Raw genomic sequence first — 57671 nt, 5'->3', positions numbered from 1 at the left:
CGCCGCATGGGAAGTGACTTGGCGAATCTGCTTCATGAGTCGATTCATCGCCCTGACACCATCTTGCAGCAACGTCGCGTCCGTCGGATGATGAATGTCGGATTCGGTCACCGTCGTGTCCATACGCAGTTTTCGTGTACGCAGCACTTGTTTTTCGCGGAGCGTCTGCAGAAGGGACTCGTTGAGCGCTTCGGTCATGGCTTCGCCGTAACGCTTGCGTGCCTTGACGAGTGTGGTGGAATCCGGTACTTTCGCATCCAGATCGATATGGCAAAAACGCCGCCAAGTGAACGAGTCGCTGACTTCCTGAACGAGCGTTTCGTAGCCGAGATTGTATCGGTGCTTGAGGTACATCAGACGCAAATAGGTCGCCGCCGGGACCGTCGGTCTACCGCGGCCCGAAGGATGGGCTTTAAGGAAGGGGGTAAGAAAAGCCGGGGCATCCAGTAACTCGTCGATGGCAGCTAGTTCGTCTGGCAGCTTACGCAGCGGCTCGGGCAGAAGCGCGTCCCAGAGTGTCAGTTGATTGTTTTCGATTTTTAACAAGGAAACCACCTCAAAAGAAGGATTTTGAGGGGCGATGCCGAATTCGTTAGATACGGAATTCGCCCTCATATGGATTGTTATCTCGACAATAACAATTTCCATTTGAGACGCTGAATCCCTTTTCCTTTTGCCCATTTATCCCGATTTTTTCAGGGGGAACTAACTAATTAGCTTAGTAATACGATAGGGACCTCATAAGTTACATGCCCCAATTACAATTTCAATTTTTCGCCGTCACTTATGTCACTTTTCCCCAATAAATCTTGAACGCCCAGTACACCTGCTCCAGCAGGAGCACATGCATTGGTTGGTGCAGGAAGGTCAGGCTCGCTTTCAACGAGTAGGCTGAGCAGCTTTTCTAAATGGAGCCGCTTCCATTACTAAATATGGAGAAAGGGCTTTTCCTTTGTCCGGAAGAGCCCACGACTTGTTTTGAAAAGGAAGTTACTCTTTTATAATATCCTCACGTTGGGAAATATCATCATGATTTAATTTCGCAGAAACTTTCATATTGCTTTCCTGCTTAGCCCTGTTCATAAAATAAAACCAATCCCAAATCAGAAAAGCGCTGCTTCGGTGTTTGAAAAGGTCATTTTGAAGTTTCCTTGAACCTGCTTCAAGAATTGTTGCAGGTGTACTTGCCGATTTTGATTCTTCGACCAGGGCATCCGCTTGATTTAAAATATTTTCCAATCGTATCATGGATTCGAGGTTTTCAGATAACCGTTTATGAAGGTAAATTGTTACTGGAACAAGCGGCGCGAAAAATAGTACTAATGATTCAACAAACGATTTGTTGAAAATAATCGATATCACAAAAAATAGCATCACCGACAACCAGAAGAGCAAGATCAAGAAATATTTAAATTTAATTCTGATTTGTTCATCATAGCTTGCATTTACTTTTTGACAGAGTACTCTCCCAACAGCAATGTTTAGGTCTGCATATTCCGTAGGGTACCAATCCTTTAAGTTTTCAAGTGATATATTATTCTGTTTATATTTTTGTGAAAAATATGAATAATCCCTGATCGCGTGTTCCCTTGCCCCACTTATCTCTTTATTCCATGGGATTTGAAGTACGTAGGTATCGAAGAACTCTTGAATTTTCGCTGCGCACTCACGTTTATGTTTGATGATCTTCTCAAAAAAAAGCGTATTAACTAATGTGATAACAACAGCGACCAATATAATCAAACCGAGGAATGGATCGCTTAAATTTGCCATTTTCAAAAAAGGCAGTAGTGCAGGGATCAGGATGCAACAAAAAAATTGATAATGAGAAATATTTTTCGCTTCTGAATATAACTGCCGTTGCGCGGCAAGCAGATCAATACTTCGTGCTTCATTTTGCCGTGTGGCTATCCCATTATCATTCATATTATTGTACGGTGTATTCGGGGAAGTTACTTCCGAATATCTCCCTCCATTTATTGATTGCTGATTTATGATCGCCATCCGTTTCAAATTGCGAAGCATCGACAGTTTTGTAGTAGTCAGTGAGTGCCTTTGATGAAATTTTTTGTTTATCCTCATAAGTAAGGTTATTGAGATTACCCTGAATTCTTTTGGGATCTTGCACATCGCTGTAGACCGCAGAGGAGAGATGCAATAAGACATCTCTCACTTGCCAATCAATGTAGTTTGGTGTTTCTTGTTGGGAATCAAAAAAAGAAAGTAAGATGCATTCAAGTAAATAGGACGGCATTGTAGGCATTGTTGCACGCCTGTTCCAGTACTTAATGATCCGAATTGCGTCCAAAACTTTACCGTTGTGTTTTGTATTTATCCGTTTTGCATTGTCTCTATCTAATCGGGGGTCGGTTTTTTTCCAATTGCCATTACCGTCGGGTATAAGGTAATAGGTTCTACCATCATACTCGGGCTTTGTCATAAAACATGGGGCGATATCAAAATTCCAAGTGTATGTATTGAGTTCCAAAGTAGCGGCCTCTTGGTTTCTTTTGATTTCTGCTTTTTTATATTGTGATATGGTGGACAACTCGGAAATAAACTTATTAATCACTTTCCGAGAATTGATTTTTTTTGTGTAATCGTGGCAAAGCGGCAACAGGGTAGTGGCCGAGTCAGGAACAGTTAATTCAATTGCGCCGTTAGAATTTGTTTCATAGGAACCACCTTGAGCACTTAAACCGATCATAATGTCAATATCATCAAGCTCACGGATTTTTGTTCTCCTTGCGAATGACCCGAAATGGATATCAATTTCAGAATACATTTTTGGTAATCCAGCTTTAGATTCAAAGGTGTCGATTTGTTGAATTAACCAATCTCGACTCCTTCTTGCTTTAGAAGTTTCATCGGGGTCTAAGTTAACAATATTTTTCATGAATTCTTTAAACGCAGTATTCACAGTAGTAGCCATTAAGACCCTCCTTTATAGAGCTTTAGACTCACCTCCCTCTCAATTATATGATAGTATAGGAGTTCTTTCCACATAAACTGTACGACGAGTTATAACCTTAACTTTCGCAGCTTTAATTTGGTAATGAAAAACTTGATATAGTCGGATAGACCAGCACTCAATGCTGCAGCGTACGTTGAACAAGCATCGTAACACCTCCCGATAGTGACGCGATCTTCCTCTAAAGCCGTTCTTCCTCATCTGGCTCTTGGATAAACTTTTCACGTCCAACAAGCGGGTAATGCGTAAAAATTCGCCGTCACTTATGGTAGGGTTCACCTCGTTTGGAACTTCGGCAACGATTTCCCCACATTCAATAAAAAGAGCCCACTCACCTATCACGAGAGTGGGCTCCTGCCGAATGGCGTTCAGTTCTTGCAACCGTTTTTGTCACATGTGATCTTGGAGTGACAGTCAACCCAATGAGTAGGATTCTCCCTGGTATCAAATCCACAGCCAGTTCTACCACCTTTGACCCCACTGTGCACGATGTCCGTCGGAGTATGCTTTACTGCCATTCCCTCACCTCCCAAAAATCCAATATTGGATAAGTAATACAATTATAATAACAGACAACCAAAACAAGAACAAGAGTTCCTGTGTTTGGATTTATAGCACTTCATTGTAGATGTCATTTCTTCAACAGACTCACACTAATTCCGAAAACCTAGCTTTCAAGAGCTTTTCCTAAGAACCGTATAGGAAAGATAGCAGATCGTCCTACTGCGTTCTCAGTAGGATCGCCGTAAATCGCCTAATATGGCTGATCACGGACTTTGGCGAGACGCCTTCCGTTTTCCATACGTGCTACACTTAAATTGTCTCCGCGGACGACTTAACCAGCTACGAAAGGTGTTGAGTCCATGTCTTACCCGCTCGATCCCCTTGAACAATTCGTAGTCAAGGAGGATCAAATCGTACAGCGTATCCATACCTGCGAGGAAATCATAGCTATTGTACTGGACATGGTCTATAGACAAGGGCAACCTGCCCTACATATCGAAACCGTCAAAGAAGCACTTCTGTCCATATTGAGGCTCCAACAGGATATGCAAACTGAACTATTGTCTCTGCGGCTGGAAAAGCGAATCTTGGCTCATACAAGCGCATCAGCTTAGATTGTTTATCCAAGCAGTTGAAATCTGTCCCGAACCCGAAAAAAATGAACCCGAGAGACAAGAAAGCTGGTTTATCCTCGGGAGGTGACAGAGATGAGCGAAGTATTGAAAGTGTATGAACAATTCGTGACAGAAGAAAATCAGCTATGCAGACGTATCGAGACGCTCGACATTATACAATCCTACATCCTGCATACTGTGCACAAGCATGGCCCTGATCTGGACACGTTAACTGTTGAAGATGTGTTGATGTCGATTCATCGCATTCAACAAGACCTGCAAACGGAGCTTATTCATGTTCGGTTGGAGAAAAGCGTCCTTTCCCACAAGCACAACAGCCCTAAAGATCCCGACACAGAAAGTGGCGAAGCAGTCAACCGCCGAATAGAAGCTGCTATTTGTACTTGGATGCCTCCCAGTCAAAAACGCTTCGAATCATTTTCAATACCATAGCCTTGTCCTGGTTGGAGCGGGAAGACAGCAGTGCATGAATCTTCGCTAGATCATCCTCCCGCTTCATTGGGTCGATGTAACGGAATAGTTCCTCCATGGACACACGGAGTCCAGCGGCGATCTTCTCTAAGCTCTCAACCGTCACATTCTTTTCGCCGCGCTCCACTTGTCCGATATAATTCGTATGTAATCCAGCTAACTCACCTAGCTGTTCTTGGCTTAGATTACTTTCTCGTCTAAGCAGGCGTATTCGTTCGCCCAAACGATGTACAAGGTTTGTCACTTTACCACCTCAACACAAGCTTAAATGAGGCTCTAATGACAATTAACAAACTATAGATGTTACTTGACCGAAATGCAAATCAATAGTTATGATATCGGTAAGAAGTCATATCTATAGTGGGTAGGGAGGGCTAATATATGCACGATCAGACTACCAATGAGAAGAAATACATCATGGTTAACAAAGCGAATGGAGCCAGAATCGAGTGTACCGAAAAATACTTGGCGAGCTGGCTGGCACGAGGCTTTGAGGTGGAGGAAATCCGTCATGACGGAGCAATCAAATAAGCAGAATAACCGCTTTTGTACAAGCTGTGGTGTTCAATTGCAAGCTGGCATGTATTTCCATGCTTGCGGAACTCGCATTGTCGCCATCGACAACCCGACCATAAGAGGCTCAGCCTTGATTCAAAAACAAGGCATTCTAAAAAGAGTGGGCGGGATAAAGTGGCTGGCCGTCCCACTTTTGCTGGCCATCGTCTTCGCAGTAATTATTTTCAACCAGTCCACGGATAACATACCGTCATCTGCAGAGCCTGTCCATACCCAGTCTAGCTCACCGGTTACGATAGCAGATACTGCCGAAGATCAACGAAATGTCACGGATGACAAATATTTGAATTTAGACAAAATCAAGCTAAAATCCTTGCTCCAAACCTACACGGAGCAAAATTTGACCTATGGAGAAGTAACAGATGGTTACATATTGTTGCTTAGCAACCCATCAGAAACCTTTTCATTCACACTAACTGGTGAAAATCTAGACCATGTAGAGAGTGTAATAATCTCACTGAATCCCTCAATAGAAAGCAATGTCGAACTGCTCTCAGCTGCTTTCTACTATTTGCTCAGAGACGAATCTGAGTTCAATGACGTTGCAAGATGGCTTGATAATCAAATTAGGTCTGCTCTAGCCAGTGGTAAGGACATGCTGAACAGCGATGATCCTCCAAAAAGTAATCTTGTGTTAGAAGACCAAGCTATCGGGTTCACTGCTTTATTTTATAACCAGTTCATGATTTCGATATCCCGAGAGAAGATAGTGCTTGACTCTCCTGACGTTACTACCAAAGAAAAGTCTAGTCAAACACCTCTAGCCACTGAGGCAGAACCAGAATCTGGCCCCTACTTCAACACTACGGATGCGGACTTATTAAAGGCTGTACGAAACGGCGATACACAGGCCGTCAGCACTTTGCTTAAACAGGGGGCAAGACCAGATGTTGTAGATGAAATGTTCATAACCCCGCTTATGGAGGCAGCAAGGGAAGGGCATATGGAAATGGTAAAGGCGTTGTTGGAGTATGGGGCCAGTCCTAATTTACATGCATCCAATAACGAAACCGCCCTTATGTGGGCTGTAGACGGCGGGTATCTGGAGATCGTCAAGCTATTGTTGGAGGTCGGAGCTGATCCAAATGTAACTGGAGATTGGTATCGCACCTCACTAATGTCCGCCGCTAAGAACGGGTACACAGATATTGCGAAAGCTTTATTGCAGGCAGGCGCCGATACCAGCCCAAAAATTGACTCCGACATCGACAATCGAACTGCTTTACAAATGGCGACAGACGCAGGACATACCGAAATAGCTGAACTCATCCGAAAAGCAGAGCAGACACACTAAGGGGTGACAAAATGCCGAAACATTACATTTTAAAAGAAGCCATACCCGAAATTATAAAAATTCTTACTGCAAAAGGACTGGATGCCGTCAGTTGCACCGAATTGGATTCCGGATACCATATAACGGCGGATAATGGGCATAAAAAGGCTCGAATCAGGGTCAGACATCTGCAATACGATGAAAATTACAAAGATTCGCCGCTACCGTACTCCGTATATAAAATCAAAGCTTTTCCTAACGGTAAACACGATAACCACACCCTGCGCAATGTTGATTTTGTTGTCGGCTATAATCCTTCTGAGGGCTCTTTCGCCTGCTTACCCGTTCACATCTTTCGTAGCCAAGGATTGGCCTGTATTCATCAAAAAGAAGGGCTGCGGCATGAACACTACAATTCATGGACGGAACTCGATAGCTTTATGACTGCTAAGACCAATAGTGTGCTCGAACACAAACTGACAAGCCGCGAAGGATATGATCCTTCAACGGGCTCGGATTACGACTTTCATCGGGATGTCATGGAAGAAGACGATTCCGTAGAGAGACTGACCATCATGCTGGAGCATGGCACCGTCTCGGACGAAGACAAGAATAAGCTGATAGAACGATTTAGAGCAAGCTATCCACAGGTAGCCGAATGGCTAAACCAAAGAGCAATAGACAAACCTAATGAGGAATGGAGCAGGCGCTTCGATATTTAGCAATACGAGTGGGGAACCTGAACATGAGGTTCCCTGCTCTTTTTCCAATGGAGACTTTCTAGGCAAATCCCGCTCCAATGTTCGAGATAGGTTTTGCCCTTTCCCATCCGGTTCAAGCCGTTTTCACCCTAAATGATGCTCGGCCCCGGATTCGTTTCGATCGCCGTCTTCCTGTTCTTGCCGCTCCGTCATTGCCGCTGGCAGTTGCTCCAGCAGGATGTCCGCCAACACTTCAACAAAGGCTTCATACACAGTATGTAGAGCCAACAGTGTGAGAGCCGATTATGCAGAGCAGGAGATTATGAGCCGTGTACAGCGATTGCTGGATAATCCACAGCTCATTGATGATTTGACAACTTCCATGAACGGCAAGCGTACAGTGGATAAAAAGCCACTGGAACAGGAACTACAAAGACTTGAAAAAGAGCTGGCCGACATTGATCGTAAGAAAGGAAAATATTACAGACTCTACGAAGAAGATATACTGGAACCGAAGGAACTGAAAGCTAAGATCAATGAACTATCAGAGATTGGGCAGCGATTGGAGCAACAACAAGTTGTCTTGCGTAAAAAAACAAGTATGAACAATTCTGTCCCTATATCGCCCGAGACAGTTAAAGAGCTGTTAACGTCCTTTAGCGCTGTCTTTAGGAACATCAGCCACGAGAAGCGTAAGCAACTTGTGCATGCGCTGATTCAGGAAATAGCGGTGACTGCGGATAGAGAAATTGGTCGTATTGCGCTACGATTCAACAGTCAGCAACTGCTTACGAATGAAGAACACAACACATGTGAGCAAAGTCTAGCTCTGTGACGCTAAAGGACATACCTTGGCCTAGCACGGGTGAGGTATGCCCTTTTTAATCCTCTTTACCTGTAGCCACTTCTAACTGCCACCGGATCAATTCTTTTGTTCCTCCGTCATCAGGCTCGCTCTTGTCCCACTCGCTCCCATAAAACTTCTGGGATTCTACCACAAGTGCAAATTCTGCCCACCTCTCCTGAATAATCAGTTCAAAGACGTAGGCCAACCGATTATGAACGAATTTGTTCAACACCTTCATGTCTTGATCGGTTACATTCTTATCTCGGTCAGCATGAATGTCTTCGATTGGCCCGTTCCTAAACGCAAAATGCGCAATAGCCTTAGCGATTGTGTCCGTATCTAAAGTGGATATCAGCATCTTCCTCATATGTGTGTTGAGCCTTTTGTTGCCAAGTCCTTTTTCAATATCACTCATAAGTGCATTCTCCTTTCTCAAAAAACGTTGCCGTCACTTATGATACGGTTCACCGTATCATCTATAGAGCGAAATGAAGGACGCCCTGATTTGGCGTCCTTGGCAGATGATAAAGCTACATCTCTAGTGAGCAAGGCCCACTAAGCTGGCCCTATTAGGATCATAAACCACATCGGTAATTGAACCATCTCGTATACGACTAACCGCTTCGTCAATCACATGCAGTGGCACGAGGAACCACTCCTGCGGCCGTACTGGGTGGCCAAAGCGATCATAAATGGTTAGGTCAAGCTGAGCCGGTGCAAATATGCGATGAAATATCCCTTCCAGCTTCGAGCGGTTGATTCCGACCAATTTATAGCTGGCTACAACTTCAACGTCCGCCAACAAGTAGGTGGCATCATGTGCTGCATTGGCTATACGAGTTTCGATTTTACCACCCGTAACACCAATCTTGTGAATCAGATTGCGGTGCTCCACAACGAAGGGGTGACTGGACATGCTGCGCAGTACGTAGATAGTACCGCTCTCTATATCACCTTCGTCCCAGGTTTCTCTAAATAGTGGCCCCAGATCAGGATCAGTCAAGCGGCGTCCAGCCTCGTCTTTGTATAAGGCGCGCTGCAAAGACCTGAGCAAGAGATTACTTTCCGTACCATTGGAGTAGATGACTCTAAGTCGAGCATCAGGATGACCATTGGGCGCTCTAAATTCTTCACCCTTCTCGGCCACATAGACAAGTTGGCCACCTAAAACAAAGAAGTCACCTGTGTTGACACTTGCATCCTTACCAAATGGCCGCGTTTGTCGAGCGCCAGATTTTAGCTCACCCTCTGTCTGCTCAAACAAAGGCCTAAAGCGATCAAAGTCATTACACTTGTCACGATTGGCAATCTCTTCTGCAGCCCTTATTTCAACTTGGGAGCGAACATTGCGTAGTTCTGTAATGTCGGACGAACCAAACGCACCTTCAAGTTCAGCGAGCAATTCATCATCATCCATCGATTCCACAGGATCGACCGGCGCAATATTCACCGCACTAAGTAGACCTTGGTTGTCTAGTGAAGCGAGAAGAACCCGACACTCCTCCTGCTCACGCAGCCGATCGAGTCGCACGGCGTATAGCCTCTCAAAGATATCATTATCTTCACCATGCCGAGGAGCGCGGCCATACCGTATGACAAACTGCTGGATTTCCTCAAATCCCGCGATGATGCGTTCCTCGCGTGGTGTGTGAGAGCTTGTTTTCGCTAATTTCTGATCCAGACCAAGCGCTTCAAGTAGTTCATCATCAGAAAGCTTAGACACTTATCTCCCCTCCGCTGCCTTCTTTTGTGCATGATGGCGCTGGAAGGCTACGACACCCTCAGCCATGCGCTTCTCCCATGGATCATGTGCATTTATGTCCGGCAGTCGTCCGCGATCCTTTTTAAATTTCAGAGCCCGTTCAGCCAGCTCTTTGGCATCCTCGTAGGAAATGCTTACACGCTTAGCCGCAATAACGGCCGCAACCTGTTTCAGACTGTCCTCGCTCAATGACTTGGCGAGAATCGCGTAAGCCTCGCTAAAAGGATTGATGTGGTCGATAAGATCAATATCCAGTTCACGTACGTCCATTACGAACTTGCGCACCCCGTCGATGAGGGCAGTGTTAGCGCCAGGTTCGCTGCTCCCCCCTGTCCCGCCAAGCACAGTTTGATTGGCCTGTTGTGTAAAGTTGAGGGCAGCGATAGCATACTGACGTACCGCTTCTTGATCCTCCATAACGAGTTCAGGGTACTTTTCCTTAATAATTTTGCCCATCCGAACCTGAGTCAGTTCCTCCGGCACCATTTCACTGTCAAATAGACCGCGCTCTATGGTGGTCTTGTCCTGAACGAACGCCGCGATCACTTCGTTCAGATCCTCACGACATATTCGCGCAGCCTCCTCGCTTTTAGGTTCGGACAGGCCCTTGATCTCGATCTGCAACTGTCCTGTTTCATGATTAAAGCCCACGTTACACTTTCCTGGGTTATAACCGCCGTCTCCATAATCAAACCCTTGCACCGGGCCGTCTGCTGAATTCTTCGACTTGAACTCAAAACGAGGCGCAAGGACCTGTTCCATTAGCAAGCTGGCAGCAATGGCCTTCAGGGTATCGTTCACAGCCTCGGTAACAATCTGCTCGGAAGCATCAGGTTCGGCAATCAGATTGGTAAACCGAGCGCGAGTTTTGCCCGGCGCATCCCTGGTTGCACGACCGATGATTTGAACAATCTCAGTGAGACTCGCCCGATAGCCTACAGTAAGTGCGTGCTCACACCATATCCAGTCAAAGCCTTCTTTAGCCATACCAAGCGCGATGATGATGTCTACATGGTCGCGGTTGTTCTTATGGGAGGAATCCTTCAAAGCGGTAGAGACCCGGTCGCGCTTTATAGGGTCGTCATCGACCAGATCAGCGACCCGGAGGATTCGGCCACTTGTCGTCTCGACCAGTTGAAAGCCGGTCACGGCGTCAGTCCCTTGCCACTCCCCCAGCTCTTCAATGATGTGTTCAACCTCCCTGATCTTGTCCTTCGTGCTCTCACGTGAATTGACATTCGGGATGTGAATGATAGTTTTCTCAGCCAGGTCGAGCACTTTAAGGATGTCTTCGGTATATGAGCCCGAGTAAAAGAAATAGCCTATGTCTAGTTGCTTCAGATATTCGTAGCCATTAAGTTGTTCGTAATAAGTATATGTGACGGTATCAAACTTAGACTCATCCTGCGGAGCCAGTACCGCCTCGGCGTCGCCCCTAAAGTAGGAACCGGTCATTGCTACGACATGCACACGATCACGGGCGATGAATTGACCGAGATGGAGGCCGAGTTTGTTATCAGGGTTTGCCGAAACGTGGTGAAACTCGTCCACGGCGATCAGCCTGTTATCAAAGGCCTCTATCCCATACTCATCGACAGCGAACCGGAAGGTAGCGTGGGTACACACCAATATCTTGTCGTTGCTTTCGAGGAATGCACCTACCGATTTAACCTTGCCGCCATTATCCGAGCCAGGAGCGTTACATAAGTTCCATTTAGGCTCCACACTCCAGTCAGCCCAAAAGCCGAACTTACTCAGTGGCTCGTCATTGAAACTCGAACCGATTGATTTTTCTGGAACCACAATTATCGCTTGCTTGAGCCCTTGATTATGAAGCTTGTCAAGGGCAATGAACATCAATGCCCGACTCTTCCCAGATGCCGGCGGAGACTTGATAAGCAGATACTGCTCACCGCGCCGCTCATAGGCACGTTCCTGCATAGGTCGCATTCCCAGTGCATTTGCTTTGGTTGAACTTCCGTTACGGGCGTAAGACACCGAAACGGAGGGGATTGATTTATTTCCGCTGGTCATGCGTCTTCCCCCTTCCTACCCTTTTTAGTCTGTTTCGATGACTTCGTCACCTTGGTATAAAGCTCGAACAACTTTTCCAACCGCTCGGTGTCGTTTCGAAAACGACGACCAATATAAATGCGCTCCAGTACTTCGTCATTATGCTCATGGGCCTCACGAAGATCAGAAGGCATGCTTTCAGGATTATAGAGATCAGCAATTGTCGATGGGAAATATGCCTCGCGGACCAACAGGATGTTTTCGGCGCGGCGGGTCAGGTCGGCCTTGTTTTTCTCGGTCAGTGTAGGAACCGGAAAAGTATTCCACCCGATTGTGTTCGAATAGCGAAAATCGGTTTTCAGCTTTCCACAAACAGTTGCAATCCACACCAAGTGAAGACGCGACGCTATTAAGGCCATATTCCATAAAGGGGCGTCCAAAAGTGCAAAGGCAGCGTTGCTTACTATCGCCCCCTCTGGCGCAAGTCCCACCGGAAGATACTCACGGTTTTCCGAAGAAACACTTGGAACTATCGTTACCGTTTCATTGCCAATCTGCCTAACCTCACCAAATCGGTGGGATTGGCTAGCGATCGAGCGGGTTGCCGACTTTTTACTATCCGATCGCATGGCTCGAACATCCTCGATACGTTTTCGAATACTAGGAATTTGAATGGCCTCATCAAGCTGATCGTCCTTGATCCATAAACAGTACCTTTCCTCGCCACGAATAAACTCAGCGGACCCATAGATACGCCGGATGAATCGTGCACGCTGATCCGGTGTAATATCGAGATCCAAAATCTCTTCGCGTGTCAGTAAGAGATCCCCCCCTACCGGCTTGTTGCCAAAATCCATTCGCGCCAAACCTGCGGTTGAGCTAGTTGCTTTTTCGACGATTACTTCCGGGCCTGACACCAAATAGGCATTGATGTGTTCGGTCTCCTTAATAACCATACTTCCGTTGTCGCCAACTGAAAACAACCGTCTGACCTTCCCCAGATGACGGGAAATCCCGACGATCACCACGCTTACACCTGCGTTATGACTTGCAAGATTTGACCATTTGAATGATGTGTGAGCGAAGGCAATCTCATGCCCCGTCTCAAAAATCAGCGGCCATAGGATGGGGACCTGCTGACCCTGGCAAATCGAATTTGTCGTCACGAAAGCCGCCTTGGCATTGGTGTGTTTCCCGTATTCAGCTGCTTTCATGAACCAAGCTGCAACATAATCGAGAGACTTCCAGTTACTGGTTCTTTGATCAAAAATCAATTGCAGATCTGACTTTTGTTCTGCAGATTGGTAAGTCGAACCTAGGTATGGTGGGTTACCGCAGATGTACGTCTCGCCACCTTCATTATCGAAATCAATCTCCGCTTGATCCAATGGTGTATTAAAAAGATCATTGGCTTGAGACTTCACACAAGCCCCAGTTGGCGGATAAACGCTCAGCCAGTCCAGTCGCAAAGCATTGTCACATGTGATCCAATTATCCGATGAGAGCGGTAAAAAGTCGGCGAGGGCGAGTGTTGGCCCACGATAAAGTACATTGCATTGGTATTCGGCGATGATAAGGGCAAGACGGGCAATCTCAGCCGAAAAGTGACGTAGCTCGATACCGCTGAAATTTGTTAAAGGAATATCACTTTCACGCCCGGATTCGCCACGCCGCTCGTTGATGGTGTTTTCAATCTCCCGCAGCTGCTTATAGGCAATAACCAGGAAGTTGCCTGAGCCACAAGCCGGATCAAATACTCGAATTTTGGATAGACGCTTGCGAAGGTTGAGCAACATGCGAGAATTGTCCCCAGCCGCATCAAGTTGCGCTCGTAATTCATCCAGGAAGAGTGGGTTGAGCACCTTCAGAATGTTCGGGACACTCGTGTAGTGCATGCCGAGCGCACCGCGCTCCTCATCGTCCGCAACCGCCTGGATCATGGAGCCAAATATGTCCGGGTTGATCTTCGTCCAGTCTAGATTACCGATGTGCAGAAGGTACGAGCGTGCAATTTTACTAAACCTTGGAACTTCGACGCTGCCTGAGAAGAGACCACCGTTCACGTAAGGGAACTTATCCGCCCAACGAGGTGTATGGGTCTCCGCTCGGTCTCTATCCTTCGTGTTCATGGCGCGGAAGATTTCGCTAATCACTTCATGCGTAATCGAGGCATCTTGTACGCTCATTTGCTCGATACTATCGGTGAAAAGACGCATCTCTCTAAAAATTCCCGTGTCTTCAGCAAAAAAACAGAAGATGAGTCTCGCCATGAAGTGGTTCATCTCGTGACGCCGTTCGGTCCCCCCCCACTCCGGGTTATCTTTCAATAGTTCTACGTAGAGCCGGTTTAACCGACCGGTTGCCCGGATATCGAAAGAACTGTCACGTACCTGCTTGATGGTCGTGATCCCGGCAAGTGGCAAAAAGTAGCCAAAGTGATCTGGGAAATTCATATACTCGCAAACGATTGGCGGATCGTCGGATTCCAGATCCTCTGCTTCAAAGTGCACTCCGTCAGTGGCGAGGATAAATCGTGCTTTGGCCCTGGCCGTTGCCTGGCTTTCTCTTAGAGCAACGAGAGTCTTGGTAACTTCACCAGGTTGAGCGACCGAAATATGAATGTTGTTGGTCTGCAAGACGCCGCCTAGGTCCGATTTATTCGATTCACCCGAGCGTAGGCGCTTTATTGTCGTTTCTTTATTCCCAAACGCACGAAGGAATGCAAACGGGAATTCCCCCTTGTCAAAAGGCCGAATCGCCAGTTCTGAAACGGCTGCTTCGATTTCTATCGGGTTCATGGCATTTTTCCTCCAGATTAGTTCTATAGCCGACTTGAAGCCGTAGTGCACTCACTACGGCGATAGAAAGCTATTTGACAAGACAGAGCACATCGTCATCGATTTCAACATTGTTAAAGTTCACGCGATAACTGCAAATTTTCTTCTAATTATACCACATCAAACAAGAGGGACGAAAATTATATGGACCAGCAAGAGCAGCAAATTCTTACTTGCCTCAAGCTAAAATTTGAACACCAAGACCTTTGCCAGACAAATCAACAGAACGTATGGATCATGGTTGCTACCGTTGTTCCGTTTACAACGAAACAAATCGAAATTGCTTTAACAGTTGAAGAAGTACCTACCCATACCGTTCGTCTTGTGCTTAGAACCACGGACGAGGTAGGAACCAATGATTACGTAGATGGAACTGACGTGTTCATTCGAGTGGACAATCAAAACAAGATTGCGGAACTTGTGTGGGAGGACCTCTGGGCTGAGGGGCCTCCTATTTTTCATGGCGGTACCATTCCCGACGCTCTCCGCTGGGTTCGCGAGCTTGCCGAGCCGTTCTATGTGGAGCTCAAAGACCCGTTTCTGACAACAGAGCAGCGGAGCGCGCTGAATGTCCACAATGAGGACTACATTATCGAACCGGCACACGAGCCACGGAAAGAAAAGCGTGAAACAAGGCTCCTGACCGACGAAGACTTCGACGGTCTCTTCTGACCGTTCAAAATTGCGCCGACCCCGTCGTTTCCATCACCCAACCCCAAACAAGGAGGATACACCTAAATGACCTTCACCATCAGCGAGAACAAGAAGAAAGCAATCATCGCATTCATCAACGATCACTTCAACAAACGCATGTCACATTTCCCCTTCGCCAAGTATCCGACCGAGTCACTTGACCGGTGGCGCGAGCATTTCGCCGAGCCGAAAGCGATTGGTCCGGAGACACTTCGCGCCGCGCTGTCCTGGCGCGGCGGTTTCTGGCAACGAAAAGACGCCCCCTACGCCCAGCGACAGAATGCCCTGTCAATCATTAAGCTGTGGCCGGAGTTCGCGCGGGAAGATGCTACCGAACCCGCACGGGCGTTCGGATTCTGGACCGAGAGACTCCCGAACTGCCCCCTTGCCTTCGACACTGCGGCCTTTCTTGCCCACTTGATCCGCCCCGACGCACTGGAGCTTGGCGGACACGCACAGGCTGGAGGCGATGCGGGACCTGCTCAAGGAAGTGGAGCACCAGGAAGGAGAGTTCGACGCCGACTCCTACCTGGACGGGCTGCAGCGGTACACCGACTTCTACCGGCCAAGATGCAATCCAAACACGGAGACCGGGCGCGAGTGCAGCTCGACCGCTTCCAGAAGGCATACGGTAACCGGCACGCTTTGGTCAAGCTGGCGGGCAAAGTCCCACCCACGGTGGAGCCGACGGTTCGCACGCTGGACTGGGAGGCTCTCGCCTGCAAGCACTTCGCCCCCCAGCAGATCGCGGGCAGGGCGAACGCCGACGTGCTGTTCGCCTGTTTGCTCCTGGCACTGGACGGGCAGCAGGAACGGGACGTTCTCTGTTCAGATGATGGCCGTCATGGCTGACTGTTTTCCGAGTATGACTCGCCAAAGCACTACGGCGAAGACCGCCTCTCAGATTCTATCTGTTCCGCAAGAGTATATCAATGATCGGATTGTGACGGTGATTCGAAAGTCCGATTCGGGAGATGTACGAGATGGCGGGCATTCCTGACCAGCAAGCGGTGCGGATTGTATCGGGAATATACGTTCGAGTGAGCTCAGAAGAACAGGCCCTCTACGGCTATTCGATAGCGGCCCAGCAAGAAATGCTGGAACAATTTTGCACAGCTACGGGCCGCACCGTCTTCAAGGTCTATTGCGATGCCGGGGTAAGCGGGAAAAGCATGGCGGGGCGCTTAGGCTTGCAACAAATGCTGCGAGACATCGAAAAAAAGGCGGGATGACCGAAGTGCTCGTGTGGAAAATCTCCCGCCTTGCACGACGCAATCTTGACTTGCTTCATATCGTCGATCACCTGAGCAAGCATAACGTTACATTTCGTTCCTACTCCGAAAACTTCGAGACGGAAACCTCGATGGGCCGCTTCGGACTGCAAATGATGGGAGCGGTCGCGGAGCTGGAACGGAATACAATCTTGGAAAATATCCGGCTCGGCCAGGCTCAGCGAGCCCGTACCGGCAAACACATCACCAAACCGCCGCTTGGCGACCGGCTTGTCGACGTACCGAACAGCGGGGCCAGAAGGCGGGAACGGAGGCTTGAAGTTGTACCCGAAGAGGCAGCCGTCGTAAAGCTGATCTTCGAGCAGTTCGCCTCTGGACGTGGTTTGAAGGCTATTGCCAATGAGCTTAACCATCGTGCAATTGTGACGCGAGACGGTAACCCATTCTCTATCTGCGCCATACGAGACCTTTTGGAGAATCCTTTCTTTATCGGCCAGGTGCGCTTTAATCGCTTTACCAATTGGGCCGAACGCAGACGCAAAGGCAAAAATCCGAATCCGATTATCGCTGAAGGCCAGCATCCGGCCATCATCGAAAAGGAATTGTGGGACAAGGTGCAATTCCTCCGGCAGCGGAAGTCGCACACCTCGACCAAACGATTTCACGGCGAATATTTGCTGACCGGACTACTCCGCTGTCCGCAATGCGGCGCGGCGATGACCGCCAGCCGGACGAACAACAAAGCCAAGGACGGCAGCACCGTTGTACGCATGTATTATTCTTGCGGAGCCTCTCGCTCCAAGGGCAGCGCAATCTGCAGCGCAAACAGCGTCCGCAAGCAAGACGCCGAACACTATGTCATGAACCGGATTAAAGAGGTTCTGGACAGGCCCCACATCCTGCGAGCGATCGTCAAGGGCATCAATGATCGCAAGACAATCCGGATTGGGCCGATGAAAGATGAGTTGGCTGCCATTCAATCGAGAATGGCTGCGATTCACGCCAAGAAGCTGAGGTACGCGGAGTTGTACGAGGATGACATGTTCGAGCAATCCTTGTTTGCCGGTCGGCTCTCCGAATTGGATGCGGATCTGGAGCGGCTGCTTGCCCGTAAAGCGGAACTGGAGTCCGAACTGGACGGCCATCGGGCCGAGCCGGTTCCTTACGAAACGGTGCGATCGCTGATTGCCCGGTTTGAGCGCCTGCTTCGCTCGTCTTCCACTGATCAGCGCAAGACGCTCCTTCATCTCATCATCGGCAAGATCACAGTCACGCCGGACAAGAAGATCGACAAAATCGAAATGATTTTCGATGAAATGACGGAACAACATTTTTTAGGTGCAGCCCCTTCTGCCGCGCAAACGGTGGAAGGGGCTTTCTCAACAATTGAGAAGGCCCTTTCCTTAACCCAAAAACTACATGTGGTTATTTAGTCGTTACAAAGGACACTCGGAAAGACTTAGCAAATTGTCTGGTTGGTCTCCGTCTGCTTCCGTCTTTAAGTACTTATTTCCATAACGACTTACTGCGACGATAACGTTGACCGTATGGCCATTTCTGCTAACGTAAAATGACCACTTACCACCCTCAAGACCTGCGATAGCTTCTTGCTGAGTTAGCTTCCACCTTGACCCGTTAGTGTTTTTTCCCCCAATATGTGTGATCCGTTCATGCGGGTTGTAGCGATCACTTTTGTTAACGCATAAAACCTGATGTCTATCTGCCATTTTTATCATTCTCCTTCTGTTTGGTAGGATTACCCTTCTTTACGAACTCCTTTGAAAGGAGTCTTGCTGCTAGTTTTTTGATCCATAAACCTTCCAGTATCTGCATTTCTTTTAACCCAATTACCACTCGGCGTTTGTACCTGACTTCTCCCTTTAACGGCACCGATACGGCCATTCCCCTTTGCACCATTTTTAGCCATGTTCTTTATCCTCGCTCTCAAGAGATTATCTATAATGATCATGCCGATAAGCATGGAATTTTATTGTGTTGACTATCAACTCAACATTATAATTAAAAAGAATGGCAGACTATATATCTAAAATAATCTGCCCCTGACTTTCGCTTCTGGAATCAAAGATATTTCCATCTGCATCTATGTACAATAAATCCAATTGTTTAAGCCGTACAGTTAAGGCGCTAATCGATACTTTAAATAGAGGCGCTAACCAATATAACTGCTTCATTTGTATTTTTCCTTGAGCTTTCAAGTTACTGATTACTTTTTGCATCAAGGGTTTAGGCATTAATAGCGCACCTGCAAACATATCTGCTTGATATTCTTCACGAGGCTTCTTGGACCAACTTCGGCAAAAAAACGTTTCTGAATCATTGAAGTCCATCTGGGTTTGCAAATTTTCCTTATCATTCACATGCAACACCCAATGGCCAAGTTCATGTGCCATAGTAAAATTCATGGTCCCAATCTTCTCTTCAAAAAGCTCCTTGCATGATTCGTTCATAATAATTTTCTTGTCTCTGGGGATAATTGCAGCCATAACCAAACCAGACGTATCAAAATGATCTATACGATCCCACTGTATATCCAGTCCAAAATGAAATTCAATGATTTCATCTATTGGGATTGCTTCGGGGTAGTTCTTCTTGGCAAAATCAAAACCATAGTCATGCAAAATATTTTGAGTTATCTGCTCCATCTCGTCCGGTGTAATAAACGGAAATTTACCCACTTCATTTCTCACCATCTTCTGGAGTCTCATTCATTATTCCCCGGATACGTTCCCACTGATTGGAGGAAAAGCTTGATGCTTTTCTAAGGAAGACCGGTACGTCTTGATGCTCGGTAATAATTTTCTGTAGTTCACTTGGTACCTTCTTAGCAGATATCAATAGTTGGTCCGGATTCACTTGAAACACTTCAGCCATTTTAATAATCTTGTCTTCGGCCGGGGGATCCATTGCTCCACTTTCGATTTTACTTATATAGGTAAAATCAATTCCCACCAGTTCAGCAAGCTTTCGCTGGCTAATTTTATAATCCTTGCGTAGCGATTTGAGCAAATCCCCAAATTCACTCATATGATCACTACCTTTCTATTCATTACTATATCTTGTGTTGATATAATTGTCAACATACCATATGCAAAAGAACTGTTTAATTTCCACTGTCCGGTTCCATCTCACACCCAAGTCAATTGTCGCGCAGCAGCTCACACACACGCCCGCCTGCGCGGCGATCTTCCCCCGAGGCAATCCATCCCCCACCCTGCCCCTTGGGGCAACTTTCCGCGCCCCGTGCGCGGTTAATGCCAAAAATTTCGCCTCATTTGTGATACGGTTCCCCCCGCAAAATCCTAAACCCCCGATAAACCTGCTCCAAAAGCATGACCCGCATCATCTGGTGAGGGTAAGTCATGCGCCCGAACGACAGCTTCTTGTCGGCGCGGGACAGCACCGCGGGAGACAAGCCCAACGAGCCGCCGATCACGAACGAGATAGAGCCGCCGCCGTAGACGGCCTGCTTGTCCAGGTGGGCGGCGAGCTGCTCGCTCGTCCAGGGCTCGCCCTCGATGGCGAGGGCGATGACGTGGGCGCCTTCGCGGAGCGCGGCCAAGATTCGCTCGCCCTCGCGAACGCGTACCTGCTCCTCCTCTGCCGGGCTCATCGAGTCCGGCGTTTTCTCGTCCGGCAGCTCGCGAATGTCCAAGCGCGCGTAAGCGCCCAGTCGTTTGGCATACTCCTCGATAGCCGCGGTCCAATATTTCTCCTTTAACCGTCCGACACAGACTACCTGGATCTGCATTACTCCGCTCCTCCGGCGCCGATAATATGCTGAACGCGGCCCACCTGGCCGTCCTGAAGCCGAACTTTAATCCCGTGAGTGTGCTGCGGCGAGTTGGTCAGCAGATCCTTCACGATCCCCCGTGTCCGCTTGCCCGTTCTCTGATCCTGCTTTAGCACGATGTCCACTTCCAACCCCGGTTTCACGTCGCTGCGCAGATTTCCGTTGCCTGCCATTCCTATCCGCTCCTGCTGTAGTCGATTTTTTTCCTATCGTACCACATTCGCCTTAAGTCGCCTAAATATCAATGAATGTACAATAAAATGCCGCAGCCCCGAACAACAAAGGCTGACGGCATCTATTGCACACATTCGTCTCTCCCTGCAATCAGCAGATCCCCTAACAAAGCTTGCCACATGCAATCTCGCTTAATCCCAACCGGCAACCAAAGCCACACCCGTCCTAGTATAACCCGCTTGAGACGATCCGCGCATGAGAAGCCTTACCCGCCCCAAAACCAATAAAAAAACCGGCCCCCCGCAAGAGGAACCGGCCCGATTCTATTTTATACGCCTCCAGCCAACGAGCCGCCGGCCTTCGCCGACTTCGATTTCTTAACCCCGGACAAGAGCAGAAGCGCCAGAAATCCGCCCGCCAAGCTCCACAGAACCGTTCCGCTTGAGCCGACCGCGTCCCAGCCGCCGAAGTACATCACTTCCCGCAGCCCCCCGGAGGCGAAACGCAGCGGCGTCCACGAATAGATCCAATCGCGCGTCGCCGACGACAGAAATTCCGGAGCCATGCTCAGCAGCGGCATGGAGAAGAACATCAGCAGCACGAGCAGCGCCATTGCCGGCATTCCGATCCAGTTCAGCAGCGAAGATTGCAGGAGGAAGAAGGCAGCGGCAACCAGCCACAGGAACATCCACGTCCCCCCCGCGCTCGCCAGCTCCATGCCGTACCAGGAGGAAGCCATCCAGACGACGAAGCCCGAAGCGATGCCCGTAATCGCCAGTCCGACCGCGCCCTGCAGCGCCACCGACGCCCATCTGCCGCTCCCGGCCGTTCCCGCCCCCTGTCCCGCCAGGAACAAAGTCATGGCCGTCACCAGACTGCCGATCCACATGATCTGCGTCAGCAGCCCCGGTGCGTTCCCGTTCGCATTGTTCGTCCCCGCCGGGTGAACGATTTCCTCCTTCACGATAAGAGGCGTCAGCATGGCCTGCGCCGCGTTAACCGGAATTTGCCCGGCCTGCTGTCCGATCTGTGCGAGCAGTTGGTTCGACAGCTCCAGACCGACCATCCTCATCGCTTGATCGAGAATCTGCTTCACGACTGTCGACGCCTGCGTGTTCATGCCCTCGTTAACGAGGATCGTCGCCGAAGCCGGCTGCGGCTCCGCCGAGGCCAGCGACAGCAGCCCGCTGCTCAGATCGGCCGGGAGCACCAGAGCTCCGTAGAACTCCCGCCCGTCCATGCCGGCCCGCGCCCGCTCCTCGGAATCGACGATTTCCCAGGCAATCGGAAGCGCCGGATTGGACGTCAGCTTCTCCTTGATCATCATTCCCGCCGCAAGCGCGCCGCCGGTCGGCAGCTCTGCCGGCTGATCCAGCACGACCAGCGCCACCGGGATTTCCTTCGGCTTCGAGCCGAGCACCGACCCCATCATCGCCGCCCCGAACACCGTTAAGACAACGAGGACGGCTATCACGCTTAACCCCGTCATTTTCTGTTTTAATAAAGCCATGTTTTCTCCCAGCCCCATCTCTATTATAATGAACATAATGTTGACTAATCGCCATCGCGTTCATTATAAGAACACCGCAGCATTCCCACAATAAGCAATATCGGGCCGACTGTTAACTACTCGACACATTCGTTGGCGAATGTTCATCAACCTGCGAAAAAAGGGGATTGGAATGGTCAAAAAAACCGATCGCAGACAAATTCGGACGAAACAGCTTCTGCGTCAGGCTTTACTGGAGTGCATCGAGGAAAAAGGAATCGATCACGTCACCGTAACGGACGTTGCGGAACGGGCGAATCTCAATCGCGGCACCTTCTATTTGCATTACCGGGACGTTCCGGATATGTTGGATACACTGATGAACGAGAGGTTTGAGCAAGTGTTTTCCCTCGTCCGGCTTCTTGACCCTCGCGAGCTGAGTCAATACGCCTTCGCCGGCGAACCCTACCCGAAGGTTCTCGCGATCTTCGAGGAGGTCCTGCGCAATGCCGATTTCTTCAAAGTCATGCTCGGGCCCAAAGGCGAGCTCTCTTATGCCATGCAATTTCGCAACCTGATGTCCTCGCATCTGTTCAGCAAGCTCGAGTACATTATGCCCGAAGGTGCTCCGACTCTTGTCCCAAGAGAATATCTGGTCGCTTACATGACCGCCGCCAACTTCGGCATGGTGCTGCATTGGATTCAGAACGGCTTTCGGGAGACGCCGTACCAGATGGCCCTGATCGCGACCCAACTCGTGAACCACGGCCCCATCGTTTCCTCCGGGATACGGACCGTACCGCGCATCGAAGCGCCCAATGACGCCCCCGGCTCATAGCTTACTCATTTTATACCGAAAACAATCTTAACAATTATCGTGTAATCTGTTTCTACCGCTATCCGCACAGCTATCCGCACAGTTATCCGCACGTATCGCATCCCGGGGTGATCGCTCTCATGACCAAAACCTTCTCCATAACCGACAGATTCGCCGGCGTGCCGCCCAGAATCTGGATCATCCTGGCCTGCGCGACCTTGCTTCTGGGCGGATTGATCAGCTACCTGGCCAAGCTCTATCGCGACGATCTGGTGCGCGAGACTCACCGGGATACCGCATACGAGCTGTCGGCCTACGCCTCCGCGCTGTCGGCTGCGATCGAGAGCCGACTCCTGCTCACGAACGGAGTGAAAGCCTTCGTCGTTAACGAGCTCGCGCACGGCGGCGCCGTATCCGAGTCGCGTTTCCGCTCGTTCGCCGCCGACTTTATGAACGGAATCCCTGGTATCCGCAATTTCTCGATCTACCCCGACGGCATCGCCACCTTGATCTACCCGGCCGAGGGCAACGATAACGTATTGGGCATGGATCTGTTTCATCACCCGGACCCTGAAATCCGCAGCAACGCCGAGAGGACTATGCGGACGGAACGTATGACGGTGCTGGGTCCGCGGGAGCTGACGCAGAGCGGGCTCGGCCTCCTGTCCCGGCAATCGGTGTATTACAACGACCGATTCTGGGGATTCGTATCCGCCGTGCTCGATATCGACCCGATTCTGCAGGAAGTCGACCTCTACAACGGGGACAAAGGAATCAACTTCGCCGTGCGCGCCAATTCGCTGATTCTGATGGGGGATCCGCAGCTGTTCGAGGAAACGTCCATTATTAAAAAGCTCGAATTAAGCGACGGAGAATGGGAGATGGCGGCGGTTCCCAACCGGGAGAAGCTGGAGTCCGTCGCGGCCAAATCCCGGATCTTCCAGGCCGTCTGCGCCGGCTCCCTCCTGCTGCTCCTCTACTTTCTCTATGTTCAATTAACGCAGCAAGCCCGCCTCCAGCAGCTCGTGGCCGAGCGTACCCACAACCTCGAAATTGCCAATAAAACGCTGGAATCGACCTTCGCCCAGCTGTCCGTCGCCGCTTATCGCGACGTCGTTACCGGCTTGAACAACCGCACCTATTTTAACGAGCAGCTGGAGCAGAAAATCGAAAGCAACCGGCAAAGCGGAGACACGCTGGCTCTGCTGTACTTGGATCTCGATCATTTTAAGATGATCAACGATTCTTACGGCCACCTCTACGGGGACATGATGCTCAGGGAGGTGGGGAAACGGCTGGTCGAGCTGTCTCTCCCCGAAGCGGAAATCTCGCGCATCGGCGGAGACGAATTCACCGTGATCCTCCCGCGCATCGCGAACATGGAGCAGCTCCGCCAGATTGCGCATCAGGTCCGCGAGCTGTTCCAGACCCCGTTCCCGCTTCGCGATACCGAGCATTTCATGACGACCAGCATCGGTATCGCGCTTTTTCCGATGCATGCGCAGAACAGCGCCGACCTGATTCGAAATGCGGATCTGGCCATGTACCGCGCGAAGGACGAAGGCAAGAACCTGTTTCGCATTTACGACGTCTCGCTTAACCCGAACGCCGAGGAAACCATGGAGATCAAGAACAGTCTGAGAGTCGCCTTGGACAAAGATGAATTCATGGTCTACTACCAACCCCAGATCGAGGTGCGAAGCGGCAAAATCGTCGGACTGGAGGCGCTGATCCGCTGGAAGCATACGAAGCGCGGAATGATTCCGCCGAGCAGCTTCATCCCCATCGCCGAAGAGACGGGAATGATCGTTCCGATCGGGGAACGGGTGTTGCGGCTCGTATGCGCCCAGAGCAGAGCCTGGCAGCAGGCCGGGCTCCCGCCGATCCGCATCGCCGTCAACCTGTCGGCCCGACAGTTCGCCCAGAAGAATCTGCCGGCGCGAATCGGAGCGATCCTGGACGAGTACGATCTCGACCCGCGCCATATCGAGCTGGAGATCACCGAGAATCTGGCGATGAAGGAGGACATGCAGCCGGCCCTGCATACGCTGCGCGACAGGGGCTTCACGATCTCGATCGACGATTTCGGAACCCAGTATTCCTCTCTCAACTACCTGAAGCTGCTGCCCGTCGACAAAATCAAGATCGACCGCTCCTTCGTCAGCGGCATCGCCCGGGAACGCAAGGACGAAGCGATCATCGTCGCCATGCTTCTCATTGCCAGACGATTGAATCTGACCGTCATCGCGGAAGGCGTGGAGACCAGCGAGCAGCTGGCTTTCCTAGAAGAGAACGAATGTCACGAAATCCAGGGCTTCATCTTCTCCAAGCCCCGTCCCGCCGAACAGATCGCGGATCTGCTGGCCCGGAACGTCTCGCTCGAAGCGCCAACCCGCGGCCTGTGAAATCCGGCTTCGGGTTGGATTCGGATTCGTTTCCGTCTCCCGTCCGCTCCGCCGCGATTCGCGGCGAAAAAAATAATAGTATTGCAACCGCATACAATTCGAGTTATACTTAGCTCATAAAAAAATCGAAACGTTTTGGAAAGGGTATTCGAATATGAGCACCATTAAAGACATCGCTAAGAAAACAGGCTATTCCATCTCGACCGTCTCCCGGGCGTTAAACGATTTCGACGACGTCAAGCCGGACACGAAGCGGCGAATCAAGCTGGCGGCCGAAGAGCTCGGGTACCGTCCCAACGCGGCGGCCCGCAGATTGGTGACGAGAAAGACGCGCACGATCGGCGTCATTTTATCGGAGATCCAATCCTCCAACGAATTCTTTCTGTTTGCCATCCTGAACGGCGTCAACAGCCGCGCCGTCGAGCTGGATTACGACATTTTGCTGATCAGCACGAATCCCTCGAAGCAGATGGACAAAACCTACTACGATCTTTGCAGGGAAAGAAATGTGGACGGCGCGATTATTTTCGGTCTGCGGACGAACGATCCTTACTTGCACGAGGTCGTACAGACGGAGCATTTCCCGAGCGTGCTGATCGACATCCCGTTGTCCGGCAACAACCTGGGCCACGTTACGACGAACAATGTACAGGGCGCGGCCATTGCGGTTCGCCATCTGATCGACCTGGGACACCGGGAGATTGCCATGATCAACGGCCACAACGAAGCCCATGTCAGCCAGGAAAGACTGCAAGGCTACGTTCAGGCGCTGCGGGAAAACCAGATCCTGTTCAAGCCCGAGCGCGTGCACGACGGCCAATTTACCGAAGCGGGCGGAGACGCGGCGATGCAGCGGGTTCTGGATCGCAACCCGGGAGTAACCGCCGTATTCTGCGCAAGCGATCTCATGGTATTGGGCGCCCTTCAGGCGCTGGAGCGCAACGGCAAGAAGGCTCCCGACGATCTGTCCATTGTCGGGTACGACGATATTTCCATATCCGCGTACAGCTCGCCCAAGCTGACGACCATTCGCCAGGATAAATACGAGATGGGCTATCAGGCGGCTCAGTTGCTGATCGATATGCTGGAAGAACGCCCAACCGATCACAAAATCGTGCTTCCCAATGAACTTGTCATCCGGAATAGCACTCGCGCTCTTTAAATAGAGAAATTTCCTTCTTTTTTTCAAACAAAATCGAAACGTTTCGATTTTGGCTCACCCACTAATCTCAGATATTTATGGAATTCGTCTTTCAAGGCGATCCTAAATATAAATTACCTTCCAGGAGGGTCATCCATGTTGAAGAGAAGTTTACTTGCAGGGCTGGTCATTGTGTTCGCGGCGGCAATCGGATTGGCGGGTTGCGGTCAATCGAATTCCGGAAACAATTCCGCTTCGAACCCGGAGTCGACTCCATCGCAGCCGGCTTCAAGCGCGCCGGCGGAATCGAACAAGCAAGAGAAAGTCAAAATCACGTATTCCACGTGGGGAAGCGCGGAAGAGAAGGCCACCGAGGAAGCCGTTATCGCCGAGTTCGAGAAGCTGAATCCCAACATCGATGTGGAACTTATTCTCGTCGACGGATCTTATGAAGAGAAATTGCAGGTCATGATCGCGGGCAATACGACGCCGGACGTCGTATCCATCGGCGGAGCGCACGTCGGCAACTTCTCGGGCGCCTTCCAACCGTTCGCTGCAGACGAAGTGGCCGCGGACAAGTATTTGACGGATATTCTGCTGACCGGCCTGCAGTCGGACGGAGAGCAGTTCGCCTTGCCGAAGCGGGTGAACACCAAGGTTATCGCCTACAACAAGGATTTGCTGGCCAAGGCCAATGTCGAAGCGCCCGGCGATTCCTTCTCGATCGAGCAGTTCCAGGAGAAAGCGATCGCGGTAGCGGCGCTTGGCGGGGAAGGCAAGGACAAGATTTGGGGCTCCGACCCGCTGTGGTTCGGTCAATGGCTGTTCCAGTTTGGCGGCCAGCGCGTATCGGACGATTATTCCGAATCCTTGATCAACTCCTCCGAATCGAAGGCAGCCGTGCAATTCATTATCGATGCCGCCAACAAATATCACTACGCGCCGAATCCGACGGAAGCGCAAGGCCAGAACATGATCGATTGGTTCCTGTCCGGACAAGTCGGCTTCAAAGGGGATTTCGGTCCGTTTTATCTGCCGCTCATGAAGCAGATCACGAAGTTTGATTGGGATATCGCGCCTCAGCCCGGACATGGCGGGGAGATGGAAATCGTAGGCATCGCCGTATCCAAAACGACGAAGCATGCGGAAGCCGCCAAACAATTCGCGTCCTTCGTTTCGTCGAGCAGCGAGGCCCAGAAGATCATTGGCGGCGGCGCGGCCCTGCCCGTCACCAAAGAAGGCAAGGAAGTCTTCCTGAACCAATTCCCGGACAAGAATCTGAACGAATTCTTCGCCGCCATGGAGTATTCCAAGCCGCAGCCGCGGTTGAAGAAGGGCCGCCAGATGGGCTCTCTCATCAACAAAGCGCTGGCCGACCGCACGCTGATCGGAGCGACGGGACAAGAGGATCCTTCCGTCGTGCTGGATGAATTAAAAGTCGAGATCGACGAATTGCTGAAGTAAATCGGCTTAGGAGCAGAGGTCAGGATAACGAATATTATCCTTTCCGAATCGATAAAAAGGAATCAGATCGGTTCGCTACGGGGCGGCTCCGCCCGGAATCGATCTGATTCATCTTACCAGCGAAGGAGAGGGGACTCGGATGATCGAACTGCCAGGAAAGCTCGGATTGCTGCTGCCGCAGTTTCTCGTATTATTGCTTGCGTTTGGCGCATTCGTGCTGATTGGCGTCATATTGGTCCGTCGCAAGAAGATCCGGCAAAGCACGCTAACGTTCCATCTGTTTATTTCGCCATGGACCATCGGTTTTTTGTTTCTGACGCTGGGTCCGATTTTGTATTCGTTGTATCTCTCCTTTACGGAGTGGGATATCGTCAATCCTCCCAAGTTCGTGGGCACCGACAACTATGAGCGCGTCTTCACCGGAGATGCGTCGTTCTATAAATCGTTGACCGTAACGTTCTACTACACCTTTCTGAGCGTGCCGCTGCAGCTGGTTCTGGGCTTTGCCGTTGCGCTGCTGATGAACCAGAAGGTGCCGGGGATGCGCATCTTTCGAACCGTGTATTACGTGCCGTCGCTGGTCTCCGGCGTAGCGGTCTCCGTATTGTGGCTATGGATTTTCCATCCCAACTTCGGCTTGCTGAACGACGTTCTCGGAGTCTTCGGCATCGAGGGAATCAATTGGCTGATGGATGTGAATTGGGCGCTTCCTTCGCTCATTCTGATGAGTCTGTGGGGCATCGGCGGAACGATGGTCATCTACTTGGCCGGCTTGCAGGACATCCCGGCAACCCTGTACGAAGCGGCCGAGATCGAAGGGGCGAATCGCTGGCACAAGCTGCGCTACGTGACAATCCCGATGATGACCCCGATTATCTTCTTCAACTTGATCATGGGGATCATCGGATCTTTTCAGACGTTTACGCAAGCTTTCATTATGACCGAAGGCGGTCCGAAGGACTCTACCCTGTTCTATGTGCTGAAGCTGTACAATCACGCTTTCCTGTGGTTCGAGATGGGCTATGCGTCCGCGCTGGCTTGGGTGCTGTTCGTGATTCTGATTATTTTCACGGCCCTCGTATTCCGGTCCTCCGCCATGTGGGTGTACTACGAAGGGGAAGTCAAGAAGCAAAGAAAGGGGGCGCGAGCGCATGGCTGAGCAGACATCCAACAAATCGGCCGTCAAGTGGCGGGAATCCCGAAGCACGGCCGAACTGATCTACAAGTGCTTCATCTCGCTGGTCCTGCTGTGCGGAGCGGTGGTGCTCATGATTCCTTTGCTGTGGATGATCTCGACCTCGCTGAAATCGTTGGACGAGTTGTACGAGCCCGGCTTCAACCTCTGGGTCGAACACATCAAATGGGACAACTACTCCATCGCGCTGAGCGCCTTCCCGTTCTGGCTGTATTTGAAGAATACGCTGCTGACCACCCTTATTCCGATCGTCGGAACCGTGCTGTCCAGCTCGCTCATCGCGTTTGGCTTTGCCAGAGTCCAGGCGCCCGGAGCCGGCATTTTGTTCATGGTCGTGCTGGCTACGATGATGATTCCCGAACATGTCACCATGATTCCGACGTTTATTCTGTTCAGACAGCTCGGCTGGATCGATTCGCTGTATCCGCTCATTGTGCCCGCGTTTTTCGGCAGCGCGTTTTTTATTTTCCTGTTCCGCCAGTTTTACATGAGATTGCCGATGAACATGGACGATGCGGCGCGCATCGACGGATGCAATACGTTTCAGATTTGGCATAAAATATTCCTTCCGCTCTCCCAGCCCGCTATCGCTACCGTGGCGATCTTTGTATTCATGGGCAAGTGGAACGACTTTTTCTCTCCGCTCATCTATATCAACTCGGATCGGTGGAAGACCCTGGCGCTCGGCTTAAGATCCTTCCAGGGACAATATACGACGGAAGTCAATCTGCTCATGGCGGCCAGCCTCGTCGTCATTTTGCCGTGCATCGTGCTGTTCTTCTTCGCGCAGCGCTATTTTATCGAAGGAATTACGTTCACGGGGTCCAAAGAATAACAGGATGGAGAGGATCGCAGCATGAAGCTCGCTTCCTATCGAGAGAGCAAGCAGCACCAATTGACGGATTTGTACGTTGCCGCAGGAGACCGAACCTACGTGATCGGCACGCAAAACGGTCTGTTCCCGGATTTGGGAGGACATGTTCCGGGCGAGATGGGCGGCGTCTGGAATCATCCGATCAAGCTGATGGACGGCTATTGGCTCCGCGTCTCGGACGGCAGCGCCGCCCAGTGGCTGGAGCAGGCCGATGAATTCACGAATTACCCGTTCTATAACGAGCATCGCTACAAGCAGCTGCAGGATCTGCAGGTCGAGGTCGTTCGACGGCAGTTTTGCCCCGACGGGCTTGAGGGTGTTGTCGTGTCCTATACGATCCACGACACGCGGCGGGCGGGCGACCGCACGCTTAGTCTGGATTTCTTGGGAAGAACGGATTTAAGCCCGGTCTGGCTGTCCGAACGGGTGAACCGGTTCGACGGAGAGGATCACGGAGTCGTCGATCCGAAGGAAGGCGTCTTCATCGGCAAGGATCAGGACAATCCGTGGTTCGTCGTATTTGGAGCCGATCGGCCGTTCCGGGAAGGGGTCGTCGATCGGGCGCTGTTCGGACCGGAGACAACCGCCGGCGCGGGAGTGTCCGGCCAATTGACCTATGAGCATGTCGCTTTGCCCGACGGCGGGTCCGTAGACATTCATTTCTTCATCGCGGGCTCCTGCCATTCCGAGGAAGCCGCCAGGACGACGTTCGTCCGACTGCGCAGCGATCATCTCCGGCTCTTTGCGGAGAAGCGGCAGCGTTACGAAGAGATGCTGGAGCAGACGGCCATCTCGATTCCGGACAAGCAGCTGGAGAAGGTGTTTAACTGGGTCAAGTTCAATACCGACTGGTTAATTCGGGACGTCCCGGAAATCGGGCGCGGTCTCGGGGCCGGTCTGCCGGAATATCCGTGGTGGTTCGGATGCGACAACAGCTATTCCCTGCTCGGCGCGCTGCCGCTGGGTCAATTCGAGCTGGCGCGCCAGACGCTGGATTTGCTCAGAAACATCTCGGAGCGGCAGAACGACAAAGGCATCATTATTCATGAACTCTCGACCTGTGGCGCGACCTATCATATGTTCGACAGGAGCAATACGCAGGAAACGCCCCACTTCATCAAATGTGCCTGGGAAACGTTCCTGTGGACGGGAAATCTGGTGTTTCTGCGCCAGGTCTATCCCGCTTTCCGCCAAGGCATTCGCTGGCTGCTGGAAGAGAAGGACCCCGACGGCGACCTGCTGCCCGAGGGCTACGGCATTATGGAAACCGAAGGCTTGAACCTGGAATTGATCGATTCCGCGGTCTATACCTGCGAGGCGCTGCGCGTCACTTCTCTTGCCGCCCGGCTGCTGGACGAACCGGAGCTGGCGGATCATTACGGCAAGCTCGCGGAGAAGCTGAAGACCGTCATCAATGAGCAGCTGTGGCTGGAGGACGAAGGGGTATACGGGGACGTTGTAGGAACGCCCGCGGTCATTTTGACCAAAATGGACGATTACATTGCCGATATACGCAGCAAGGCCGGCGAACAAGCGGCCCGGGACATGATCGGATTAAAGGAGCAAATGCAGCAAGCGGCGCCGGACGAACAGAGAGCCTGGCTGTTCAAAAACTGGGTGATCAACACGCCGATGGAAACCGGGATTGCCCCCCGCAAGCAAGCGTATCGCGCATTGGAACGCATGGAAAGCGCCGAATTCACCGGCCCGTGGGGAACTTATTTGACCGGTCCTTACCGCAAGGCCATGATGACGATATCGACAGGCGTCTCCGCGGTCGCGGAATGCCGTTACGATCGAATGGACGAGGCGCTCCGTTACGTGAAGCTGATTGCGAGCACGTTCGGACAAGTGGTTCCCGGCTCCATCAGCGAAATGTCGCCCGACTACGGCTGCTTCGTGCAGGCGTGGACGGTGTACGGCATGGTTTCTCCCCTCGTCGGCTTTATGTTCGGCATTCAGCCCGCAGCGTATTGGAAGGAAATCGCGCTGCGTCCCAGACTTCCGCAAGATTGGGAGGAAGCGTCGGTTGAGCGCGTGGCCGTAGGAGAAGGAGAGCACCGCAATTCGCTGAACTTTTTCATTACCCGCAACTCGCAAGAAGCGGTATATCGTTTCAGCTTGGACCAGCCCGGCTGGACGGTTAAATTAAACGTTCCCTGCCCGGCAGGGGCGACGATATGGCTGGACGGTGAAGAAATTGGCGCGGAGCGTGCCGAAGACGAAGCCAATCTTGCAATAACGGCTTCTCGTACCCACGAGGTACGGATCGTCCGCACCTAATTTATTCACAGGAGGAATTATGGAGTACAGGGTTATTAAAGAGAACGATTTGTTCCTGCTTACAGACCGTGGCGGCGATATTACAGGCCAGGAATACGGACACGGCCTCTACACGAAAGACACAAGATTCCTCAGCAAGCTGACGCTGAAAATAAACGGTCTGCGGCCCGTCGTTCTGGCTTCCGGAGCGGATCAGAATTACATCTCGCAAATTGTGCTCACGAACCCCGCCGTCGAGGTATCCGGGGAGGCCGCGGAAGCGGCGCTGCCGCGCGAAACGGTCGAACTGAAGCGCGTGCGCTTTATTTATCAAGGCGTTCTGTACGAGTCCGTCACGATCGCCAATTACAACCCCGCCCCGGCGAGCTTTCGCGTTTCGCTGGAGCTGGACGCCGATTTCAAGGATATGTTTGCCGTTCGGGGCTTTATAACCGGCGAGCTCGGCCGGAAGACGGGAATCGAGCCAATCGGCGACGGCTTGAAGATGAGCTACCTGGGCGTGGACCATGTTTCGAGAAATCTGCGGATCGAATGGTCCGTCCCCCCCGACAATTGGGAAAAATCGCAGGATGGCGCGGTCGTATGCTACGATATGGAGCTCGGCGCCGGCGAGTCCCGCACTTTGGACTTCTACTTGACTCCCGTGATCGGCAGCGAGCAGCCCGCGAGATATCCGCATGACGAAGCGATTGCGGAGCTGCGGCAATCCTATCGGGAGTGGGAGGAGCAATCGACGGCGATAGACAGCGATCTGCCGCTGTTCAACCGGCTTGTTCATCGCGGGATGCAGGATATCCGAATTTTGCTGACCGACCTGGGGTGCGGTCCCTTCCCGACCGCCGGTCTGCCCTGGTACGCCGTGCCCTTCGGCAGAGACAGCCTGATCGCCGCGCTGCAGCTCCTTCCGATGCAGCCGGAAATCGCCAAAGGAACCATCTTGACGATGGCGCGCTATCAAGGGACCAAGAACGATCCGTGGCGCGACGAGCAGCCGGGCAAAATCATGCATGAATTGCGCTCGGGAGAGCTCGCCAATTCCGGGCAAATTCCGTTTACTCCGTATTACGGCACGATAGACGCAACTCCTCTGTTTGTCATCCTGATCGAGGAATATGTCAGATGGACGGACGATATCGAATTGCTCCGGGAGATGCTTCCGTCTATCGCCAGAGCGCTGGAGTGGATGGACGCATGCAGCGCCGACGAAGGCCGCGGATTCGTCGCCTACAGCCAGGAATCGTCAAAAGGGCTCGTGAATCAAGGGTGGAAGGATTCGGATAACGCAATCGTGCACCGCGACGGTCAACTGGCGAATGCGCCTATCTCGCTTGTCGAAGTACAAGGGTATGTCTATCAGGCGAAATCGAAGCTGGCGAGTCTGCTAACAACAGTAGCCGATCAAATTGGGGACCGTCGGGAGCTGACGGAGTGGGCGGCTCGTCTGGAGGCGGAAGCGGCGGCGTTAAGAGAGCGTTTCGAAGCCGCCTTCTGGATGGAATCCGAGCAGTACTATGCGTTAGCGCTCGATCGGGAGCAGCGGCAGGTGGCGACGATTACCTCCAATCCCGGACACTTGCTCATGACGGGCATCCTTCCGGCCGGCAGGATGGCTGCCGTATCGAGCATGCTCGTATCTCGCCAGCTGTTCAACGGTTATGGGGTTCGCACGATGGCGGAAGGCGAGACAGCCTACAATCCGATGAGCTACCACAACGGCAGCGTGTGGCCGCACGATAACGCCCTCTGTCTGATCGGCTTAAGCCAGAACGGATTTCAGGAGGCCACGCATAAGATCATGGACGGCCTGCTGGCGGCGGCCGAACATTTCGAGAACGACCGGTTGCCGGAGCTGTTCTGCGGCTATTCCACGGATTACGGAATGCCGGTATCGTATCCCGTCGCCTGCTCCCCGCAGGCGTGGGCGGCCGCGACGCCGCTTGTGTTCATCCAGGCGATTCTGGGCCTCCGCCTCGATTATGCCGCGCGCGAGGTCCGTCTTCGCCCGTCGCTGCCCACGGGAATGCAGGAGTTCAGCGTTCGGCGAATGCGGCTGGGAAGCGGATATTTGCAGGTAAGAATCACGCGGCGGCATGGGGAATATAACATCGAGATTGCTCACAACACCAGCGGATGGACCGTACGCAAGGAATCCGCGCTAAGCGACAGCCAAGCCGGGACGCCTTCCGCGTCCTCTGACAGAGAATCGCGTTCGGAAAACGATCTGATCATCCTGTGATCGGATCGTTCGTCACGCGCCAGCTTTAGGTGAAATTTCGCACAAAACGCATCCCTCTTCGTTGGCCCGAGGTCAACTTGTACGATTTTTCATACAAATCTACCAACCCGGCCTCTCCAACACCGCATTTTGTATGAAAAATCACCTAAAATGGACGCATCGACCGGCAAAATCGCGATTTTTGTATGATTTATCGTACAACTGGACTCAAGCGAGAGTTGTTAAGAACCAGAGCGCTCTACCGGAACGGCCCATGATTTCACCATGTATGAGAATTCGTCGTTGCGAGCCTTATTCTTTCAACAACGCCTTCGGTGTCCCTTGGACGCTGAAGCCGCTTTGCCATTCATCCGACGGGTCGCAAAACCAAACCCGGAGCCTGGGAAATCCGGCTCCGGGTTTGGTTTGTCTATTCATGCGTCTATTCTATTGGCATCCGTTCCTATCTGCCCCGCTGCGATCCGCGGCCGCCCCGGCCGCCGGTCCCGCCAGGTCCGCCCTTCGGTCGGCCGGCTCCCCCGCCGAACTTGACGCCTCCCGCCTTCGGCCCGGACGACCGCCCGCTCCCGAAGCCGCCGCTTCTCGGCTCGGCCGCGCGTCCGCCCCGGGCCGGCTTCGCTGCGCCTCTCCCCGTTGCGGCGCTCCACCCTGCGCTTGCCGCACCTCGCCCTGTGCCTGCGGCGCTCCGTCCCGCGCCTGCCGCGCTCCGTCCCGCGCCTGCTGCTCCGCGCCCTACGCCTGCGGCGCTCCGCCCTGCGCTTGCCGCACCACGCCCTACGCCTGCGGCGCTCCGCCCTGCGCTCGCCGCACCACGCCCCGTGCCTGCCGCGCCTCTGCCCGAGCCAGCTGCGCCGCGCCCAAAGCCTGCCGAGCCCCGCTCGGACCGCTGCTCGTCCCGAGGGCCGCCGCCCGCGCGGCTCCCCCGGCCGGCCTTCGCGTCGGACGCGCCGCCGCGTCCTCGCCGTCCCCCGGCAGCGCCGGTTCCGGCCGCGTCTCCGCGCGCGCCCCGATCCTTCCGGCTCGCCGCTTCCCGGCCCGCGCCTCGCGGCGGACGGCCTTCGCTGCCCGCGCGACCGTGCCCGCCGCCCGCGCGCGGCCCTTGCAAGCCTCCCCCGTCCAGCGGAGAACCGTCCGGGCTTCTGCGCTCCATCGCCATCTGGATGCCGTTCTCGATGTCCGCGAATTCCCGGCGATCCTTCGGCGCGATCAGCGTAATCGCCAGCCCCTTCTCCCCGGCCCGACCCGTCCGGCCGATCCGGTGGATATAGCTCTCCACGTCGAGCGGAACGTCGTAGTTGAACACGTGCGTAACGCCCTCCACGTCGAGACCGCGCGCCGCCACATCCGTCGCGACCAGCAGCTGCAGCTTCGCGTCGCGGAACCTCTTCATGACCTGCTCCCGCTTTGATTGGGACAGATCGCCATGCAGCTCGTCCGACGCGTAGCCCATCTCCTGCAGCGCCACGTTCAGCGTATTCGCCCTGCGCTTCGTCCGGCAGAAAATAATGCTGAGATAGGGCTGCGTCTCCTCCAACAGCCCGACCAAGGTCTCCTGCTTGTTGCGATCCGACGTCTCCACGACCCATTGGCGAATATCCTTTACCGTCACGCGCTCGGCCTTCACCGTTACATGCTGCGGATTGTGCAGAATGCGTCCCGCCATCTCGCGAATCACCGGCGGCATCGTCGCCGAGAACAGCATCGTCTGCTTCTTGTACGGCGTCTGCCGCAAAATATCCTCGACTTCCTTCAGGAAGCCCATATGCAGCATCTGGTCGGCTTCGTCCAGCACGAGCATCTTCACCGCTTCCAGCGAGATCGTCTCGCGGCGCAAGTGGTCGAGCAGCCGTCCCGGCGTCGCCACGATCAGATGCATGTCTCCCTTCAGCTTATGAAGCTGCGCCTCCACGTCCTGACCGCCGTACACGGCCAGCACCTTGATGCCGTCCGCCGGCCTCAGAAGCTTCTTGATCTCTCCGGTAATCTGGATCGCCAGTTCCCGCGTCGGCGTCAGAATAAGCCCCTGCACCTGCGGCACGTCCGTTCTGACCTTGTCCAGCATCGGCAGCACGAAAGCCAGCGTCTTCCCCGTTCCGGTCTGCGCTTGGCTGATCACGTCATGGCCGGCCTTGACGATCGGAATCGTCTCCTCCTGCACCGGCGTCGGCTTCGCGATGCCCATTGCCTTCAATATATCTACGCGTCCCTCGGACACGCCCAATCCCGTAAAATCCGTCACCCGATCCACTCCATCCTCTTAGTCCCTCGATCCGCCGCAAGCCTGACCTCGTCCGTTCCGATTCGAATTCCGGCTAACCGTTTCTCGACATTCCTTTCTATCCTACCACATCGGACTGCCGCACATGTACCTTCTTGCGCAATCTCGTCCGTGGCGAATAACGACAAAGAGCCGCTCCGCAAGCAGCCCGCCTTGCTTCGGAAGCAGCTCCCGTCTGCATTATCGGCCCGACACGCTCAGCGCGTTGCCGCAAAATTCGCATTCCGCCTGCACGCCCGGCACAATCTGCGAGCTCGCTCCGCAGCCGAAGCAGGTGACGGCCACCGGCGGTCTGCCCGCGGGACGCTCCGTCGCCGCGGCCGCTTCCGCGTCCGGCGATCCGGACGACCTGCGGCCGTCCATCGCGATCTGGCCGGTCGCCGGGTTTAATCTGGCCCCGGGAAGCCGGTCGGTAGCGATCATGTAGCTGATATCCTGCTTGACGTTCGATTCGCTTTCCCCCGTCAGCTGCGCAAGGGCGCTTACCGTATGCACGCCCTCCGACGTCGTCAGCTGATAGTACCTTCCGTACAGGTTTTGCATTTTATTTTTGCGATTGTTCGCCAGCAGATAGAAAATGAACGCAGGAGCTCCCAGAATGATCCCGAACACGATCGCCATCAGAGTGAAATCCCCGGCTCCGAAATCGGGTTCGCTGGCCGTGACGCCTAGAAGAATCGCAACAATCAAGCCGTAGAATGTCAGAAACGCATGTCCGACGATCTTGTAATCCTTGACGCGCAGGTGATTCACCCTGGCATGCGCCGCGAAACGGATCAGAATAAGCAGGATCGCCACCGGAAAGAAGATGATCGTGGATATGATGATTAACGAACCGTGAATTTTCGGGCTATCGATTTTCATCCGTCGCTTGCCTCTCTTTATCTTGTATTAGGGCGTGTAGGCAAACCCGCTCAGGGGCATCTATCACCGCCTTTTCGCCCCCTGCTTCGACCCTTTGACGTACCCCGGTACGCCTTCACAAAAGTTCCTTGCATGGAACGAAAATTCGGCAACATCTGCTATCTTCGGAGTATGCTTACACGCCCTAGTGCCTGCTCGTTATGAACCCTTCTCTTGCAGAGCCGCGTTTTTCATATACATCGCCAGAAGCCCGAGCACGATCGCCGCCGCGCCCAGGATCATAAACTGCGCGAGGGCGTAATGGAACGTCGATACGTCCAGCGCCCAGGAGAAAACCATTGCGAACACGAACGCCCCGATCCAATAGAGCCCCGCGACGATGCCCATCGCGATATACACCGGGATCAGCCTGCGGGAACGGGGGCGGTTCGCCAAATAATGAAGCGTTATTCCGTACAGAAACGTCTCTCCCAGCATCAGCGCCGACAGCGTAATCAAAGTGTGGGACAGCCGGGCGTACGGCAGCCCGAGCAGCAGCACCAATGCCGCGGTGACAAGCAGCGCGAACGCGTAGACGAACGTCGCGATGCGGGCGAATCCTTTGCCCGAGCTTTCTTCCTTTTGCAAGCCGATGTTATCCATCCCTTCGAGTCAGCCTCCTCTAATCGATCAGCTTATGGCCGCATTCGAGACAGAACTTCTGTCCCGGCTTCACCTCATGCTGGCAGCTGCCGCACTTCAGCGCCATGCCGGTGCCGCAATTCGGGCAGAACTTGGCTGCCGGATCGACTTCCTCGCCGCACTGGCGGCAGGGATTGCCTTTAAGCGAATGGCCGCATTTCATACACCGGCTCGCATCCTGCGGATTGTCCGCTCCGCATTTCTCGCAGGCGTTGTTCGGATCTCCGCAGTGCAGGCAGAAATTCGCGCTCGCGGGAAAATTCCGGCCGCAATTGTTGCACTGCACTTCCTGCGCCCCTGTGGGAGCAGCCGCGTAGCTGTGGCCGCAGGAGATGCAGAACTGGGCGTCTTGGCGGTTCATCGTCCGGCATTGGGGACACGTTTTGTTATACTCCCCGCCAACGTTCAGCTGGCCGGCCAGGCCCGATACCTGATTGCCCATGGCGCCGCCGATGCCGAAGCCCATTCCCAGCCCGATCCCGGCCCCCATCACGTTCGCGCTGCCGCTGCCTTCGTTCCTGGCCGCACCTTCCAGCGTGTCGAATGTGCGCTCCTGCTGGTACGTATAGCCGAGGATGTCCATTTCCGCTCTCTTGGCCAACGCTTCCTTTAATCGGGCCGTTGCCGGATCGTCGTCCGGAATATTGATCGAATCGATGAAGAAATTCAAGATCCGAATGCCGAACTCGGCGAAGATCGGCCCGATGCGCTCTTCGATATGCTTGGAGATTTCCGACATATAGGCGCTGATCTCCAGAATGCTGATCTTCTTGAAGATCAGATAGGAAGAGATCAGTTCCTTGATATTCATCATCAACACGCCCCGAAAATGACGGATCATCGCATCCTTGTCGAACACCGGAAGCGTGCCGATCAGCTTCGTCAGGAACTTGCGGGCGTCTTCGATCTGCAAGCCGAATTGTCCGAAGGAACGCACCGTGACGATGATCTGGTACTTCGGATCCTGCAGCTGCAGCGGAGTCGTCGTCCCCCATTTGACGTCCAGCGAATGAATTTTGTTGACGTACCATACTTCCGCCGTGAACGGAGACCGTCCCCCGAACGGAAGATTGACGATCTCCTGCAAGAACGGAATGTTAGCCGTGCTCAGCGTATGGCGGCCCGCCTGGAACGCGTCCAGCGCCTTGCCGCCCTTGAACAGGATTGCCTCCTGCGTCTCGTTAACGATCAGTTGGGTCCAGGTTCCCAGCTCCTGATTCGGATATCTCCACGCGAACACGTCCGCGGATCCGTCGTATTTGACGACCTCGATAACTGCCATGCCTGCTTGCCTCCCCTATGACTTTAACGACTCCCCGTACGGCAGCGCCTCTCTAGTCCTCTCGTCCCGTCACAATTCTCCATTTTCCGACTATTGATCTATTCTACATTCAGGAAAATTTTCCTTCGCAAAGCTTGCCATCTCCTGAAAAGTTTTCCTGCATACCGGCATCTTGCCCCCTCCATTTGCACGCGAAAAAACCCGCACAACGTTCCGAAAAGGAAAGTTTGCGGGAACCGCCACGTATAAAGCCATTGGCTTGGACCATCCTATTGAGAGGAGGTGAGCGAGCCATGGCCAAAGACGTTCTGTGCGAAGTCAATTCGTGCAAGTACTGGGGTCCGGGGAACGAGTGTCACGCTTCTTCGATCTACGTCGTGAACAACCGGAACAAGCAAGCGTCCAATTCCGAAGAAACCGACTGCAAAACGTTCGAACCGAAAATGTAATTCGTGCGACCACACGAAAAGCTGCGGTTCGAGAGAGCGAGGCTGTCTTCCGAAGGTCTTAAGCGGCCTGCGGGGCAGCCTCGTCTTTACGCTCCTCAGTATTGTGCCCAACAATGAGAATTATTATCACTATGCCGCCGCCATTTTTTCATCGTCATTCTCAATCCGCACGCCCCTGTTTCGATCCATCCCATCCCGTTTTCGAGCCGTCCCCGCGCCTCAACGAAGCTTGCGCTGGAACTGCGCCAGCTCCGCGAACCGCTCCGGCAGCGCGTCCCGGGTCCGCTCGTAGATGCCGAACAGCTCCCGATAGATCCCGTGACGCCGCGAGTCCGGCTGCATCCGCTGCGCGATTGGCGCCCATTCCTTGGCGCGGCTCAAGTCCGCCAGCTCGCCGAGCCCCTGCATCGCCGTCATCGCCGCGCCCAGCGCGGAAGCCTCCGTCACGCGCGGCACGCCGATCTCCTGCCCCAGCATATCGGCGAGCATCTGCAGCCAGAGCGGCGACCTCGCGAAGCCGCCCGAAGCGCGAACCTCGGAGGCCGGTCCGGCCAGCTCGCGCAGCGCCTCCGCCACGGACAGCACCGCGAACAGCACCCCTTCCAGCCCGGCGCGGACGAAATGCTCTCCCCGGTGCCCCAGATTGGCGCCGATATAAGTGCCGCGCACCTCCGCGTTGTAGATCGGAGCCCGCTCCCCCGACAGGAAGGGGAGGAACAGCAGGCCGTCCGCCCCGGGGCCGACCCGCGCCGCCTCCTCCAGCAGCTCCTCGGTCGTCTTGTTCCCGCCGAACAGGGAATTTTTCATCCACTGCAGCACGATGGCTCCGTTATTCGTCGCGCCCCCGATCACATAGGCGGAATCCGCCACGCTGTAGCAGAACGTCCGCATTCTCTCGTCCGTCAGCGGCTTGTCCGTCATCATCCGCACCGCGGCGCTCGTGCCGATCGTAACCGCCAGATCCCCGGCTCCGACCGCTCCGACGCCGATATTGGCCAGCGCGCCGTCGCTGGAGCCGAGGAAGAACGGCGTATCCGCCCGCAGCCCCATGTCCGCCGCCAGCGCTCCGTCCATCCCCTGCAGCCGATGCGTGACCGGCCTCAGCTCGGACAGCCTGCCGGCGTCCAGACCCGCCGCGCTTAACGCCCCTTCGTCCCAGGTCAGCGTATCCAGCCGCAGCAGCCCGGTCGCCGAAGCCAGGGAAGGGTCCACGACCCATTGCCCGAACAGGCGATGAACGACATACTCCTTAATGGATACGAACCTCCGGGCCGCCGCCCATACGTCCGGCCGGCTCTCCCGCAGCCACATCAGCTTCGGCAGCGGCGACATCGGATGAATCGGGGTTCCCGTGCGCCGGTAGATGCCAAGCCCGTCGAGCCGCTCCTTGAGCAGCCGCACCTGGGGCTCGCTGCGCCCGTCCGCCCAGGTGATGCTTCTCGTGAGCGGCCGCCCGGCCTCGTCGACCGCGATCACGGAATGCATCGCCGAGCTGAAGCCGGCCGCGGCGACGTCGTCCCCGCCCAGCCCGCTCTGCGCCAGCGCCCCGCGCACGCTTTCCGCCAACGCGCCGACAATCGCGTCCGGCTCCTGCTCCGCCCAGCCCGGCTGCTCCTGCAGCAGCGGATATTCCACCGCGAAGCTGCCGAGCTGTTTTCCGCCCTCTCCGAACACTACGCTTTTCGTGCTTGTCGTCCCGATATCGATGCCGATGATGGCTTTCCCGTTATGCATCCGTTCCTGCTCTCCCCGTGCTTTGACTTTGACTCCGTTAGTTATACCATACCATCCAAGAGAGCCAATATCCATTGCCCGACGGGAAAGAACAGCCATCCGTTCAACTCCGCGACCGATCCGGTCGGCCAACGGAGCAAGCCGGCGATATTCATGTAGGCGCACCAAGCGACCAGCACGATGTACAGGCCCCGGTCGATCTTCCTGCCTTCGCGCCGGAGAGCCCGCAGCCCGAGCGCCAGCAGCGCCGCGTACCCGACAAAGCACATGATCAGCTCTTCCATGCTCCCGCCTCTAATCCTTTTCCGTCAAAGTTTTGAACGACCGGTTGGTCAGCCCCATCCGCTTGATCGTGACATGAACCGAAGGCTCGATTTGAATCTTGGCCAGAAACGCCGGCCAGTCTTTCTTCATCCGCTTCCATTCCTTCGGATACTTCCGGTGGATCGCGTCCGCGAATCCGACGACGTCGATGTTCATCTTCCGGGCCGCCTGCCACGCGTTCTCGATCCTATCCGTAATCTCCCGCTCCAATTGGCCCTCTAGTTGACGAGCGACCGAAGGCTCGTTCAAATCCTTCGTGCAATCCGTCTCCATAAGCTGTCCCTCGCCCTGCACCTCGATTCTCATCGTGAAGCCGTCGCCGTCCTTCTTCGGCGTCAGCTGCGTCGCCGACTCGGCCAGCTTGAATGCCGAGTCGATCTTCGCCTTGTCCTTCTCGCAGGCGAAAGGGATCGTCGTCGTCTTGATCCTGTTGCGGATGAAAGCGGCCCCGAGCGCTTCCTCGCGGCTCATCCACCCCGCCATTCTGTCTCCGTTAAACACCGCCAATCGGCCCAGCCGCAGCTTGGAAGACAGCGAGGTTTTGCTCAAAGCGTCCGCCGAGCTTACCTCCTCCTTGCCCGAGATCAGAATTTCGGGCACGATCGCGCTCCTGGACGGGCTGACGATCGACAGCGCCAGATCGTAGATTCTGACGTTCGGCAGCGCGGAGAATTCTTCGGCTTCATTGCGCAGAGTTTCCTCGATGCCGTCGCCCGGAATGATCTGGAGCTGCATCAACTGCTCCAGGATTTTGCGCGCATTGCCCTTCGCGATAAGCACGCTTACCGTCTCCCGCGAATCGGGATTGCGGAAATAAACGTCCAGCAGCGGCGACAGCCCCTGCCGGGCGACGACATCGCTGATGACAACGACGCGGGTATGGGAGAAGAAGAGGTGGCGGGGGCTCTCCAGCGTGCTGCGCCCGACTGCCTCGCGAATCGTTTTCCCCTGGGTCGAGTAGACGATGATCGGCAGCTTCGACGCTCCGCCTCCCGTTACGCTCATCGTCTTCGAGATGGCGGACGGGATAACGACCTGATAGGAGATGCTCCACTTGCCGTCCTCCCAATCGATCGCCGTCGCCGAGGTGATCGCCAGCTCGTTCAGCTCCGTCCGATCCCAACAACCGGTCGCTCCGAAGCTCGCGATAAGCAGTATCGACAGCGAAGCGAACCGTTTGGCCGCCCTCACGGCGACTCCCCTGCCGAAGCGGCCGGGGGGCGCTTGATTTTCAAACCGAGCCATAGAAGGGCGGGCACGATCACGTTGCACGCAATCAAGAAGGCCGTCGATACGGATTTCTGATAATGAAGGAACGTCGCTTCATCCGACCAGGAAAACAGCGAGTGCAAGAAAATGAGCAGGCTGATCGTCCAGAGGAAAGGCTTCTCCGCCTTGATCCGAAGCGAATGCGTGAAGCAGTGGATCGTGCCGAATACGAAAATGCACAGCTTGACGTAGACAGTCGCGACCCAGACGCAGATGAAGACCAGATCCACCCGCTCCACGAAGCTCCCGTATTTAATGATTTCCGCCGCCCCGAACATGGGATACGCCATAATGCCCGGCAGCTCCGGACCGAATTGCAGCAGAACCACCAACACGACGGTCAATAGCAGGAAGGTCGCCAGGGAGACTCCCCCGATCGCAATGGCCGTCGAACGGCGAGGCTTGCTCAGGTAGGGGGCGAGAATGAACAGAAGCGAAGCTTCCGACAGCCAGCCTACGGACGGAAGCCCGCCCTCGATGAGGCGCGGAAGCGGAGCGTCTCCGATGGGGAACAGGAATTCCGACTGCATCTGATTGAGCTCCAAGCCGATCCCCAGGGCGAGGAACACGATCATCCCGGCGCAGACGAGGACGCTGACCCGCGCGATCACCTCGATGCCTCCCGACGCCGCGTAGACGGCAATCAGGATCGGTACGACCGACAGCACCGCCACGGGCGTTTTCTGCAGCAGCTCGTTGGACAGGAAATTGACGAGCTCCCGGATCGTGACCGAAGCGACGGACAGATAATACTGTGCCAGCAGAAGGCCCGCTGCGACGCTTATCGCCCGGCCAAGCCGGGAATCCAGCCAGGAGAAGAAGGAGACCCCCGGGTTCATTCGCGAGAGCGAGCCGTAGAGCAGCGCGAAGCCGACGCCCAGCGGCCACGCTGCGAGCACCGACAGCCAGGCATCCTGCCCGGACGCCCCGATAGATACAGTCGGAATGACGATGACGGCCGTCGGCGTAATGGCCATCGCGATCAAAACCGCCGCCTGTATGGAACCTATCTTCTCAGCATTGATCGGCATGGGGGATCTCCTAAAATTTCGATTTTCGGCCCGGAAGATTCGGCATCTGATCGTCGCCTTGACGGATAAGATTGCTTCCGTCCGCGATCGTCGGAGGACGCTTCTTCATGACCCAGTGGGGCATGCGAATGAACGTATCCTTCCAGTTGGTCCAGACGAAAGGCGTCAAAGGAGCCAAATAAGGGACGCCGAAGGAGCGCAGGCTCGCCAGATGAATGAGCAGCACCATCAAGCCAGACATGATTCCGAACAGGCCGAGCGTCCCGCCCAGAATCATCATGACGAACCGGATCAGCCGGGCCGCGATCGACATATTGATCGCCGGGATAACGAAGCTGGCGATCGCGGTGAACGACACGACGATGACGATCGCCGCGGAGATCAGTCCGGCCTGCACGGCGGATTGTCCGAGCACGAGCGCTCCGACGATCGAGATCGCGGGACCGATGACCTTCGGCATCCGCACCCCCGCCTCGCGCAGCACTTCGAACGTGATTTCCATCAGCAGCGCTTCGACGATCGCCGGGAACGGCACGCCTTCCCGCTGCGCCGCCAAGCTGATCAGCAGCGGAGTCGGCAGCATCTCCTGGTGGAACGTCGTAATCGCGATAAACATCGCGGGCAGCAGCATCGATACGAAAAAAGCGACGTAGCGGATCAACCTCAAAAAAGTGGCAATATCGTACCGTTGATAGAAGTCCTCGCTCGATTGGAAAAACCGGACGAACGTCACCGGCGCGAGCAGCGCGAACGGAGTGCCGTCTACGATAATCGCGATCTGCCCTTCCAGAATGCCCGCGGCGGTCGCGTCGGGCCGCTCCGTATTCTCGATCGTCGGGAACGGCGTAATCGGCACGTCCTGGATGAACTCCTCGACATACGCGCTCTCCAGAACGCTGTCGGTATCGATCCGGTCGATTCTCCGCCGGATCTCCTCCACGATCGAGGCCTTCGCGATGCCGTGAAGATACACCAACGCGATCTGCGTCTGCGTCAGTCTCCCCAGCGTCTTCCGCTCTACCCTTAATCGGGGCGATTTGATCCGCCTGCGAATTAAGGACAGATTCGTCTTGATCGACTCCGTGAAGCTCTCCTTGGGACCGCGGATGACCGTCTGCGAGCCGGGTTCCTCCACCGCCCGCCTGTCGCCTCCCGAAGTGTCGGCGGCCAGGGCCGTCGCGCTTCCTTGCAGGAACACGATCGTATGTCCTTCCAGGATGCAGGCAAGCGCTTCTTCCGGCGAGCGCAGTTCGTGCACGCGGCCGACCGCAAGCGCGCGATCCCTGATCTTCCGGTACCATTCCTCCGACGATTTCCCGGACGAACTCTCGCCGATCTCCGACATCAGCGGGTGAAGAAGCATCTGGTTCACCGTAGAGGAATCGACCAGATTATCGATATAAATAAAGGCCACGACGCTCGAATCCGCCCCGTCGACGCCGATCTTGCGAATCGTGAGATCGTCGCTCCCGCCCAGCTCCGTCACGATCGTTCTCAGGTTCTCGTCGACGTCCCCGGACAGACCTTCTCCGGTGTCCCGCGATGCGGCTGTGCCGCTGCGACCGTCTTGCTTGGCGGCCTTCCTCTGCTGCGAACTGCCTTGGCCTCTCTTCCTTCGGAAGAGGACGTTCCACAGCTTCATCGAAGTTCCTCCTCTGCACGAAAGTCGTTCAAGAGCGCGATCGGAAGGGACAGTTTTACCTTACTATTTCCAGCGGCATGGATAACCATTCCTCCGCCCCGTTTCCCCGAACATGCGAAAGAGGCCGCCCGGTCCTTCGACCGCGGCAGCCTCCTCCAGCGTTATTCACTTCCTGTGCATCTTAAACTCCAGGAACAGCTCGTTGTAATGCGACAGCATCCTTTTCCCCAGGTTCTCGTAGACCTCCAGCCTGTCGGTCAGCTCCGGCGACGGATAGAACCGCTCGTCCTGCGAGATTTCCTCCGGCAGCAGCTCCAGCGCCTTCGCGTTCGGCGTCGAATAGCCGACATACTCGGTATTGCGCGCGGCCACCTCGGGGTCCAGCATGAAATTGATGAACTGGTGCGCCCCCTCCAGATTGCGGGCCGACGTCGGAATGACCATATTGTCGAACCATACGTTCGACCCTTCCCGGGGAATGACATAGTCGAGATTCTCATTCTCTCCCATGATTTCCGCCGCGTCCCCGGACCAGACGACGCCGACCGCCGCCTCCTCCCCGGCCAGCAGCATCTTGATCTCGTCGCCGACGATCGCCTTCACGTTCGGCGTCAGCGTCCCCAGCTTGCGCTTGGCTTCCTGAAGATGCTCCTCGTTCGTGTCGTTGAGCGAATAGCCCAGGCTGTTCAGCCCGAAGCCGATGACCTCCCGCGCCCCGTCCACGAGCAGAATCCGGTTGCGCAGCTCCTCGTTCCACAGATCGTTCCAGCTCTCGAACGCCTGCCCGTCCAGCAGCGTCGGGTTGTAGATAATGCCGACCGTGCCCCAGAAATACGGAATCGAATATTCGTTCCCCGGGTCGAAGCTCAGGTCGAGGAAGCGCTCGTCGATATTGCCGAGATTCGGAACCTGCGAATGATCGATCGGCAGCAGCAGCCCTTCCTCCTTCATCTTGCTGATCGCGTACTCCGAAGGAATGGCCACGTCGAACGCCGTGCCGCCCTGTTCGATTTTCGTCATCATCGCCTCGTTGGAATCGAACGTCTGGTAGATGACCTTGATCCCCGTCTCCTGCTCGAACTCGGCGATCAGCTCCGGATCGATGTAATCGCCCCAGTTGAAAATCGTCATCGTATTCCCGCCCGAATACCCCTGCGACGAATTCAAATACGACGTCCAGTACATCAGGCCGAAAGCCGCGACGAACACGGCCAGGAACAATCTGACCAGCTGCTTCATGGCTGCACGACCCCCCAGTCCGGCTTGCGGCTGGCGCGCCGGGTCAGGAAATAGTAGCCCAGCACCAGCGTCACGGTAAACAGAAAGATCAGCGTCGACAGCGCGTTGATCGAAGGCGAGATGCCCTGCCTCGCGCGCGAGTAGATTTCCACCGACAGCGTCGTATAGCCGTTGCCCGTCACGAAGAACGTCACCGCGAAGTCGTCCAGCGAATACGTCAAGGCCATGAAGAAGCCCGCGAAGATTCCCGGACGGAGGAAGGGCAGCACGACCTTCGACAGCACGCCCCACCCGCTCGCTCCGAGGTCCTTGGCGGCGTCGATCAGCGTCGGGCTCATCTCCTGCAGCTTCGGCAGCACCATGAGCACGACGATCGGCACGCTGAACGCGATGTGCGACAGCAGCACCGACGCAAAGCCGAGCCGGATGCCGAGCATCGTGAAGAAGATCAGGAACGAAGCGCCGATGATGACGTCCGGGCTGACGATCAGCACGTTATTCATCGCCAGCAGCGAATTGCGCCGCCTGAGCTTCCGCACCCGCTGAATCGCGAGCGCGCCGACAACGCCGAGAATCGTCGAGATCGCGGACGACAGCAGGGCGATCACGACCGTATTCAGCACGATGATGAGCAGCCGCGTATCCTGGAACACTTCCTCGTACCATTCCAGCGTGAAGCCCTCGAATCCGTGCATCGTCCCCGCGCTGTTAAACGAGTAAACCATCAGGTAGAAGATCGGCGCGTACAGGACGACGAATACCGCGACGAGGTAGACGTTGGCGAGCTTTCCGTTTTTCATGGTCATCGGATTGGATTCCTCGCTCCCCTGCTGCCGGTCATCAGCATAATAATCGCCATTACGATAATGAGCAGCACGGCAATCGCCGAGCCCATGCCCCAATCCTGCGTCACGAGAAAATGCTGCTCGATCGCCGTGCCCAGCGTCACGACGCGGTTGCCCGCGATCAGCCGGGTGATCATGAACAGCGACAGCGCCGGAATGAACACCGCCTGACAGCCGGCCTTCACCCCTTCGAGAGTGAGCGGGAATACGACGCGGCGGAACGTCATCCACGACGAAGCTCCCAGGTCCCGGGCGGCGTACAGCAGCGACGGATTGATCTCCTCCAGCGCGTTATAGATCGGCAGAATCATGAACGGGATGAAAATATAGACCGACACGAACACGAAGCTGAAGTCGGTGAACAGAATTTGTCTCGTGCCGATGCCGACGGCCTCGAACACGGCGTTGACGAAGCCGTAGGTTCCGAACAGGCCGAGGAAGGCGTACGTTTTCAGCAGCAGGTTGATCCAGCTCGGCACGATAATCAGCAGCAGCCACAGCTGCTTATGCTTCGTCCGCGTCAGCCAATAGGCCGTCGGATACGCGACCAGCAGCGAGAACGCCGTAATCAGCAGCGCGTACCAGAACGAATTAAACGTCATCCGCAAATAGACCGGCGTCAGAAACTTCTCGAAGTTGCCCCACGTAAAATGACCCTCGACGTCGAAGAACGAATTGTAGACGATCAGCACGATCGGGGTCGCGACGAACAGCAGCATCCACGCCGCGTACGGAATGAGATAGAGATTCCGCGTTCTCGTCATCGGCCGTCACCCGCGGAGCCCGCCTGCGCGTGCCCGGAATACGATTCGAGCCGTCTGTCGAACTCCTCCTCCGTCTCCCCGAAGCGCATGACGTGGATCGCCTCCGGGTCGAAATGCAGTCCGATGCTGCTGCCGACCACGGCCTTCTTCGTCGAATGGACAAGCCACTCGTTGCCCGCCTTGTCGTAGCCGCTGATCTCGTAGTGAACGCCGCGGAACAGCTGGCTGTCGACCTTGATCTCCAGATTGCCCTGCTCCGGCGCGGTAATCTCCAGATCCTCGGGGCGGATCATAATCTCCACCGGCTCGTTCGGGGAGAAACCCTGGTCCACGCATTCGAACCGCTTCCCGGCGAACTCCGCCCGGAAGTCGGCGATCATGCGTCCCGGCACGATATTCGATTCGCCGATGAAGTCGGCCACGAACCGGTTGATCGGCTCGTCGTAGATGTCCGTCGGCGTTCCGCTCTGCTGGATCTCCCCTTCGTTCAGGACGAAAATCTCGTCCGACATCGCCAGCGCCTCCTCCTGATCGTGCGTGACGAACACGAACGTAATGCCGAGCCGCCGCTGCAGCTCCCGCAGCTCGTACTGCATCTCCGTGCGCAGCTTCAGATCGAGCGCCGACAGCGGCTCGTCCAGCAGCAGAATCTCCGGCTCGTTCACGATCGCCCGCGCGATCGCCACCCGCTGCCTCTGCCCGCCGGACATCTCCGTAATTTCGCGGTCCTCGTAGCCTTCCAGATTGACGAAGCGCAGCGCTTCCTTCACCTTCTCGGAGATGGCGGCGTTCTTCAGCTTCTTGATGCGAAGGCCGAAGGCGACGTTCTCGAACACGTTCAGATGCGGGAACAGCGCGTAATCCTGGAACACCGTGTTCACCTGCCGCTTGTCCGCCGGGACGTCGTTGAGCACCTTGCCGTTAAAGTAGATATTCCCTTCCGTCGGCCGGATGAAACCCGCGATCAGCCGCAAAATCGTCGTTTTGCCGCAGCCCGAGGGTCCGAGCAGCGTGTAGAATTTGCCTCTTTCGATCTCGAAGCTTACCCCGTTCAGCACCGTGCTCCGGTCGTACTTCTGCGTCACGCCCTCGAATCGAATGATCGTGTTGTCCGCCATCTCCGGTTATCGTCCTCTTTTCCGGGCACTCGTCCCTCGTCTTTTGACTTCATTATACAAAATTAGACTTGCGTCACCAACGATTTTACAAAAGACGCGATCATCATTTTCCCCTTTACTTTAAGTGAATAATCATTTATTATAGGCCCATGAGGAAAAAGGATGACAACAAAATCGACGCCCTGTACGAAGCCACCATCGCGCTGGTTAACGAGATCGGCATCGCCGCGACGACCGTCGCCAAGATCGCCAAGAAGGCGAACGTGTCCGCGGCCACGCTGTACATTTATTTCGAGAACAAGGAGGATATGCTGAGCAAATCCTACGTTCGCAGCAAGCTGGAGCTGAGCGAGTTCCTGTTCTCGGATGTGGATTCCGCCGCCCCGATTCGCGAGCGTTTCGACTACCTGCTGAGAAGATTCGTGGCGTTCATTCAGCAGCATAAGGAACAGTTCCTCTTCATGGAGCAGATCTCCAATTCCCCCCTGCTGGAGAAATGGTGTCTGGAGGAGGCCCAGGCTCTGAACGAGCCGCTCAGCGAGTTGTTCGGCGAAGGACAGCGGCAAGGACTTTTCAAGGACGCGGATTATCATCTGCTCGTTCTCTACTCGGTCGTCCCGGTCGTACAGTGGGTGAAGGAGCATCTGAAGCTGCAGCCGTCGATCGACGAACGGATGTTGGATAAGGTCATTCGGATGAGCTGGGAAGCCGTCCGGGCTTGACCTTCTCTTTTTCCCTCAATATAAATAAATATTCATTTATTAAAATGGAGGCTGGAACATGGAAAACGGCATGCGGCAAGGGGATTTATGTTTGGTGACGGGCGTTAGCGGGTATTTGGCTTCCTGGATCGGGCATCATTTGATCGAGCAGGGCTATCGTGTAAGGGGAACCGTTCGCAATACGCAAAACCGGGAACAGCAGGAGAAGCTGCGCACGCTGCTGCCCGGTGCCGAATTCGTCGAGGCCGATCTTCGCCGGGAATCCGGCTGGGCGGAAGCCGTCCGGGGAGTGAAATGGGTATTCCATGTAGCCAGCCCCCAAGCCGTCGCCTCGGAGAAGGACCGGACCGGCGGCGCGGTTCGGGGAACGGAATATTTGCTGCGGGCCGCGTTCGGCGAGCCTTCGGTGGAGAAAGTCGTCCTGACCAGCTCGGAGGCGGCCATCGCTTACGGATACCCGCGGTCCAAGCAGCGCTTTACGGAGGACGACTGGACCGTGGTGGACGGCCCCGCCGGCCGCAACGATTACTTCCGCAGCAAGACGATGGCCGAGAAGCTCGCCTGGGACCTCGCGGCGGATGCGAAGGCCAATTCGCGGCGGGTGCCCCTGGCGGTCGTCAACCCCGGCTTTATCGCCGGCCCGTCGCTTGTGCCCTGGGGCCGCTTCAGTCTCGAGATGCTCAAGAACATCACCTTGGGCAAAATGCCCGCCTTCCCCGACATGGTCAATCATATGGTCGACGTACGGGACTGCGCCCTGATGCACATCGCGGTCATGCAAAATCCGCAGACGAACGGCCGGCGTCATTTTTCCTTCGGCATCACCTCCAAAATGGCGAACATGGCCAAGTCGATACGAAGCCAATACGGCCATCTCGGCTACAAACCGCGTTCCTTCGTCATCCCTACTTCCGTGTTCTGGGCGCTGAAATGGTTCTCCTCCGACGTCGCCTCCCTGTACGGCAAACTCGGGCACGCCAACGAATACGTCGCCAAGCATCCGGGCGTCTACCGCTACCGGTACACCGATCTCGACCGGCTCATGAAGGATTCCGTGGACAGCATGCTTGAGCATGGTTGGCTCTAAGCGGCCGGGAACCGGATCGCCGCTCCCCGGCGCCTGTTCCGACATAGAAGAAAGCCGCAGGAGGAACCTCCTCCGTACGGCTTTCTTCTATTATATAGGTTGCTCGTTTACCGTCCCGCCGCCCAGGCGTCCAGCTGCTTCTGCTTCTCGGCGATCACCTTGTCGATGCCGGCCGATTTCAGTGAGGCGTTAAACTTCGGCAGATGCTCGGTCGGATCGATCGTGCCCGTCTCCAGCGCCATCGCGTACTGCTGCACGACGTTCTGGATCGCGGCCAGCTCCGTCTTGACCGGCTCCGGATTGTACATGAAGCCGAGCGCCTGCGACTTCTCCGCTTCGCGGTTGAACTTGTCCATCTGCGTCCAGATATCCGGGCTGTCCGTCTCCCACGGATAGGCCAGCAGCTGGTTGCCGAACATCCAGCCCTGCCGCAGATTATAGCCGCTGCTCGACGCGTCCACGCCGTCCGGGAAACCGATCGTGCCGTTGTCGTTCACCTTGTAATGCTTGCCCTCGATGCCCCAATGCAGCAGATTGATAATTTCCTTGTCCGAATAGAGCAGGTTCAGGAACATCATCGCCCGCTCGGGGTCCTTGGAATTTTTGGCGATGGCCAGCATCGCGTTCGTGATCGTCAGCGTATTCATCTTCGCGGGCGCCAGCTGCACCTCGACCAGGTCCTTGCCGGTCCAGTTGCCCGTCTGCGTCGTAATGCCCGGCTTGCCTTTGTTCGGCGTGGAGAAGCCGATGTTCGCCTTGATATAGTCCCGGCCCGTCTGCGACGTCGTCGCGATATCCTTCGGAATATAGCCGGCTTCGTAAAACTCGCGCAGCGTCGTGACGAAATCGGCATACTCCGGACTTTCGTACAGGTTTACCACCTGCAGATCGTTCGTATCCGTCAGCACGCCGACCATGTCGCCGAGAGGATCGATCGTCGTCTGCAGCAGCGGATAAGCGATGGAGCCGCCTCCGGCCGCCTTGCCGATCAGGCTCAGCTCCGGCTGCTTGCTCTTGACCGTCTCGAAGACGGGACCCATATCCTTCAAGGAATGAATTGCGCCGGTGTCGATGCCGTACTGCTCCACCAGATCCGTCCGCATCAGCATCGTCGGATAGGCGGCAAAATCGCGAATGCTCGGCACACCGTAGGTGACGCCTTCAATCTTGGATGCCGCGAGCACGTCCGGATCGAATGCCGCGATAATGTCCTGCCCGTAGGCTTGCAGCAAGTCGTCCAGCGGAACGAGCTTCTTCTGCGCCACCTCGGAGATATACTGATCCTCCCCGGTGAACACCAGGTCGACCTGCTCGTTGCCGGAGAACATCAGCACCTTCTGCTGCGTCCAGGCAGCCGACTCGATTCTCCTCAGCTTCACCGTCGCGTTGATCTTGTCCTTCGTCAGCTTGCTGATCTCCTCTTCCACCAGGCCGAGATCCTTCTGATCCGGTCCCCAGAAGGCGATCGTAATTTCGTAAGGCTTAAGCTCGCTCCCGCCGGACGAAGCGCCGGCTCCTCCCGAAGCCGCCGGCGCGCTCTCCTTGCTTCCTCCCCCGGACGAACCCGAGCACCCGCTTAACACCATGCCTGCAACCAGCAGCATCGACAGCCCGGCTTGAATTTTGCTTCTCCACATAGTCAATGAGACCTCCCCAAGTCTTCATTCCGAATGAATGGACCTCCTGTGAATCCGAAGCTTGCTTGTCGCGGAGGAAGCGAACGCCGCGCTGCAGTCGCGGACGCCGCTCTCTCCGCCCTTCTTCCCCGATGACTGACTAAGCCGCTTTTCTTTGATTCAGCCACATCCCCAGAAAACCGATCACGCCGGCGACGGAGAGGTAAGCGCAAATCCGATATAGGGTCTGCGGACCGAGATAGTCGAACATCCAGCCGCCGCACAAGCCGGCGACGATGCCCGAGATGCCGCCCCAAGTGAGGGCGTAGATCGCTTGGCCCGTCGCCCGGTACTCGACCGGGATCAGATGGGCCGACAAAGCGGTTCCGACGTAGTAATAACCGCCGAACGTAATGCAGTGCAGAATCTGGATGAAAATAATATGGATCGGACCGCCGACAACCGACATGAGCAGCCAGCGCACGACAAACAGGAGGCTGACGAGAACCAGACAGCCGAGCATCGTCCGCGTCGACTTCTTCAGGAAACGGTCGAACAGCAGAAATACCGGAATTTCGAAGATCGCCGACAGGAACACCGACCAGCCGATCAGCGTGTTGGAGCCGCCCAGATTGGAAATGTACAAGGACACGAACGTCTGGTTGATCGAATTGGGCACCGAGATGAGCACGCCCAGAATGACGAACACGAAGAACACCTTGCTCGACACCATCACCTTCCAGTAGCTCTGCCGCTCTCCCTTCGGCTTCGAGACGACCTTCCCCCTGGGCAAGCCGATCGTGAAGGCGAGCGAGACGAGCATCATCGCCCCATACAGAATCCACAGATTCAGCAGCCCCATCCAGCTGAGCACCGGTCCCGCCAGCACGGCGATGATCGCCCAGCCGAGCGAGCCCCACAGACGGAACGCGCCGAACTTATGCTTCGTGTTCTCGATCGCGTTCAGAATCAGGCTGTTGCTCTGCGAGAAAGTCGGACTGTTGAAGAAAAAGAAAATGAGCATCACGGCGAAAATCACCGCGTATTCCCGAAGCTGGAACACCAAGATCGTAGCGAGCAGATTGCCGATGAGCAGCAGAATGAGAATGCGTCTGACGTTCTGCAGCCGGTCGCTCCAGTAGCCCCAGAACGGATTGGCGAAGATCGAGATGAAGGGTCCTCCGGCCATGATCATGCCGATCTCTACCTTCGACAGTCCGATTTCCTGAAAATATAACGGAAAGAACGACGTCAAAATCGCGATCGTGCCATAGAGAAAAAAGTTGAATCTTTTCAGCGTCGAGAACGATTTGGCGTCCTGTTCGACGGTTGAAGCGGACATCGGACGAACCTCCCCTCTGCGGTAAGCTTCCGATTAGAGCGCGATTGCGGTGGAGAGGGAATGCTCGACGATCTCTTCTCCGCCGACCTCCCGGCCGAGCCGATCGGACAAGTAGATGCCTTCGCTGATCAGCATCGTCTGCAGCGCGATATGCGCCGTCGGCAGCAGCTCGACCCGACCCTGCAGCGCCGCCACCCAATGATGCTGGGACGATTGATAAGCGTCGTAATTCGGCTTCAGATGATTCCACCGGCCGTCCATCTCGTCCAGGTTCACCGTCGCGTTCAGATCCATGTCGCATGCCGTCGTGTGATAGCTGAACGGCGCCAGCACCGTCTGATCGGAGTAGGCCGGCAGCCGGACACCGCCCTTGTTGCCGACGATCGAGCAGCCTTCGATGCTGCCGAGATGAATGCTCCAGGCCTCGCAGATGTCCAGCGTCTCGCCGCTCTCGAACTTCACGAAGCCAAGGCCCAGCTCTTCGACGTCGAATGTCGCCTGCGTTCCGCGCGTCTCGTCGACGGCCATCTCGCGATAGCCTTTGCCCGACACCCGGGCCACCTTGGGCGTACCCAGCAAATACAGCATCTGGGCGATATGATAGACGCCCATATCGATCAACGCCCCGCCGGCGGCGATCTCCTTGTTCAGGAAAGCCGGCGTGCCGTAGCCGTCCACGTATGGGCGGCCCCGGCGGCGATGGCCGGTCGCCCGGGCATGGTACAGCTTGCCGAGCATGCCGCCGTCGATGAGCGCCTTCGCCGCTTTTGTCTCCTTGCGGTACAGCGTGCCGAGCTGCACGTGCAGCTTTCTTCCGGAGGCTTGCGCCGCTTCCAGCATCGTGACGCCGTCGCTGTACGCGCCGGCGATCGGCTTCTCGCAGTAGACGTCCTTGCCCGCCGCGAAAGCCGCAATCGTCACCGGCGAGTGCAGATTGTTATGAAGGCAGACGTCGACCGCTTCGATATCGTCGCGCTGCAGCAGCTCTCGAAAGTCGGTGTAGACGTGCGGAATATTGAACTGCTCGGCCACGCGAGAGGCCTCCTGTCCGTTGACGTCGCAGATTGCGACGACCTCGGCGTCCGCGATGTTCGCGTAATTTCTCAAGTGGGCTTTGCCGATCAGACCCGCTCCGACAATGCCGATACGTACCTTTCTCCCCATCTCTCTTCATCTCCCGCTTTAGGCTGTTCAGGCTTGAACTCCGTTTAAGATCCGCTTCACCGATGCGATTGCCCACTCCATCTCCGCGTACTGATGGCTCGGCGCGTTGTATTCGATGCCCCAATAGCCGTCGTACCCGGCGTCCAGCAGCGTCTTTACGAGCTGAGGGCCTCTGTCGGAAGCCACCGTCTTCCCGTCGAAATGCGTATGATAGACCCACGGCGCGACCAGGCTGTCGCCGATCTCCTCGTCCACATCCCAGCGTCCCATGTGCAGCAGAATGCCGAAGCTCGGATGATTGACGGCCTCCGCCACCCTTTTCAGGTAATGCGGATTTTTTGCCGTTCCCATATGGTTCTCCGGCCCGACGATCAGGCCCAGATCGGCCGCCCTGCGGCTCAGCTCCAGAAACTTGGCGGCGACGTAGTCAAACTGCTCCTCCGTTTCCGGCAGCGAGCTCTTGTCTCCCGTATCGATACGGACCGAGGCGGCTCCCAGCGTTTGCGAGATGCCCAGATAAGCGACCGCGTTGGCGAACAGCCGCTTCCTCCTGTCCGGATCGGCGTCCCACAGATGGGCCCCGTCCACCGCGATGTTGACGACCTGCATCCCCTTCTCGTCGATCGCCTCGCGCAGCTTCCGAATGTAATCCTCGTCCGGCAGCGCGAACATGTCCTGCCGCGAGCCCTCGAACGTTCCGTTCCACAGATCGACCGCGTCCAGTCCGTATCGGTACTTGGACGTCTCCAAATACCCGAAAGTGTCCATCTTGCCTTCCTTCATCGTGTTCGCGAAAGAATACCCGCCAATGCTGATTTTCACGTTAACGCCTCCCTGTTGCGATTTTCCCGACGGTCCTGCCGCATGGGCAATGAAATGCCGACTTTCGCCTTGCCGACCGCATCACCTCCTCTCCTGGAATCAAGCCTCAGCCTTTGATCGCGCCGACCGTCAGCCCTTTGACGAAGAACCGCTGGAAGAACGGATACGCCACGAGAATCGGCAGCACCCCGATGACCGCGATCGCGATCCGGACGCCCTGCGTCGGCAGCGCGCTTCCGTCCACCCGTCCCGAATAATCCACGTTCTGAAGCAAATACTGCACGTTCAGCAGAATCGTGTTCAGCAGCACCTGAATGCTGTAGAGGCGGCTGTCGGAAATATAAATCAGGCCGTTGTACCAATCGTTCCAATAGTTGATCACCTGGAACAATCCAACCGTAGCCAGTACCGGCAGCGACAGCGGCAGCACCATTTGCACGAAGATTCTGAATTCTCCGGCCCCGTCGATATACGCCGATTCGAGCACGGCCCCGGGAACCGACACCGTGAAGAAGGTCCGCAGCAGGATGACGTAAAAGGCGCCGATCAGCAGCCCCGGGACGATCAGGGCCAACAGCGTGTTGTCGATGTCGAAGACGTTGGCGTAGATCAGGTAGGTCGGGACCAGCCCCCCGTTAAAGAGCATCGTGAAGAAGACGAAGAACGAGAAGAAGCCGCGAAATGGCAAATCTCTCTTGGACAGCGGATACGCGAGCAGCGTCATCAGGATCAGGCTGGCGAACGTCCCGACGACGGTAATCAGCACGGACACGCCGTAAGCGTTGAAAATATCGCCGGATTTCTCGAAAATAAACCGGTAGCTCTCCAGGCTCAATTCGCTCGGAAAGAACGAGTAGCCGTCCCGGATAATCGCGTTCTCGTCCGTGAACGAAGCCGATACGAGCAGCAGGAACGGAACGATGCAGGCCAGGGCGATCAGCGCGAACAGCGCATTGAGGGCGCCTTGCTCCAGCGCGTTTCTCTTCACAGGGTT

Annotated in this window: 52 protein-coding genes and 1 pseudogene (1 of these 53 running past the window's edge); 20 read left to right on the top strand and 33 right to left on the bottom strand. The window is 54.9% G+C overall.

Going from position 1 to position 57671, the window contains the following annotated elements:
* The 3 genes from ACFFT4_RS30995 to ACFFT4_RS30985 all read right to left on the bottom strand — a co-directional run.
* Nucleotides 1-546, bottom strand: the start of a protein-coding gene (locus ACFFT4_RS30995) for an ISNCY family transposase (protein ID WP_378053073.1). It extends 810 nt beyond the left edge of the window; the window shows 546 of its 1356 coding nt (coding positions 1-546); it begins with the start codon at nt 544-546; its stop codon lies beyond the left edge, outside the window.
* A 444-nt stretch (nt 547-990) separates the two neighbouring features.
* The gene (locus ACFFT4_RS30990) at nt 991-2004 is read right to left on the bottom strand and encodes an S-4TM family putative pore-forming effector (RefSeq protein WP_378053071.1); all 1014 of its coding nucleotides are present in this window, start codon (nt 2002-2004) and stop codon (nt 991-993) included.
* The gene (locus ACFFT4_RS30985) at nt 1928-2932 is read right to left on the bottom strand and encodes a nucleotidyltransferase (RefSeq protein ID WP_378052994.1); all 1005 of its coding nucleotides are present in this window, start codon (nt 2930-2932) and stop codon (nt 1928-1930) included. The genes ACFFT4_RS30990 and ACFFT4_RS30985 overlap by 77 nt, the downstream gene beginning before the upstream one ends.
* A gap of 1250 nt (nt 2933-4182) precedes the next feature.
* On the opposite strand from ACFFT4_RS30985, the gene ACFFT4_RS30980 reads away from it, so the two are divergent.
* Nucleotides 4183-4542, top strand: a complete 360-nt coding sequence (locus tag ACFFT4_RS30980) for a hypothetical protein (RefSeq protein WP_378052993.1) — start codon at nt 4183-4185, stop codon at nt 4540-4542.
* Here the strand turns inward: ACFFT4_RS30980 and ACFFT4_RS30975 are convergent.
* Nucleotides 4484-4825: a helix-turn-helix domain-containing protein gene (locus ACFFT4_RS30975; protein WP_378052992.1), complete on the bottom strand. Its 342-nt coding sequence runs from the start codon at nt 4823-4825 to the stop codon at nt 4484-4486. The genes ACFFT4_RS30980 and ACFFT4_RS30975 overlap by 59 nt on opposite strands.
* Before the next feature lie 137 nt (nt 4826-4962).
* On the opposite strand from ACFFT4_RS30975, the gene ACFFT4_RS30970 reads away from it, so the two are divergent.
* The 4 genes from ACFFT4_RS30970 (at nt 4963) to ACFFT4_RS30955 (ending at nt 7966) form a co-directional block, all read left to right on the top strand.
* Complete coding sequence (locus ACFFT4_RS30970; protein WP_378052991.1) at nt 4963-5112, top strand: hypothetical protein; 150 nt, start codon at nt 4963-4965, stop codon at nt 5110-5112.
* The gene (locus ACFFT4_RS30965; protein WP_378052990.1) at nt 5093-6451 is read left to right on the top strand and encodes an ankyrin repeat domain-containing protein; all 1359 of its coding nucleotides are present in this window, start codon (nt 5093-5095) and stop codon (nt 6449-6451) included. The genes ACFFT4_RS30970 and ACFFT4_RS30965 overlap by 20 nt, the downstream gene beginning before the upstream one ends.
* Before the next feature lie 11 nt (nt 6452-6462).
* The gene (locus ACFFT4_RS30960; RefSeq protein WP_378052989.1) at nt 6463-7152 is read left to right on the top strand and encodes a PDDEXK-like family protein; all 690 of its coding nucleotides are present in this window, start codon (nt 6463-6465) and stop codon (nt 7150-7152) included.
* A gap of 271 nt (nt 7153-7423) precedes the next feature.
* Nucleotides 7424-7966: a hypothetical protein gene (locus ACFFT4_RS30955; RefSeq protein WP_378052988.1), complete on the top strand. Its 543-nt coding sequence runs from the start codon at nt 7424-7426 to the stop codon at nt 7964-7966.
* A 46-nt stretch (nt 7967-8012) separates the two neighbouring features.
* Here ACFFT4_RS30955 and ACFFT4_RS30950 read toward each other — a convergent pair whose 3' ends face one another.
* The 4 genes from ACFFT4_RS30950 to ACFFT4_RS30935 all read right to left on the bottom strand — a co-directional run bounded on the left by ACFFT4_RS30950 (nt 8013) and on the right by ACFFT4_RS30935 (nt 14551).
* Nucleotides 8013-8393, bottom strand: coding sequence for a hypothetical protein (locus ACFFT4_RS30950; RefSeq protein WP_378052987.1), 381 nt, complete (start codon nt 8391-8393; stop codon nt 8013-8015).
* A 123-nt stretch (nt 8394-8516) separates the two neighbouring features.
* On the bottom strand, nt 8517-9701 hold the full coding sequence (locus ACFFT4_RS30945; RefSeq protein ID WP_378052986.1) for a GIY-YIG nuclease family protein: 1185 nt from the start codon (nt 9699-9701) through the stop codon (nt 8517-8519).
* The gene (locus tag ACFFT4_RS30940) at nt 9702-11774 is read right to left on the bottom strand and encodes a DEAD/DEAH box helicase (protein WP_378052985.1); all 2073 of its coding nucleotides are present in this window, start codon (nt 11772-11774) and stop codon (nt 9702-9704) included.
* Nucleotides 11771-14551 carry a class I SAM-dependent DNA methyltransferase gene (locus ACFFT4_RS30935; protein WP_378052984.1) on the bottom strand — a complete coding sequence of 927 codons (2781 nt, stop codon included), beginning with the start codon at nt 14549-14551 and terminating at the stop codon, nt 11771-11773. Before ACFFT4_RS30935 ends, ACFFT4_RS30940 begins: the two co-directional genes overlap by 4 nt.
* Before the next feature lie 183 nt (nt 14552-14734).
* Between ACFFT4_RS30935 and ACFFT4_RS30930 the strand changes: the two genes are divergently transcribed.
* The 4 genes and pseudogenes from ACFFT4_RS30930 (at nt 14735) to ACFFT4_RS30915 (ending at nt 17948) form a co-directional block, all read left to right on the top strand.
* Nucleotides 14735-15262, top strand: a complete 528-nt coding sequence (locus tag ACFFT4_RS30930; protein WP_378052983.1) for a hypothetical protein — start codon at nt 14735-14737, stop codon at nt 15260-15262.
* A gap of 66 nt (nt 15263-15328) precedes the next feature.
* Nucleotides 15329-16135, top strand: coding sequence for a hypothetical protein (locus tag ACFFT4_RS30925; protein WP_378052982.1), 807 nt, complete (start codon nt 15329-15331; stop codon nt 16133-16135).
* Between the two features lie 122 nt (nt 16136-16257).
* Nucleotides 16258-16694 (top strand): annotated as a pseudogene (locus ACFFT4_RS30920) (recombinase family protein); the annotation flags it as partial.
* A complete protein-coding gene (locus ACFFT4_RS30915; RefSeq protein ID WP_378053069.1) occupies nt 16668-17948 on the top strand; it encodes a recombinase family protein in 1281 nt (426 codons plus the stop codon). The pseudogene ACFFT4_RS30920 and the gene ACFFT4_RS30915, both read left to right, overlap by 27 nt.
* Nucleotides 17949-17951: 3 nt before the next feature.
* On the opposite strand, the gene ACFFT4_RS30910 is transcribed toward ACFFT4_RS30915, so the two are convergent.
* The 7 genes from ACFFT4_RS30910 to ACFFT4_RS30880 form a co-directional block, all read right to left on the bottom strand.
* Nucleotides 17952-18242 carry a DUF3892 domain-containing protein gene (locus ACFFT4_RS30910; protein ID WP_378052981.1) on the bottom strand — a complete coding sequence of 97 codons (291 nt, stop codon included), beginning with the start codon at nt 18240-18242 and terminating at the stop codon, nt 17952-17954.
* 29 nt (nt 18243-18271) lie between these two features.
* On the bottom strand, nt 18272-18442 hold the full coding sequence (locus ACFFT4_RS30905) for a hypothetical protein (protein ID WP_378052980.1): 171 nt from the start codon (nt 18440-18442) through the stop codon (nt 18272-18274).
* A gap of 109 nt (nt 18443-18551) precedes the next feature.
* The gene (locus ACFFT4_RS30900; RefSeq protein WP_378052979.1) at nt 18552-19226 is read right to left on the bottom strand and encodes an ImmA/IrrE family metallo-endopeptidase; all 675 of its coding nucleotides are present in this window, start codon (nt 19224-19226) and stop codon (nt 18552-18554) included.
* Nucleotides 19213-19560 carry a helix-turn-helix domain-containing protein gene (locus tag ACFFT4_RS30895; protein ID WP_378052978.1) on the bottom strand — a complete coding sequence of 116 codons (348 nt, stop codon included), beginning with the start codon at nt 19558-19560 and terminating at the stop codon, nt 19213-19215. Before ACFFT4_RS30895 ends, ACFFT4_RS30900 begins: the two co-directional genes overlap by 14 nt.
* Before the next feature lie 244 nt (nt 19561-19804).
* A complete protein-coding gene (rlmH, locus tag ACFFT4_RS30890; RefSeq protein ID WP_378052977.1) occupies nt 19805-20284 on the bottom strand; it encodes a 23S rRNA (pseudouridine(1915)-N(3))-methyltransferase RlmH in 480 nt (159 codons plus the stop codon).
* Nucleotides 20284-20499 (bottom strand): YwbE family protein, encoded by a 216-nt coding sequence (locus ACFFT4_RS30885; protein ID WP_378052976.1) that lies wholly within the window; start codon nt 20497-20499, stop codon nt 20284-20286. The genes rlmH and ACFFT4_RS30885 overlap by 1 nt, the downstream gene beginning before the upstream one ends.
* 329 nt (nt 20500-20828) lie before the next feature.
* A complete protein-coding gene (locus tag ACFFT4_RS30880; protein ID WP_378052975.1) occupies nt 20829-22010 on the bottom strand; it encodes a YhgE/Pip domain-containing protein in 1182 nt (393 codons plus the stop codon).
* Between the two features lie 172 nt (nt 22011-22182).
* Here ACFFT4_RS30880 and ACFFT4_RS30875 point away from each other — a divergent pair, with 172 nt between their 5' ends.
* The 8 genes from ACFFT4_RS30875 to ACFFT4_RS30840 all read left to right on the top strand — a co-directional run bounded on the left by ACFFT4_RS30875 (nt 22183) and on the right by ACFFT4_RS30840 (nt 34404).
* A complete protein-coding gene (locus ACFFT4_RS30875; RefSeq protein ID WP_378052974.1) occupies nt 22183-22827 on the top strand; it encodes a TetR/AcrR family transcriptional regulator in 645 nt (214 codons plus the stop codon).
* Between the two features lie 119 nt (nt 22828-22946).
* Complete coding sequence (locus ACFFT4_RS30870; RefSeq protein WP_378052973.1) at nt 22947-25211, top strand: putative bifunctional diguanylate cyclase/phosphodiesterase; 2265 nt, start codon at nt 22947-22949, stop codon at nt 25209-25211.
* A gap of 154 nt (nt 25212-25365) precedes the next feature.
* Nucleotides 25366-26373 carry a LacI family DNA-binding transcriptional regulator gene (locus tag ACFFT4_RS30865; RefSeq protein WP_378052972.1) on the top strand — a complete coding sequence of 336 codons (1008 nt, stop codon included), beginning with the start codon at nt 25366-25368 and terminating at the stop codon, nt 26371-26373.
* A gap of 135 nt (nt 26374-26508) precedes the next feature.
* Nucleotides 26509-27816 carry an ABC transporter substrate-binding protein gene (locus ACFFT4_RS30860; RefSeq protein WP_378052971.1) on the top strand — a complete coding sequence of 436 codons (1308 nt, stop codon included), beginning with the start codon at nt 26509-26511 and terminating at the stop codon, nt 27814-27816.
* A gap of 139 nt (nt 27817-27955) precedes the next feature.
* The gene (locus ACFFT4_RS30855) at nt 27956-28975 is read left to right on the top strand and encodes a carbohydrate ABC transporter permease (protein ID WP_378052970.1); all 1020 of its coding nucleotides are present in this window, start codon (nt 27956-27958) and stop codon (nt 28973-28975) included.
* Entirely contained in the window at nt 28968-29846 is an 879-nt protein-coding gene (locus tag ACFFT4_RS30850) for a carbohydrate ABC transporter permease (protein ID WP_378052969.1), read from the top strand. The genes ACFFT4_RS30855 and ACFFT4_RS30850 overlap by 8 nt, the downstream gene beginning before the upstream one ends.
* Before the next feature lie 21 nt (nt 29847-29867).
* The gene (locus ACFFT4_RS30845) at nt 29868-32168 is read left to right on the top strand and encodes an amylo-alpha-1,6-glucosidase (RefSeq protein ID WP_378052968.1); all 2301 of its coding nucleotides are present in this window, start codon (nt 29868-29870) and stop codon (nt 32166-32168) included.
* Nucleotides 32169-32187: 19 nt separating this feature from the next.
* Nucleotides 32188-34404: an amylo-alpha-1,6-glucosidase gene (locus ACFFT4_RS30840; protein ID WP_378052967.1), complete on the top strand. Its 2217-nt coding sequence runs from the start codon at nt 32188-32190 to the stop codon at nt 34402-34404.
* A gap of 442 nt (nt 34405-34846) precedes the next feature.
* Here the strand turns inward: ACFFT4_RS30840 and ACFFT4_RS30835 are convergent, their stop codons facing one another.
* From ACFFT4_RS30835 to ACFFT4_RS30820, 4 genes are all read right to left on the bottom strand, one after another.
* A complete protein-coding gene (locus ACFFT4_RS30835; protein WP_417291715.1) occupies nt 34847-36643 on the bottom strand; it encodes a DEAD/DEAH box helicase in 1797 nt (598 codons plus the stop codon).
* A gap of 219 nt (nt 36644-36862) precedes the next feature.
* On the bottom strand, nt 36863-37546 hold the full coding sequence (locus tag ACFFT4_RS30830; RefSeq protein WP_378052966.1) for a hypothetical protein: 684 nt from the start codon (nt 37544-37546) through the stop codon (nt 36863-36865).
* Nucleotides 37547-37744: 198 nt separating this feature from the next.
* A complete protein-coding gene (locus ACFFT4_RS30825) occupies nt 37745-38188 on the bottom strand; it encodes a hypothetical protein (protein WP_378052965.1) in 444 nt (147 codons plus the stop codon).
* A gap of 19 nt (nt 38189-38207) precedes the next feature.
* On the bottom strand, nt 38208-39509 hold the full coding sequence (locus ACFFT4_RS30820; RefSeq protein ID WP_378052964.1) for an SPFH domain-containing protein: 1302 nt from the start codon (nt 39507-39509) through the stop codon (nt 38208-38210).
* A gap of 293 nt (nt 39510-39802) precedes the next feature.
* On the opposite strand from ACFFT4_RS30820, the gene ACFFT4_RS30815 reads away from it, so the two are divergent.
* Complete coding sequence (locus ACFFT4_RS30815) at nt 39803-39958, top strand: DUF1540 domain-containing protein (protein ID WP_378052963.1); 156 nt, start codon at nt 39803-39805, stop codon at nt 39956-39958.
* A 219-nt stretch (nt 39959-40177) separates the two neighbouring features.
* Here the strand turns inward: ACFFT4_RS30815 and ACFFT4_RS30810 are convergent, their stop codons facing one another.
* The 9 genes from ACFFT4_RS30810 to ACFFT4_RS30770 form a co-directional block, all read right to left on the bottom strand.
* On the bottom strand, nt 40178-41692 hold the full coding sequence (locus tag ACFFT4_RS30810; RefSeq protein ID WP_378052962.1) for a gluconokinase: 1515 nt from the start codon (nt 41690-41692) through the stop codon (nt 40178-40180).
* A 41-nt stretch (nt 41693-41733) separates the two neighbouring features.
* Nucleotides 41734-41976, bottom strand: coding sequence for a hypothetical protein (locus ACFFT4_RS30805; RefSeq protein ID WP_378052961.1), 243 nt, complete (start codon nt 41974-41976; stop codon nt 41734-41736).
* A gap of 10 nt (nt 41977-41986) precedes the next feature.
* The gene (locus tag ACFFT4_RS30800; protein WP_378052960.1) at nt 41987-43207 is read right to left on the bottom strand and encodes a Ger(x)C family spore germination protein; all 1221 of its coding nucleotides are present in this window, start codon (nt 43205-43207) and stop codon (nt 41987-41989) included.
* A complete protein-coding gene (locus tag ACFFT4_RS30795) occupies nt 43204-44316 on the bottom strand; it encodes a GerAB/ArcD/ProY family transporter (protein ID WP_378052959.1) in 1113 nt (370 codons plus the stop codon). The genes ACFFT4_RS30800 and ACFFT4_RS30795 overlap by 4 nt, the downstream gene beginning before the upstream one ends.
* Before the next feature lie 10 nt (nt 44317-44326).
* The gene (locus ACFFT4_RS30790) at nt 44327-45958 is read right to left on the bottom strand and encodes a spore germination protein (RefSeq protein WP_378052958.1); all 1632 of its coding nucleotides are present in this window, start codon (nt 45956-45958) and stop codon (nt 44327-44329) included.
* Nucleotides 45959-46123: 165 nt separating this feature from the next.
* Nucleotides 46124-47197: an ABC transporter substrate-binding protein gene (locus tag ACFFT4_RS30785; protein ID WP_378052957.1), complete on the bottom strand. Its 1074-nt coding sequence runs from the start codon at nt 47195-47197 to the stop codon at nt 46124-46126.
* Complete coding sequence (locus ACFFT4_RS30780) at nt 47194-47997, bottom strand: ABC transporter permease (RefSeq protein ID WP_378053065.1); 804 nt, start codon at nt 47995-47997, stop codon at nt 47194-47196. The genes ACFFT4_RS30785 and ACFFT4_RS30780 overlap by 4 nt, the downstream gene beginning before the upstream one ends.
* A 2-nt stretch (nt 47998-47999) precedes the next feature.
* Entirely contained in the window at nt 48000-48806 is an 807-nt protein-coding gene (locus tag ACFFT4_RS30775; RefSeq protein WP_378052956.1) for an ABC transporter permease, read from the bottom strand.
* Nucleotides 48803-49924, bottom strand: coding sequence for an ABC transporter ATP-binding protein (locus tag ACFFT4_RS30770; RefSeq protein WP_378052955.1), 1122 nt, complete (start codon nt 49922-49924; stop codon nt 48803-48805). The genes ACFFT4_RS30775 and ACFFT4_RS30770 overlap by 4 nt, the downstream gene beginning before the upstream one ends.
* A gap of 149 nt (nt 49925-50073) precedes the next feature.
* On the opposite strand from ACFFT4_RS30770, the gene ACFFT4_RS30765 reads away from it, so the two are divergent.
* Both ACFFT4_RS30765 and ACFFT4_RS30760 read left to right on the top strand, forming a co-directional pair.
* The gene (locus tag ACFFT4_RS30765; RefSeq protein ID WP_378052954.1) at nt 50074-50646 is read left to right on the top strand and encodes a TetR/AcrR family transcriptional regulator; all 573 of its coding nucleotides are present in this window, start codon (nt 50074-50076) and stop codon (nt 50644-50646) included.
* A gap of 58 nt (nt 50647-50704) precedes the next feature.
* Nucleotides 50705-51733 (top strand): NAD-dependent epimerase/dehydratase family protein, encoded by a 1029-nt coding sequence (locus ACFFT4_RS30760; RefSeq protein ID WP_378052953.1) that lies wholly within the window; start codon nt 50705-50707, stop codon nt 51731-51733.
* A gap of 107 nt (nt 51734-51840) precedes the next feature.
* Here ACFFT4_RS30760 and ACFFT4_RS30755 read toward each other — a convergent pair whose 3' ends face one another.
* From ACFFT4_RS30755 to ACFFT4_RS30735, 5 genes are all read right to left on the bottom strand, one after another.
* Complete coding sequence (locus tag ACFFT4_RS30755) at nt 51841-53370, bottom strand: ABC transporter substrate-binding protein (protein WP_378052952.1); 1530 nt, start codon at nt 53368-53370, stop codon at nt 51841-51843.
* A 139-nt stretch (nt 53371-53509) separates the two neighbouring features.
* The gene (locus ACFFT4_RS30750) at nt 53510-54691 is read right to left on the bottom strand and encodes an MFS transporter (protein WP_378052951.1); all 1182 of its coding nucleotides are present in this window, start codon (nt 54689-54691) and stop codon (nt 53510-53512) included.
* Nucleotides 54692-54724: 33 nt separating this feature from the next.
* Nucleotides 54725-55855: a Gfo/Idh/MocA family protein gene (locus tag ACFFT4_RS30745; RefSeq protein ID WP_378052950.1), complete on the bottom strand. Its 1131-nt coding sequence runs from the start codon at nt 55853-55855 to the stop codon at nt 54725-54727.
* Between the two features lie 27 nt (nt 55856-55882).
* A complete protein-coding gene (locus ACFFT4_RS30740) occupies nt 55883-56677 on the bottom strand; it encodes a sugar phosphate isomerase/epimerase family protein (protein WP_378052949.1) in 795 nt (264 codons plus the stop codon).
* Nucleotides 56678-56783: 106 nt separating this feature from the next.
* Nucleotides 56784-57665: a carbohydrate ABC transporter permease gene (locus ACFFT4_RS30735; protein WP_378052948.1), complete on the bottom strand. Its 882-nt coding sequence runs from the start codon at nt 57663-57665 to the stop codon at nt 56784-56786.
* Nucleotides 57666-57671 lie beyond the last annotated feature (6 nt).

Source organism: Cohnella cellulosilytica, from assembly GCF_042431195.1.
Taxonomy (GTDB): domain Bacteria; phylum Bacillota; class Bacilli; order Paenibacillales; family Paenibacillaceae; genus Cohnella; species Cohnella cellulosilytica.
Note: the sequence above shows the minus strand (reverse complement) of the source record. Positions and strands in the feature narration are given on the sequence as shown.

Excerpts from the sequence above, each read along its gene's own strand:
- ACFFT4_RS30990 (WP_378053071.1), bottom strand. The coding sequence starts at position 2,004 with ATGGCGATCATAAATCAGCAATCAATAAATGGAGGGAGATATTCGGAA.
- ACFFT4_RS30985 (WP_378052994.1), bottom strand. The coding sequence starts at position 2,932 with ATGGCTACTACTGTGAATACTGCGTTTAAAGAATTCATGAAAAATATT.
- ACFFT4_RS30980 (WP_378052993.1), top strand. The coding sequence starts at position 4,183 with ATGAGCGAAGTATTGAAAGTGTATGAACAATTCGTGACAGAAGAAAAT.
- ACFFT4_RS30970 (WP_378052991.1), top strand. The coding sequence starts at position 4,963 with ATGCACGATCAGACTACCAATGAGAAGAAATACATCATGGTTAACAAA.
- ACFFT4_RS30965 (WP_378052990.1), top strand. The coding sequence starts at position 5,093 with ATGACGGAGCAATCAAATAAGCAGAATAACCGCTTTTGTACAAGCTGT.
- ACFFT4_RS30960 (WP_378052989.1), top strand. The coding sequence starts at position 6,463 with ATGCCGAAACATTACATTTTAAAAGAAGCCATACCCGAAATTATAAAA.
- ACFFT4_RS30950 (WP_378052987.1), bottom strand. The coding sequence starts at position 8,393 with ATGAGTGATATTGAAAAAGGACTTGGCAACAAAAGGCTCAACACACAT.
- ACFFT4_RS30940 (WP_378052985.1), bottom strand. The coding sequence starts at position 11,774 with ATGACCAGCGGAAATAAATCAATCCCCTCCGTTTCGGTGTCTTACGCC.
- ACFFT4_RS30935 (WP_378052984.1), bottom strand. The coding sequence starts at position 14,551 with ATGAACCCGATAGAAATCGAAGCAGCCGTTTCAGAACTGGCGATTCGG.
- ACFFT4_RS30930 (WP_378052983.1), top strand. The coding sequence starts at position 14,735 with ATGGACCAGCAAGAGCAGCAAATTCTTACTTGCCTCAAGCTAAAATTT.
- ACFFT4_RS30925 (WP_378052982.1), top strand. The coding sequence starts at position 15,329 with ATGACCTTCACCATCAGCGAGAACAAGAAGAAAGCAATCATCGCATTC.
- ACFFT4_RS30915 (WP_378053069.1), top strand. The coding sequence starts at position 16,668 with ATGATGGGAGCGGTCGCGGAGCTGGAACGGAATACAATCTTGGAAAAT.
- ACFFT4_RS30910 (WP_378052981.1), bottom strand. The coding sequence starts at position 18,242 with ATGGCAGATAGACATCAGGTTTTATGCGTTAACAAAAGTGATCGCTAC.
- ACFFT4_RS30905 (WP_378052980.1), bottom strand. The coding sequence starts at position 18,442 with ATGGCTAAAAATGGTGCAAAGGGGAATGGCCGTATCGGTGCCGTTAAA.
- ACFFT4_RS30900 (WP_378052979.1), bottom strand. The coding sequence starts at position 19,226 with ATGGTGAGAAATGAAGTGGGTAAATTTCCGTTTATTACACCGGACGAG.
- ACFFT4_RS30895 (WP_378052978.1), bottom strand. The coding sequence starts at position 19,560 with ATGAGTGAATTTGGGGATTTGCTCAAATCGCTACGCAAGGATTATAAA.
- rlmH (WP_378052977.1), bottom strand. The coding sequence starts at position 20,284 with ATGCAGATCCAGGTAGTCTGTGTCGGACGGTTAAAGGAGAAATATTGG.
- ACFFT4_RS30885 (WP_378052976.1), bottom strand. The coding sequence starts at position 20,499 with ATGGCAGGCAACGGAAATCTGCGCAGCGACGTGAAACCGGGGTTGGAA.
- ACFFT4_RS30880 (WP_378052975.1), bottom strand. The coding sequence starts at position 22,010 with ATGGCTTTATTAAAACAGAAAATGACGGGGTTAAGCGTGATAGCCGTC.
- ACFFT4_RS30875 (WP_378052974.1), top strand. The coding sequence starts at position 22,183 with ATGGTCAAAAAAACCGATCGCAGACAAATTCGGACGAAACAGCTTCTG.
- ACFFT4_RS30870 (WP_378052973.1), top strand. The coding sequence starts at position 22,947 with ATGACCAAAACCTTCTCCATAACCGACAGATTCGCCGGCGTGCCGCCC.
- ACFFT4_RS30865 (WP_378052972.1), top strand. The coding sequence starts at position 25,366 with ATGAGCACCATTAAAGACATCGCTAAGAAAACAGGCTATTCCATCTCG.
- ACFFT4_RS30860 (WP_378052971.1), top strand. The coding sequence starts at position 26,509 with ATGTTGAAGAGAAGTTTACTTGCAGGGCTGGTCATTGTGTTCGCGGCG.
- ACFFT4_RS30855 (WP_378052970.1), top strand. The coding sequence starts at position 27,956 with ATGATCGAACTGCCAGGAAAGCTCGGATTGCTGCTGCCGCAGTTTCTC.
- ACFFT4_RS30850 (WP_378052969.1), top strand. The coding sequence starts at position 28,968 with ATGGCTGAGCAGACATCCAACAAATCGGCCGTCAAGTGGCGGGAATCC.
- ACFFT4_RS30845 (WP_378052968.1), top strand. The coding sequence starts at position 29,868 with ATGAAGCTCGCTTCCTATCGAGAGAGCAAGCAGCACCAATTGACGGAT.
- ACFFT4_RS30840 (WP_378052967.1), top strand. The coding sequence starts at position 32,188 with ATGGAGTACAGGGTTATTAAAGAGAACGATTTGTTCCTGCTTACAGAC.
- ACFFT4_RS30830 (WP_378052966.1), bottom strand. The coding sequence starts at position 37,546 with ATGAAAATCGATAGCCCGAAAATTCACGGTTCGTTAATCATCATATCC.
- ACFFT4_RS30825 (WP_378052965.1), bottom strand. The coding sequence starts at position 38,188 with ATGGATAACATCGGCTTGCAAAAGGAAGAAAGCTCGGGCAAAGGATTC.
- ACFFT4_RS30820 (WP_378052964.1), bottom strand. The coding sequence starts at position 39,509 with ATGGCAGTTATCGAGGTCGTCAAATACGACGGATCCGCGGACGTGTTC.
- ACFFT4_RS30815 (WP_378052963.1), top strand. The coding sequence starts at position 39,803 with ATGGCCAAAGACGTTCTGTGCGAAGTCAATTCGTGCAAGTACTGGGGT.
- ACFFT4_RS30810 (WP_378052962.1), bottom strand. The coding sequence starts at position 41,692 with ATGCATAACGGGAAAGCCATCATCGGCATCGATATCGGGACGACAAGC.
- ACFFT4_RS30805 (WP_378052961.1), bottom strand. The coding sequence starts at position 41,976 with ATGGAAGAGCTGATCATGTGCTTTGTCGGGTACGCGGCGCTGCTGGCG.
- ACFFT4_RS30795 (WP_378052959.1), bottom strand. The coding sequence starts at position 44,316 with ATGCCGATCAATGCTGAGAAGATAGGTTCCATACAGGCGGCGGTTTTG.
- ACFFT4_RS30790 (WP_378052958.1), bottom strand. The coding sequence starts at position 45,958 with ATGAAGCTGTGGAACGTCCTCTTCCGAAGGAAGAGAGGCCAAGGCAGT.
- ACFFT4_RS30785 (WP_378052957.1), bottom strand. The coding sequence starts at position 47,197 with ATGAAGCAGCTGGTCAGATTGTTCCTGGCCGTGTTCGTCGCGGCTTTC.
- ACFFT4_RS30780 (WP_378053065.1), bottom strand. The coding sequence starts at position 47,997 with ATGAAAAACGGAAAGCTCGCCAACGTCTACCTCGTCGCGGTATTCGTC.
- ACFFT4_RS30775 (WP_378052956.1), bottom strand. The coding sequence starts at position 48,806 with ATGACGAGAACGCGGAATCTCTATCTCATTCCGTACGCGGCGTGGATG.
- ACFFT4_RS30770 (WP_378052955.1), bottom strand. The coding sequence starts at position 49,924 with ATGGCGGACAACACGATCATTCGATTCGAGGGCGTGACGCAGAAGTAC.
- ACFFT4_RS30765 (WP_378052954.1), top strand. The coding sequence starts at position 50,074 with ATGAGGAAAAAGGATGACAACAAAATCGACGCCCTGTACGAAGCCACC.
- ACFFT4_RS30760 (WP_378052953.1), top strand. The coding sequence starts at position 50,705 with ATGGAAAACGGCATGCGGCAAGGGGATTTATGTTTGGTGACGGGCGTT.
- ACFFT4_RS30755 (WP_378052952.1), bottom strand. The coding sequence starts at position 53,370 with ATGTGGAGAAGCAAAATTCAAGCCGGGCTGTCGATGCTGCTGGTTGCA.
- ACFFT4_RS30750 (WP_378052951.1), bottom strand. The coding sequence starts at position 54,691 with ATGTCCGCTTCAACCGTCGAACAGGACGCCAAATCGTTCTCGACGCTG.
- ACFFT4_RS30745 (WP_378052950.1), bottom strand. The coding sequence starts at position 55,855 with ATGGGGAGAAAGGTACGTATCGGCATTGTCGGAGCGGGTCTGATCGGC.